This window comes from Viridibacillus sp. FSL E2-0187 (genome assembly GCF_038006425.1).
GTDB lineage: Bacteria > Bacillota > Bacilli > Bacillales_A > Planococcaceae > Viridibacillus > Viridibacillus arvi.
In genome coordinates this window covers 57672-115342 of the sequence record NZ_JBBOVG010000001.1, presented here as the reverse complement: position 1 = coordinate 115342, position 57671 = coordinate 57672, and the positions used below count along the sequence as shown (strand labels likewise).

46 protein-coding genes, 3 rRNA genes and 3 riboswitches (2 of these 52 cut by a window edge) are annotated in these 57671 nt (G+C 37.8%); of the genes, 5 read left to right on the top strand and 44 right to left on the bottom strand.

The features are described from left to right. Nucleotides 1-1473: the 5' portion of a PrkA family serine protein kinase gene (locus MHH85_RS00450; protein WP_340708105.1), read on the bottom strand. Its footprint begins 423 nt before the window's first position; only the first 1473 of its 1896 coding nucleotides appear in the window; the start codon lies at nt 1471-1473; the stop codon falls past the left edge of the window. 299 nt (nt 1474-1772) lie between these two features. On the opposite strand from MHH85_RS00450, the gene MHH85_RS00445 reads away from it, so the two are divergent. After that, complete coding sequence (locus tag MHH85_RS00445) at nt 1773-2267, top strand: L,D-transpeptidase family protein (RefSeq protein WP_193741081.1); 495 nt, start codon at nt 1773-1775, stop codon at nt 2265-2267. Nucleotides 2268-2333: 66 nt separating this feature from the next. Here MHH85_RS00445 and MHH85_RS00440 read toward each other — a convergent pair whose 3' ends face one another. The 3 genes from MHH85_RS00440 to MHH85_RS00430 all read right to left on the bottom strand — a co-directional run bounded on the left by MHH85_RS00440 (nt 2334) and on the right by MHH85_RS00430 (nt 4721). After that, nucleotides 2334-3455 (bottom strand): 5-methyltetrahydropteroyltriglutamate--homocysteine S-methyltransferase, encoded by a 1122-nt coding sequence (locus MHH85_RS00440; RefSeq protein ID WP_340705636.1) that lies wholly within the window; start codon nt 3453-3455, stop codon nt 2334-2336. Nucleotides 3456-3561: 106 nt separating this feature from the next. Further along, nucleotides 3562-3663: riboswitch (SAM riboswitch) on the bottom strand. 196 nt (nt 3664-3859) lie between these two features. Further along, the gene (locus tag MHH85_RS00435) at nt 3860-4108 is read right to left on the bottom strand and encodes a YkuS family protein (protein WP_340705635.1); all 249 of its coding nucleotides are present in this window, start codon (nt 4106-4108) and stop codon (nt 3860-3862) included. A gap of 184 nt (nt 4109-4292) precedes the next feature. Then, nucleotides 4293-4721 (bottom strand): S1 domain-containing RNA-binding protein, encoded by a 429-nt coding sequence (locus MHH85_RS00430; RefSeq protein WP_053418864.1) that lies wholly within the window; start codon nt 4719-4721, stop codon nt 4293-4295. Nucleotides 4722-4966: 245 nt separating this feature from the next. On the opposite strand from MHH85_RS00430, the gene MHH85_RS00425 reads away from it, so the two are divergent. Together MHH85_RS00425 and MHH85_RS00420 are read left to right on the top strand one after the other, a co-directional pair. Further along, nucleotides 4967-5515 (top strand): DJ-1/PfpI family protein, encoded by a 549-nt coding sequence (locus tag MHH85_RS00425; protein ID WP_340705634.1) that lies wholly within the window; start codon nt 4967-4969, stop codon nt 5513-5515. Nucleotides 5516-5937: 422 nt separating this feature from the next. Then, entirely contained in the window at nt 5938-6147 is a 210-nt protein-coding gene (locus MHH85_RS00420) for an alpha/beta-type small acid-soluble spore protein (protein ID WP_053418866.1), read from the top strand. Nucleotides 6148-6305: 158 nt separating this feature from the next. Here MHH85_RS00420 and MHH85_RS00415 read toward each other — a convergent pair whose 3' ends face one another. The 22 genes from MHH85_RS00415 to MHH85_RS00315 all read right to left on the bottom strand — a co-directional run bounded on the left by MHH85_RS00415 (nt 6306) and on the right by MHH85_RS00315 (nt 33713). After that, the gene (locus tag MHH85_RS00415; RefSeq protein ID WP_340705633.1) at nt 6306-7667 is read right to left on the bottom strand and encodes an MFS transporter; all 1362 of its coding nucleotides are present in this window, start codon (nt 7665-7667) and stop codon (nt 6306-6308) included. 158 nt (nt 7668-7825) lie between these two features. Further along, the gene (locus tag MHH85_RS00410; protein ID WP_340705632.1) at nt 7826-8929 is read right to left on the bottom strand and encodes a 5-methyltetrahydropteroyltriglutamate--homocysteine S-methyltransferase; all 1104 of its coding nucleotides are present in this window, start codon (nt 8927-8929) and stop codon (nt 7826-7828) included. 485 nt (nt 8930-9414) lie between these two features. Beyond that, a complete protein-coding gene (locus MHH85_RS00405) occupies nt 9415-9921 on the bottom strand; it encodes a YehS family protein (RefSeq protein ID WP_340705631.1) in 507 nt (168 codons plus the stop codon). Between the two features lie 515 nt (nt 9922-10436). After that, nucleotides 10437-11651: an MFS transporter gene (locus MHH85_RS00400; RefSeq protein ID WP_340705630.1), complete on the bottom strand. Its 1215-nt coding sequence runs from the start codon at nt 11649-11651 to the stop codon at nt 10437-10439. Between the two features lie 410 nt (nt 11652-12061). After that, nucleotides 12062-13339, bottom strand: a complete 1278-nt coding sequence (locus MHH85_RS00395) for an MFS transporter (protein ID WP_340705629.1) — start codon at nt 13337-13339, stop codon at nt 12062-12064. Nucleotides 13340-13587: 248 nt separating this feature from the next. After that, complete coding sequence (gene rlmD / locus MHH85_RS00390) at nt 13588-14949, bottom strand: 23S rRNA (uracil(1939)-C(5))-methyltransferase RlmD (RefSeq protein WP_340705628.1); 1362 nt, start codon at nt 14947-14949, stop codon at nt 13588-13590. A gap of 158 nt (nt 14950-15107) precedes the next feature. Continuing rightward, entirely contained in the window at nt 15108-15215 is a 108-nt protein-coding gene (gene cydS / locus MHH85_RS22220; RefSeq protein WP_390011768.1) for a cytochrome bd oxidase small subunit CydS, read from the bottom strand. Nucleotides 15216-15230: 15 nt separating this feature from the next. Beyond that, on the bottom strand, nt 15231-16256 hold the full coding sequence (locus MHH85_RS00385) for a cytochrome d ubiquinol oxidase subunit II (protein ID WP_340705627.1): 1026 nt from the start codon (nt 16254-16256) through the stop codon (nt 15231-15233). Beyond that, complete coding sequence (locus tag MHH85_RS00380; RefSeq protein WP_193737548.1) at nt 16253-17599, bottom strand: cytochrome ubiquinol oxidase subunit I; 1347 nt, start codon at nt 17597-17599, stop codon at nt 16253-16255. Before MHH85_RS00380 ends, MHH85_RS00385 begins: the two co-directional genes overlap by 4 nt. 325 nt (nt 17600-17924) lie before the next feature. Continuing rightward, nucleotides 17925-18836 carry a diacylglycerol kinase gene (locus tag MHH85_RS00375; RefSeq protein ID WP_193737549.1) on the bottom strand — a complete coding sequence of 304 codons (912 nt, stop codon included), beginning with the start codon at nt 18834-18836 and terminating at the stop codon, nt 17925-17927. A gap of 234 nt (nt 18837-19070) precedes the next feature. Then, the gene (locus MHH85_RS00370; protein WP_193737550.1) at nt 19071-19631 is read right to left on the bottom strand and encodes a thioredoxin family protein; all 561 of its coding nucleotides are present in this window, start codon (nt 19629-19631) and stop codon (nt 19071-19073) included. Nucleotides 19632-19734: 103 nt separating this feature from the next. After that, complete coding sequence (locus MHH85_RS00365) at nt 19735-20634, bottom strand: acetamidase/formamidase family protein (protein WP_340705626.1); 900 nt, start codon at nt 20632-20634, stop codon at nt 19735-19737. An 84-nt stretch (nt 20635-20718) separates the two neighbouring features. Then, nucleotides 20719-22146, bottom strand: coding sequence for an Asp-tRNA(Asn)/Glu-tRNA(Gln) amidotransferase subunit GatB (gatB, locus tag MHH85_RS00360; RefSeq protein ID WP_053418878.1), 1428 nt, complete (start codon nt 22144-22146; stop codon nt 20719-20721). A 1-nt stretch (nt 22147) separates the two neighbouring features. After that, a complete protein-coding gene (gene gatA, locus MHH85_RS00355) occupies nt 22148-23611 on the bottom strand; it encodes an Asp-tRNA(Asn)/Glu-tRNA(Gln) amidotransferase subunit GatA (RefSeq protein ID WP_193737551.1) in 1464 nt (487 codons plus the stop codon). Nucleotides 23612-23633: 22 nt separating this feature from the next. Then, complete coding sequence (gene gatC / locus MHH85_RS00350) at nt 23634-23927, bottom strand: Asp-tRNA(Asn)/Glu-tRNA(Gln) amidotransferase subunit GatC (RefSeq protein ID WP_038178678.1); 294 nt, start codon at nt 23925-23927, stop codon at nt 23634-23636. 287 nt (nt 23928-24214) lie between these two features. Further along, nucleotides 24215-25357, bottom strand: a complete 1143-nt coding sequence (locus MHH85_RS00345) for a CamS family sex pheromone protein (protein ID WP_193737552.1) — start codon at nt 25355-25357, stop codon at nt 24215-24217. Between the two features lie 14 nt (nt 25358-25371). After that, nucleotides 25372-27378 carry an NAD-dependent DNA ligase LigA gene (ligA, locus tag MHH85_RS00340; RefSeq protein WP_340705625.1) on the bottom strand — a complete coding sequence of 669 codons (2007 nt, stop codon included), beginning with the start codon at nt 27376-27378 and terminating at the stop codon, nt 25372-25374. Nucleotides 27379-27400: 22 nt separating this feature from the next. Then, nucleotides 27401-29647, bottom strand: a complete 2247-nt coding sequence (gene pcrA / locus MHH85_RS00335; RefSeq protein ID WP_193737554.1) for a DNA helicase PcrA — start codon at nt 29645-29647, stop codon at nt 27401-27403. Nucleotides 29648-29699: 52 nt separating this feature from the next. Beyond that, complete coding sequence (locus tag MHH85_RS00330) at nt 29700-30386, bottom strand: heptaprenylglyceryl phosphate synthase (RefSeq protein WP_193737555.1); 687 nt, start codon at nt 30384-30386, stop codon at nt 29700-29702. 199 nt (nt 30387-30585) lie between these two features. Beyond that, the gene (locus MHH85_RS00325) at nt 30586-30906 is read right to left on the bottom strand and encodes a YerC/YecD family TrpR-related protein (protein ID WP_038178690.1); all 321 of its coding nucleotides are present in this window, start codon (nt 30904-30906) and stop codon (nt 30586-30588) included. 21 nt (nt 30907-30927) lie between these two features. Next, the gene (locus tag MHH85_RS00320; RefSeq protein ID WP_340705624.1) at nt 30928-31971 is read right to left on the bottom strand and encodes a DUF3048 domain-containing protein; all 1044 of its coding nucleotides are present in this window, start codon (nt 31969-31971) and stop codon (nt 30928-30930) included. Between the two features lie 11 nt (nt 31972-31982). Continuing rightward, nucleotides 31983-33713, bottom strand: a complete 1731-nt coding sequence (locus MHH85_RS00315; protein WP_340705623.1) for an adenine deaminase C-terminal domain-containing protein — start codon at nt 33711-33713, stop codon at nt 31983-31985. A 183-nt stretch (nt 33714-33896) separates the two neighbouring features. Between MHH85_RS00315 and MHH85_RS00310 the strand changes: the two genes are divergently transcribed. Next, nucleotides 33897-34373 carry a YgaP family membrane protein gene (locus MHH85_RS00310; protein WP_227751935.1) on the top strand — a complete coding sequence of 159 codons (477 nt, stop codon included), beginning with the start codon at nt 33897-33899 and terminating at the stop codon, nt 34371-34373. 53 nt (nt 34374-34426) lie between these two features. On the opposite strand, the gene purD is transcribed toward MHH85_RS00310, so the two are convergent. The 18 genes from purD to MHH85_RS00220 form a co-directional block, all read right to left on the bottom strand. After that, nucleotides 34427-35683, bottom strand: coding sequence for a phosphoribosylamine--glycine ligase (gene purD, locus MHH85_RS00305; RefSeq protein ID WP_340705622.1), 1257 nt, complete (start codon nt 35681-35683; stop codon nt 34427-34429). A gap of 248 nt (nt 35684-35931) precedes the next feature. Next, on the bottom strand, nt 35932-37467 hold the full coding sequence (gene purH, locus MHH85_RS00300; protein ID WP_340705621.1) for a bifunctional phosphoribosylaminoimidazolecarboxamide formyltransferase/IMP cyclohydrolase: 1536 nt from the start codon (nt 37465-37467) through the stop codon (nt 35932-35934). 104 nt (nt 37468-37571) lie between these two features. Next, nucleotides 37572-38141 (bottom strand): phosphoribosylglycinamide formyltransferase, encoded by a 570-nt coding sequence (gene purN, locus MHH85_RS00295; RefSeq protein ID WP_340705620.1) that lies wholly within the window; start codon nt 38139-38141, stop codon nt 37572-37574. Continuing rightward, on the bottom strand, nt 38134-39195 hold the full coding sequence (gene purM, locus MHH85_RS00290) for a phosphoribosylformylglycinamidine cyclo-ligase (protein ID WP_340705619.1): 1062 nt from the start codon (nt 39193-39195) through the stop codon (nt 38134-38136). Before purM ends, purN begins: the two co-directional genes overlap by 8 nt. A 13-nt stretch (nt 39196-39208) precedes the next feature. Next, nucleotides 39209-40633: an amidophosphoribosyltransferase gene (purF, locus tag MHH85_RS00285; RefSeq protein WP_193737561.1), complete on the bottom strand. Its 1425-nt coding sequence runs from the start codon at nt 40631-40633 to the stop codon at nt 39209-39211. Next, a complete protein-coding gene (gene purL / locus MHH85_RS00280; protein ID WP_193737562.1) occupies nt 40609-42840 on the bottom strand; it encodes a phosphoribosylformylglycinamidine synthase subunit PurL in 2232 nt (743 codons plus the stop codon). The genes purF and purL overlap by 25 nt, the downstream gene beginning before the upstream one ends. Then, nucleotides 42824-43510, bottom strand: a complete 687-nt coding sequence (gene purQ / locus MHH85_RS00275; protein WP_340705618.1) for a phosphoribosylformylglycinamidine synthase subunit PurQ — start codon at nt 43508-43510, stop codon at nt 42824-42826. The genes purL and purQ overlap by 17 nt, the downstream gene beginning before the upstream one ends. Nucleotides 43511-43512: 2 nt before the next feature. Next, a complete protein-coding gene (gene purS / locus MHH85_RS00270) occupies nt 43513-43761 on the bottom strand; it encodes a phosphoribosylformylglycinamidine synthase subunit PurS (RefSeq protein ID WP_038178699.1) in 249 nt (82 codons plus the stop codon). Next, nucleotides 43758-44474 (bottom strand): phosphoribosylaminoimidazolesuccinocarboxamide synthase, encoded by a 717-nt coding sequence (purC, locus tag MHH85_RS00265; RefSeq protein ID WP_340705617.1) that lies wholly within the window; start codon nt 44472-44474, stop codon nt 43758-43760. The genes purS and purC overlap by 4 nt, the downstream gene beginning before the upstream one ends. 16 nt (nt 44475-44490) lie before the next feature. After that, nucleotides 44491-45786 (bottom strand): adenylosuccinate lyase, encoded by a 1296-nt coding sequence (gene purB, locus MHH85_RS00260; protein ID WP_193737564.1) that lies wholly within the window; start codon nt 45784-45786, stop codon nt 44491-44493. A 12-nt stretch (nt 45787-45798) separates the two neighbouring features. Then, the gene (gene purK / locus MHH85_RS00255; protein WP_340705616.1) at nt 45799-46920 is read right to left on the bottom strand and encodes a 5-(carboxyamino)imidazole ribonucleotide synthase; all 1122 of its coding nucleotides are present in this window, start codon (nt 46918-46920) and stop codon (nt 45799-45801) included. Continuing rightward, a complete protein-coding gene (purE, locus tag MHH85_RS00250; RefSeq protein ID WP_038178707.1) occupies nt 46917-47405 on the bottom strand; it encodes a 5-(carboxyamino)imidazole ribonucleotide mutase in 489 nt (162 codons plus the stop codon). Before purE ends, purK begins: the two co-directional genes overlap by 4 nt. A gap of 147 nt (nt 47406-47552) precedes the next feature. Then, nucleotides 47553-47651, bottom strand: a riboswitch (purine riboswitch). Nucleotides 47652-47747: 96 nt separating this feature from the next. Beyond that, nucleotides 47748-47936 (bottom strand): NETI motif-containing protein, encoded by a 189-nt coding sequence (locus MHH85_RS00245; RefSeq protein ID WP_193737567.1) that lies wholly within the window; start codon nt 47934-47936, stop codon nt 47748-47750. Nucleotides 47937-48102: 166 nt separating this feature from the next. Then, the gene (locus tag MHH85_RS00240) at nt 48103-49302 is read right to left on the bottom strand and encodes an NAD(P)-dependent malic enzyme (RefSeq protein WP_340705615.1); all 1200 of its coding nucleotides are present in this window, start codon (nt 49300-49302) and stop codon (nt 48103-48105) included. A 619-nt stretch (nt 49303-49921) separates the two neighbouring features. Beyond that, nucleotides 49922-50037, bottom strand: a 5S ribosomal RNA gene (rrf, locus tag MHH85_RS00235). Between the two features lie 187 nt (nt 50038-50224). Next, a 23S ribosomal RNA gene (locus MHH85_RS00230) occupies nt 50225-53154 on the bottom strand. 184 nt (nt 53155-53338) lie between these two features. Continuing rightward, nucleotides 53339-54891, bottom strand: a 16S ribosomal RNA gene (locus MHH85_RS00225). The 16S, 23S and 5S rRNA genes sit together here, the layout of an rRNA operon. Nucleotides 54892-55400: 509 nt before the next feature. Further along, nucleotides 55401-56717, bottom strand: coding sequence for an NCS2 family permease (locus tag MHH85_RS00220; protein WP_340705614.1), 1317 nt, complete (start codon nt 56715-56717; stop codon nt 55401-55403). A 128-nt stretch (nt 56718-56845) separates the two neighbouring features. Beyond that, nucleotides 56846-56947, bottom strand: a riboswitch (purine riboswitch). A 200-nt stretch (nt 56948-57147) separates the two neighbouring features. On the opposite strand from MHH85_RS00220, the gene MHH85_RS00215 reads away from it, so the two are divergent. Continuing rightward, nucleotides 57148-57671, top strand: partial view of a pentapeptide repeat-containing protein gene (locus tag MHH85_RS00215; protein WP_340705613.1) — the 5' portion only. It continues 100 nt past the right edge of the window; only the first 524 of its 624 coding nucleotides appear in the window; its start codon is at nt 57148-57150; the stop codon falls past the right edge of the window.

The window sequence follows — 57671 nt, the reverse complement described above, 5'->3', positions numbered from 1 at the left end:
TAATGTTTTTGCAGATTCTTCATACGAATAAACAAATGCTTTTTGAACTTCATTCTTGGCGATTTCATCGTATTCTCTTCTTGCAACTGCAATGTAATTTGTATATTTCTCTCGATCTTCTTGAGAAATCGAAGCATGTTGATCAAGTCCGTCTTTAAGTGAACGTAATACATCTAATGCGTTAATGGACGGTACTTCTTTTCGAATAATGGCAGAAGAAATTCGATTTATAATATAGCGTGGATCAATGCCATTCATACCTTCGTTTGGATACTCTTTTTTCAATTCCTCTACATCAACAGAATTATATCCTTCTACACTTTCTCCGTCATACATACGCATTTTTTTCACAAGATCAATACTTTGCTTTTTCGGTGTTTCAAGCCTAGTTAAGACGGAAAAGATTGCAGCGACTTTTAATGCATGAGGGGCAATATGAACATGCGCCATATCACTTTCATTAATCATTTTTTCGTAAATTCGTTCTTCCTGACTTACTTTTAAATTATAAGGAATAGGCATCACAATAATTCTTGAGTGAAGTGCCTCATTCTTTTTATTTGAAATAAAAGATCGATACTCAGTTTCGTTTGTATGAGCAACAATTAGCTCATCTGCACTAATTAATGCAAATCTACCCGCTTTAAAATTACCTTCTTGTGTTAATGATAATAAGTTCCACAAAAACTTTTCATCTAATTTAAGCATTTCTTGAAATTCCATCATGCCTCGATTTGCTTTGTTTAGTTCCCCATCAAAGCGGTAAGCACGAGGGTCTGATTCCGACCCGAATTCCGCAATCGTTGAAAAATCAATACTACCAGTTAAATCAGCAATGTCCTGTGATTTTGGATCAGAAGGTGTAAATGTCCCAATTCCCACACGTTTATCTTCTGAAAAGGTAATACGTTCAATCATCACATTTTCAATAAGGCCATCATATTCTTTTTCAAGTCTCATCGTGTTTAAAGGAGATAAATTACCCTCTATACGTATACCATACTCTTCATAAAAATCTTTACGCAAATGATGTGGAATTAGGTGGAGTGGGTCTTCATGCATCGGACATCCTTTTATTGCGTATACCGCGCCTTCATCAGTACGTGAATATTGCTCCAGTCCTCGCTTTAGCAAAGTCACAATTGTCGATTTCCCCCCACTTACAGGTCCCATTAGTAATAAAATCCGTTTGCGAACATCCAATCTTCGTGCCGCAGGGTGAAAGTATTCCTCTACCAATCGTTCAATTGCTGATTCGAGCCCAAAAATTTCTTGTCCAAAAAAGTTAAATAATTTTTGTCCGTCTCTTTCTTCTAATCCAGAGCTTTTAATCATATTATACACACGTGAATGGGCTGTTTGAGCGACTTCCGGCCTTTCTTTCACAATGTTTAAGTAATCCGCAAAAGAGCCTTCCCACTTAAGCCTGTTTTCTTCTTCACGATAAACCTTAAACTTACTTAAAATGTCTATAGCCTTCCCTCCATTCTTAGCCTGATTTATAACATAGTATGAAATTAGACAAATAATGATACCCATTAATGAGTCATTGTTAAGGATTCTTCTTTAAGGAAATCTTGAAGTAGCTCATGGAGCATGCATTCAACTGGTTAAAGTGTCATTAATCCTACTAAAGACCAATTTTATAGTTGTCAGCAGTTTTACCTATTCTGCTATTCCTTCTAAAAAAATTGTGAATGTCAATATGTCATTATGAAACTCCCTATATAACAAACATATAATGTACTGTAACAACTTCGGAGGTGATTACACTGATTCATACGGTTAAACCAGGTGAAACACTGTTTCAACTTTCTAGAGATTATCGCACGCCGCTATCCGCAATTATAAGCGCGAATCCATCTATCAATCCAAATGTACTTTATATTGGCCAACCTATTGTTATTCCAGGTTTTCCTGATCCTAATACAATTCCATATCAAATTGATGTTTCACTCAACAATCGTTGGCTTAGATTATATAAAGATGGTATTTTACAAAAGCAATATCCTATTGCGGTTGGAAAAATGTTAACCAATACACCTGTAGGAAATTTTATTATCATTAATAAAGCACCTAACCCAGGAGGCCCATTTGGAACGATGTGGATGAGCTTATCAAAAGATACGTATGGAATTCACGGTACAGATGATCCAAGTTCAATTGGTAAAGCCGTATCGCACGGCTGTATTCGCATGCATAATGAAGATGTAGAAGAGCTAGCTAGTATTATTCCGATTGGGACTGCGGTTTTTATACATCCGTAATAGTAAAAAGGACTACCCACACTAGTCATTATTAGCTGACTTTGTAGGTAGTCCTTATTTTAAAGTCTATTTATCCCAAACATCTTTAGCGATACGTACAACATGTCGTAATTTTTCCCATTGCTGTTCTTCCGTTAATAGATTACCTTCTTCAGTAGAGGCAAAACCACATTGTGGACTTAAGCAAAGCTGATCGATGTTCACATATTCCGTTGCTTCTTCGATTCTTCCTTTAATTTCAGCTTCATCTTCGAGTTCAGAAGTCTTGGAAGTAATCAATCCCAAAACGACATGTTGATCTTTTATGAATCGTAATGGTTTAAAATCTCCGGATCTTTCATTATCAAATTCTAAGAAAAAGGCATCCACATTCACACGTGAAAACAATTCTTTTGCGATCGGTTCATATGCCCCTTGATATAACCAAGAAGATTTAAAATTCCCGCGACAAATATGAATCGTAATCGACATATCTTCAGGCTTATTTGCTAGTGCTTCAACAGTAATATCAGCAAACTTTTTCACTAATTCATCTGGATCAAATCCCTTTTCTTTTATCTTATCTCGAAAAACATCACTGAACAAAGCTCCCCAGCTTGTGTCATCTAATTGTAAATAGCGGCATCCAGCTTCGTAAAAAGTTTGAATCGCATCTTGATATACTTTAACAATATCTTTAGCCACATCATCAAGTGAAGCATATGAAGGATTACTTAAATACGGTTCGCTTCCAACTACACCTGAGTAAAAAATCATATTAGGTCCTGGGATTGTAATTTTCGCAACATGCTCACCAGCAATACTCTTCAAATACTTAAAGTCTTCTAAAAATGGATGGTCTTTTGGGAAATTTAATTTCGAATCGACCGTATATGCCTCCGCTTTTTTCATAGCCCCATTAAAAGCCCCAGAAATGTCTACTTCATAAACACGAATCCCCTCAATCGCTCTGATAAAGTCTAAATGCCACCATCTTCTTCTAAATTCACCATCTGTTACAGCAGATAGACCGACTTCTTTTTGCTTTTCAACTAGCTTAGCAATTTCTATATCCTCAATTAAACGTAATTCTTCTTTAGTTATCTGACCTTGTTGATATTGTGCTCTTGCATCTTTAAGTACTTGTGGACGAAGAAAGCTCCCTACATGGTCTGCTCGAAATGGTGCTTTAGTTATTGTGTTAGTCAAAATGGACAACCCCTCTAAAGTTAAATTTATGTTTTTTACTAGATTTTCGGGGTATAAAAAAACCCCTTCTAAAAAAAGAAGAGATTGGCTTCATAGCTATTTACTCTTCTTATCTTCAAGCGTTACGCTTCTGGAATTAGCACAGTGCAAAAAAAAGTCTGTTGCTGAGATATCAAAGGGCCAGTCCCTCCATCTCTCTATATAAGAAAGTTACATATTTTTAATTACTTGTTATCAATCTACATGCATATCCATAGATTGTCAATATTTACATGTTAAATATTGTTTATTAAGTAGATTTGAAATTAGTCATATACTTTATTTAAATCTATTGATATTAATAGTTTAGGCTACCGCATAATAAAACAATGCCAGGTCTCTATACTAGACCTGGCATTGTTTTATTAATGTAGATTAAGTTTTTCTTCTACTTTCCGACAGACTTCATCTGCGGATAGGCCCGCCGCTTCAATGATTGCACCTTGAATGGACGTATCGTGAATGCCCAGTGCATTATTGTCCAACCCTGTAATGACACAACAATCTACACCCGTTGCATCTGATTCACGTTTCAGTTCAACGATTTCATATCCCTTTGCAAGCAAAGCCTCTGATACATTCGTTAATGATTGCTCTACACCGATTATCGACATAGTAGGGTTCACCTCCTAGTTGATAAGTTGTCCGTTTCTGCTTATATTTATGTATGCAATTTCAACTAAAACAAAGACAAAACCCATAATAAGATATCTAGTATAAGTAGTGTCGATGACATTGGTCCATAAAATAAAAAAAACGCACATCTTAAAAGATGTACGTTTCTTCCGCTATCTATAATTACCCTCTTCTTCCGCCTCTTCCACCGCGTTTAGACTCGGTGCTGCGTTTTAGAGTAGATAAGTTATCTTCACTTGATTTTAAGAATTTAGCCATCTTATCTTCAAAAGTTTCCTTCGGTTGGAAATTGCCTCGTTGGCGATTATCCTTCTGACGATAAGGGCGCTTCGTATAAGAAGACGTACTTTCAACAGGTTTATCAATCGCTTTTTTAATAGATAAGGCAATTTTTCCTTCTTTTTCGCTTAGGACTTTTACTTCTACTTGATCCCCTACTTTAAGATGTTCATTAATATCTTTTACGTAAGCTTCTGCAACTTCACTAATGTGCACTAGTCCCGTCACCTTATCTGGCAACTCAACAAACGCACCAAAATTTGTAATTCCTGTAACTTTACCTTGTACCTTACTACCAATTTCTACTGACAATCCATTTCCTCCTAATAAATACTATACTTTATTATATCAAATTTTATTTTTCACGCCAGTCTTCCGTTATATAATTTAATATCAACAATATATTCAATTTAATACTCATGACTTAGGTAGTATCGTTGACTGGGTGGCTTGCACCTTTAGATTTATAAAAAAACCGCGTAATAGAGGATATTGATGATATGTTCAGAATATATAAGTGAAGGCGAAAGTCCATTTTTGGGAGGAGGAAATGAGTAATGTCAAAGAGAGTATTATTGTTAGCTGGAGATGCCGTTGAAGCTTTGGAGATTTATTATCCATATTTTCGTTGTCTTGAAGAGGGCTATGATGTGCAAATAGCTGCTCCATCGAAGAAAAACTTACAAACGGTCGTTCATGATTTTATTGGTTGGGATACTTATACTGAGAGTAAAGGATACCTTATTGAATCTCATTTGGCGTTTGAGGATGTACAGCCTGAAGAGTATGATGGATTGATTATCCCTGGAGGAAGAGCTCCTGAATACATTCGATTAAATGAAAATGTTCCAAAGATCGTCGCTCATTTCTTTGAGGCAAATAAACCTGTTGCAGCAATTTGCCATGCTAGTCTCATTTTAACAACTGTTTCTCAATACTTAAAAGGTCGCGAATTAACGGCTTATATCGCTTGTAAACCAGATGTAGAAGCCACGGGAGCAACTTATATTGAAGATCCTCTTCATGTTCAAGGAAACCTCATTTCCGGACATGCTTGGCCTGATCTACCAGGATTTATGAGGGAATTCATTAAACAACTAAATTAATACGATTTGTTCATAAAAATAAACAAAAGAACGTATCCAAAATAATTTAAATTATTTTGGATACGTTTTTTGATAGCTACTAACTCACTTCCTCATAAACCTCATTCTAATCATTTGTTCATTGGATTCATTCTGAATATGATGACCTTTTTTAGTGTGTTCTACCACACTTATTCTTCCTGCATTATTATGTTTTCATTCGTTTCACAAAATATACTTTTTGTAATTGCGATATTTTTTATTTCAAAAATACTTTTTATAATCCCTTCTATCAAAAGCTTAATTTAATTTTTTTTAAAAAAAGAGGTATTTATATTGCTATAGCAGCCTAAAACACCATGTAGGATGAACTTTCCACTTCATTCCTTCATGTATTAAAAACAAATTCTTGTCCATTCTAATATCTCAAGGAGGTGAAAGTTATGGCTTCAAATAATCGAAGTTCTAATAAACTTGAAGTACCAGGTGTTCAACAAGCAGTTGATCAAATGAAATATGAAATTGCACAAGAATTTGGTGTACAACTTGGTGGAGAAGCTTCTTCTCGCGCAAACGGCTCAGTTGGTGGAGAAATCACTAAACGACTAGTTCAAATGGCTGAAAACCAAGTAAAAGGCAAATCTGGACAATAAAAATCCAAAGTATGAAGGTAGAGTTATCATGCTCTACCTTTTTACTTTGGATTTAAAATCAGCTATTTAAATTAGTGATTTTCATGATTTTCCCCTTTAAAAGACCTTCTAACTTTTTGTTTCCTTTACTATCAATAATAACGAACATATAAAAATTATTAACTATTCGTAGAAGATTTTAAAATTGTAACTTTCTTAGAAGTTACTTGCTTCTCTAATGTGTAATCTGCATGGTCTTCACGAATAAAACTCATAGCTAATGCCCCAAAAATTGCGGCAATACCAATTGCAAAAAAGTTATACTGAGGTTGAAGATTAAAAGTTAATAGAATACCCATATAAGTTGGAGCAACAATGGAACCGATACGTCCAAATGCCATTGTGCTACCTAGTGCAGCCGCGCGAACATCGACAGAATAGAATTCAGCTACATATGCATTAGACATGTTTTGTAAACCAAGTGAAGCAGCACCAATAATAATAATTAGTCCATATGCAAGATAAATATTTTTTGAAAATCCAATAAGTGTAAGTGACACAGCTCCAACTAAATAAAGCGGGATAAGGACACGTTTGAAACCAAGGAATTTAATGAGGTTACCAAATATCATTGTTCCAGCAATTGACCCGAATTGTAGTGCTACAATAAACATAAGACTCGATTTTAAGTCATAGCCTGCATTCATCATTAATGTTGGAAGCCATGTATTTAATGAATACATTAAGATAAATGTACAAAAGCATGATAACCAAAACATCATCGTACTTAAACCCAGTTTGTTTTTGAACAGATCACGTACTGGTGACTTTTGAATTTTTTCCTGTTCGACATATGCAAATTGAACATCTTTAGGAAGCAACGGCTCTATTTTTTGAAGGACAATAACAAGACCTTTTGTATCCTTTTGTTGAATTAAAGAATTAATAGATTCTGGAATGATACGTACAATAAAAGGTAATATAAGCAATGGTAAACCAGCGATCCAATAAACAGGTTGCCAACCAAATTTTTCGAGTAATACTTGTCCGCTAAATGAGGCAAGCATCGCACCTACTGAGTAACCACAAAAAATTAATGAAATAATGGCAGCACGGTGTTTTGTTGGCGCATATTCTGAAATTAAAGCAGCGATATTTGGCATAACGCCACCAAATCCTAACCCTGCAATAACTCGACAAATTACAAATAATAGAGGCGTTGGTGCGAATCCAGATAATAATGTAAAGAGGCTAAAAATAAGGGTTGTTAAAATAATAATGCGTTTTCTTCCGAAACGATCTGAATACAACCCGAATAAAACAGCACCAATTGCAGTTCCCATTGTTGTATAACTACTAATTGAACCCGCTACTATATTAGACAGCCCCCATTCTGCTTTTAACATAGGGATAGTCGCACCATAAATGACAACATCATAGCCGTCGAACATCATAATAAAAAACAAACAAATAATTAAAATATAATGAAAACCTTTTAATTTACTCTGATTAACTATCTCAATGGGGTTGACTGTATTCACTGTATACCTCCTATATCCATTTAATTCAAGGTATATGGCTATCATCTTTAGAAAGAAAATAAAAGATTTTCAGTTAAAGGTGATAGCTTTTAATCTATTTCTAATTATTTATTATTCTACATTCCCACAAACTGATTACATGCTTGCAAAAACATGGATTATCGCCAAATTTCATCTGCTATTTCTTTAACAAAGTGAAGTTTACGCCATTGTTGTTCTTCTGTTAAAATATTGCCTTCTTCTGTGGATGAAAAGCCGCATTGTGGACTTAAACAAAGTTGTTCAAGTGGTACATAAGTCGCCGCTTCTGCAATACGCTCTTTAATATATTCTTTATCTTCTAATTCACCTGACTTAGATGTTACTAAGCCTAAAACAATTTTTAAATCTTTACGGTTAACATATTTTAATGGTTCAAAACTTCCTGAACGCTCATCGTCAAATTCTAGGAATAAACCATCTACATTTAAACCTCCGAAAATTACTTCAGAAGCATAATCATAGCCGCCACTTGAGAAATAATTAGACTTATAGTTACCACGGCAAATATGCATTGTTACAACTAAATCTTCTGGTTTATGGGCAAGGGATTCATTTATCATACGTTGTAATACTTTTAATTCTTCAGCTGGTTCTAAACTACGATCACGTAGCTTGTTGTGTCCTTCTTCTGAGAAAAAATCCGCCCAAGCAGTATCATCTAATTGTAAGTAACGGCAACCAGCATCATAAAATGCTTGGATTACTTTTTGATAAGTTAAAATCGTATCTTGTTGAAACTTTTCTCGGTCTTCGTACTTTTCGAATTCTATATCAGCGCGGCATAAAAGCATGTTTGGACTTGGAATCGTTTGTTTCACACTTACTTCACCAGCATGCTCTTTTAAAAATTTGAAATGCTCTACAAATGGATGTGTTGAAAAATCGATATCTCCAACAACACGGATACCACCTTTACGAGTCTCCATTTTATGGAATTTAAGGCCAGTTTCTTTTGCGTATAATTCTATGCCATCAAGCTCGCCTAAAAAATCAAAATGCCACCAGCTTCTACGGAATTCACCGTCTGTAACCCCTAATACACCATTTTCTTTTTGCTTTTCAATAACTCTGATAATCTCTTTATTTTCTACATTTGTTAATTCTTCATATGTAATTGTCCCTGATTTATATTGTTTACGTGCCTGTATTAACTTTGTAGGGCGTAATAAGCTTCCTACATGATCATAACGAAATGGAGCAGTTGTAGTTTTTACTGTCATAGTTTGTATCTCCTTTTATTTGTGATGTAAGGAAAGTGTAGCATGATAATATTGTTAGCATATAACACTTAAAAAGTATCTCTAGTTATAGCTTTAAACTATAACTAGACTTGTTCTCCAACGCACTAAACTAGACAACTATTATACTGACAATAATCATTTAAGCTCGCTTTATCTATATAAATTCAAGAAAAGCAGAAGGTATAGATATGCAATAATGCACTTCTATACCTTCTGCTTTTTGTATTTCTAACATTGCTTAGTGATAGATTTACTTCAATTCCAACCACGCGATACTGCTTCAAAATGTATCGCATGTTGAAATATACCACATAAGAAATGGATTTATCTAAACATAATTAATCATACATTTGAAAAAAACTACCTCAATATTTGTGAGTGTATTATTACAAGTATAATCAATAAAACAAAAAAGCCATTTCCGAAGAAAGAGGCTTTTTGTGAAAATTAAATATGCTATTCCCTTACGCTCTATACCTTACAGCCAAGCCTTTTAAGAATTTACGTGCGAAATTATCGCCACACTCTTTATAATTTCTATGCCCGGGTTTTCTAAAGATAGCACCTAATTCGCCTTTTGAAACAGCTATACCGCCATCATCAAGGATATCCAACATATCTTCTGTTGTTAATTGTAGTGCTACTTTTAATTTTTTCAGAAGCATATTATTCACATGATCCTTAGTTGTTTCAGGAGCTTTTGGTTGCCCTGGTTTTGCTTCCTGTTTTCCTCTTTTGAAAGTAATGAAGCCATTTAAAAATGACTCTAACATTTTATAATCACATTTTATCTGATCGTCATTTTCTTCTACGTTAACTTCATCATCGAATTCATCTTTTGTTTTTGTCAGTATCTTTGGTACTTCTTCTCTTGTTACTTCCATACCACCAAGTTTAAATATTTCTACCATATCTCTATTTTTTATATCTAGAGCGTATCTTGTTCTAATTAAAATATCATTGTTATCCATTAATAATGCACCTCATAATTGCTTTTTTTCTTTGTCGCTTCAGCAGTTTGATTGTCCTTAAAGAATCTTAACACGTATATACACAACGTTGTTAGTAGTACCTGAAAAAAATTCTATTTCTATCAATTAGCTTTAGGAGTCGACATCTAAATTTACATCACCTATTCAGAAGAGCGATAAAGACATACTGCTCTACAAGTGAGTGTATGCACTCTTACAATCTCTATTTTCACAAGAAATAATGTTTATTTCAAGTTGTGTCGATATCTCTTTTTTACATCTTAGAAATTTCAGTAGAACTTAGTACTCGTACATTATCTTCTCACTCACAAATTTTTCTATACTACCCATTAGTTATTTTAATAAAAAAAGACCATAGATTATTTCAAATCCATGGTCTTCTATTTAGACTTCCTCAAAAGAAACTGACTAAAGTCATTAGATTAATAGGTCATCAATCAACACGGGTATGCATTTCAATTGATGACTAATTCAACGTTTTTTCTCATTTATATTTAGTATTTTTCAATTGATTGCATAGGCTCCCCTGTACTTTTTCTCAAAGTAAGCATGACAATAAAGGAAATGCAATATAGCACTGCTAAATAGACCATCGCGACTGTCATGTCATAACTCTGTAGAATATATCCTACTAGGATTGGTGAAAACCCTCCTATAGCTCTACCGAAGTTGAAAATCGTATTTGTAGCCGTACTCCGAATCTGAACGGGATAAAAGCTGCTAATTAATGCACCATATCCGGCAAACATTCCATTTGAGAAGAATCCAACGATTGCACCACCTAATAATACACCTACACTTCCAGTTGCATATGAGTATAAAAACACCGCACATGCAGAGGCAAGAAGAAAGATTCCAAAAGCACGCTTTGCACCAAATCGATCCATGAATCTTCCGAAGGTTAACATACCTATAATCATTCCTATTGCTGTACTGATTGTCCAAAGTGCAGAGCTTGAAATAGATAAACCTTGTGATTGTTGCAGCATTGATGGCAGCCAAATCATCAAGCCATTATAACCAGCAATTTGAACAGTTGCCATAATGATTAAAGAGATAGTTGTCATGGTAGTTCGAGGAGTTTCAAACAATTGAACTAACTTACTCTTTTCATTTTTATTATTCATTTTCTTATTCTTCTGAGCAGCTAGCCACTCAGGCGATTCATCTAAATTCTTACGTACAATAACAGCAAAAATAACAGGCACTACACCAACGAAAAATAATGCTCTCCACCCTAAAGTAGGAAGAATAATTGCACTAAGTAACGCCGCTAAAATAACACCGTATTGAGCACCTACACTGACATATGAAGATGCTCTCCCTTGTTTGTTCTTTGGCCAGGCTTCTGCAACAAGCGCCATACCGATCCCATATTCACCACCAGCACCTAACCCAGCAATAAATCTATATATATATACTTGTTCAATATTTGTTGCTAATCCTGTTAATGCTGTGCCCATTGCAAACAGCAAAACAGTATAGGTGAAAACTTTTACTCGTCCATACTTATCTGCTAGAACTCCAAAAATAATTCCACCTAATAACATACCTATATTTGTTATAGAAGAAATAAGTCCGCCAGTTGCCAAATCAATGTTAAATTCCGAAATAATCATTGTCATTGCAAAAGAGATAAACATAATGTCCATGCCTTCTAATGTTAAACCAGCTACCGATGCTACCACTGTTTTTTTACGATAATCCATTTTACGATCCTCCAATATTTTCTTACTGTAAATATTCTCTTTTATTTCAAGAGGAATGGATGTATCAATCTATTAAATGAAACTTTTCCATTTTCCTTTTAAGCCTCACAGGACTTCCTTTAAAAGAGGTACTAAAGTTATATCTACTCACAACATTAAAGCAAAATAAATACCCTTCCGTCAGAGATGACAAAAGGGCATGAAAAAACAAAGATATAATAACAAATAAAATATCAAGTAGCCCTTTTTAGCCTCTCTGGGCTATATTAAAGGATAATTATCTTGTTATTTATTCTATCAAACTATAATTTGTTTTACCATAGCATATTATATAAAAATAATATATGAGCTCCATTAATGGATTCTCAACTCAAACTAATGTTGATAACCAAAGTATTTATTTATGCTAGTTACGAGATACTGATATTCGTTTTATCTCCTGTTACTTGACGCTTTTCCTTATATGAAATTAATCCAATCAATCCAACTATCGAGAAGATAACTGGCGCGATGAAACCATAATAGTAGCCATCAACTTGATTACCTGAAGTAGCTTGAAAATAATCCAATATATATCCAAAAATAATTGGTAGCAAGACCGCACTAAGAAAGCCACCCGTATTCGCAACACCAGAAACAATGCCAGATTCTTTTATAGGGAAAGATTGACGTACAGCTGCAAAGGTTAATGCACTTGACCCATATCCAAAGCCAATGATAAAGAATAGTATTATTAGCAAGAAAAATGACGGATGCCCATTAGATAAAAGGAAAGAAAACCACCCCATTAAAACAATGCTATGAACGAAAATATATGGCCTTTTTATTGTTTCTAACCGGCTTGAAATCCAACTAGTTAGCGGCGCTCCAATAAGTGCCCCGATGAGACCGATCATAATTAGCTGGCTTGCATCTGAACGTGTCATTTCATACATATTCATCCCATATGGTACTGCCCAAGAACTAATAAAACCTACATAACCCCCGACTACTCCAAAATGACAAAAGAATAGAGCCCATGCTTGCCGATTTGAAAAAATTCTTCGTAATAAAACTACTGTTTTTTCGCGTTGTACTTCTACTGTTACAACTACCGATTCATCTAAAAAGTTTCGTTTAGGTTTTTTTACAAGTACAATATAAAGGAGAAATCCACATAAACATAATAATAGTCCTGCTGAGAAAAATGCTGCTCTCCAACCTAGTAAAAGTATCCATGTGGAGAAAGGCACTGTCGCCAATAAGAAGCCAAGACTTCCTGTCATGCCCGCCAGGCCAATTAATCTCACAAATTCTTTTGTATGAAACCATTGGGCCAAAATTAGCACCATATTAACCCATATAGTCGCATCCCCTATCCCAGTTAATATTCTGGAAAAGAATAGGACGAATTCATGTGTACCAAGACTATAAAAAATCGTACCTAAACCTGTAAATATTGCCCCGATAATTAGAAAAAAGTTTGGTCCAAAACGATCAGCCATAATCCCCATTGGAATTTGTAAACTCGTGTACACTAAAAATTGTATACTCGTCAATAATCCAATCGTTGATGCAGTCACATTAAAATCCCTCATCAATTGGTCTGTAATCAATCCTGGAGCGGTTCGTTGGCTTGCCATTAACAAATAAGTAAACAATACAGCAACAAATACAATCCATCTATATCTGCTATCTCGTTTTTCCAATGATCCCCATCCCTATTAACTTTTACTCTATATATATGAATTTTATGTAACAGCAAACCCTGTTTTTCAGAATAGTTTTATGATTTGAATTTTATTCATCATCCTCTTTTTCTCAATCCGTACTTCGTTTACAAACAAAAAGTGGATAAAATATGGTTAAAAGGGGATATCCCCTTTTCTCTCCATTCTTTATCCACACGGTTTGCACATCTTTATTTCATGTAGCAAAAGTCTATTTTTTTGCTTTACTATACTAATTCCAACCACGCGACCGCTTCGCAATGAGCCGTATGTGGGAACATATCCACAGGTTGTACTTCCTGTGTTTTATAGCCACCATCTTCTAAGATCCTTAAATCTCTTGCCAATGTAGCTGGGTTACAAGATACATACACAACACGTTTTGGACGTTGCTCTAAAATTGTATTTAATAATGCTTCGTCGCAACCTTTGCGTGGTGGATCGACTACTAAAACGTCTGCTGTTTTGCCTTCTTTGTACCAACGTGGAATGACTTCTTCTGCTGGACCTGCCTCGAAATACGTATTTGTAAAGCCATTCAGTTCAGCGTTACGCTTCGCATCTTCAATTGCTTGCGGTACAATTTCTACACCCATGACATACTTCGCTTTTTGTGCTAAAAATAATGAAATTGAACCAATGCCACAGTAAGCATCGATTACTGTTTCGTCCCCTTTTAGGTCTGCGTAATCTAAAGCTTGCTTATAAAGCACTTCTGTTTGCTCTGGGTTTACTTGATAGAATGAACGCGCTGAAATTTCGAAGCGTACGTCGCCAATTGTATCTTCAATGGTGTCGTTGCCCCAAAGTTTTAACGTTTCGTTACCGAAAATAACGTTTGTTTTTTCACCATTAATATTTTGCATAATTGATGTTACGTTTGGTACGAGTTGCTTGATTAATTCTACTGCTGCTTCAGCTTGGGGGAATTTGCGCTTTTTCGTTACAAGTACTACCATTACTTCGTTTGTTGCACGGCCTTTCCGTACTACTACATGTCGTAGCATACCCTGACCTGTTTGCTCATCATATGGTTTAATACCCAACTTCCAAAGGCGTGGTTTTAAGCCTTCTAAAATGGCATCTGCCTCTGCCGTTTGGATTAGGCAACGATCTGTATCGACGATATCATGTGATTTTGTTTTGTAAAAACCTGCAATCGGTGCTTCGCCGTTTAAGCCAAATGGAATCTGAGCTTTATTACGATAGTTCCATGGATTGTCCATACCTTTAACTGGTAACACTGGTGCGTCAATTTTACCGATTCGAGTCATGACATTATGGACCATTTTCTCTTTCCATTTCAATTGCCCTTCGTATGATAAGTGTTGTAGCTGACAACCGCCACATTGTGCAAATACAGGGCATGGTGCTGCGACGCGGTCAGGTGAAGGTTCTGTGATGTTGATAATTTTGGCAAAGCCGTAGTTTTTTAATGTTTTCAATACATGGACTTCAGCAGTTTCATCAGGCAGTCCACCTTGGATAAAAAGTGGGTAACCATCGACTTTTGCAACCCCTGCTCCATCATGTGTTAAGTCTTCTATATAAACCGTCAAGCGGTCATTTTTCTTTACTGGTGCTGTCATTTTCGTACTTCCTCCATTTCAGTTCTTCTATTGTACCATGACCTCTTAGAAGGAACAAAAGCGCAGAGTTTCCTCCACAGCTTGAAGGGTGTGGCATACGAAGCTAGATGCAGAAAAAATCCAAGTGCCAGAATCGACACTTGGATTTAAAAAGTTAATTATTCACCTTTCGTAACTGGCCCATCTTTTAATGCTACAAAGAAGGCTACGGCAATGGATGCTGCTAAAACAATAAATGGTGCATAGAAAATTAGAAAATTAACCATTCTGAAAATCCTCCCTTATGCATGATGGTCTTTTTTTCCACGAATATAATCTTTGTTGAATAAGAATAACTTCAAGAGCAAATATATTGATGGTATTAGCAGTAAAAGTCCTAGCACGAAAGCAACTACTAAAGCAGTTGCCATTGCTGGATTCGTAAAGCTATCATATATAGTCAAATATGGGTAAAGTAAATATGGATAATGTGAAATACCGTAGGCAAAAAATGCTAATGCAAATTGACCAACAAGTAAACCTAGTGCCCAGCTATAATGCTGTTTCTTCCAAATAAACCAAACCGTAATGACAAACATGATTGCTGATAGACCGAACATCCAAGCAATATCAATCATACGATTAAAATGTTCTACATTATGTTTACTTAACTCAAACATAATCCCAATAACAGAAATTGCTAATGGCCCCGCCCAAATGAGCGAGTATTTTCTTAGTAGCTTTGTAGCTATTCGATCTCCAGCTTTATCCGCATACCAAGTTAAAAATACCGCCGATATATATAGAACAGCCGCAATTGCCAACACGACAATACTCCAAGTTAATGGGCTTGTAAACAATGCATGATAATCTAAAACCGGATTACCACCCACCATCGATACAAAGCCACCTTCAGAAATTGTTAACACTACTGATAATGAAGCAGGGATTAACAATCCTGCTGCTCCGTACATAAACGAATAACCTTTATGTCCTCGTGACCCATACGATTCAAACGCGTAATAACTACCACGAATGGCAAGGAGAATAATCGCAATACTTGCTGGCACGAGTAATGTTGTTCCGTAATAAAAAGCTGTTTTCGGGAAGAAACCAACAACTCCCACGAAAAAGAATACTAAGAATACATTCGTTACTTCCCATACTGGTGACAAATAACGTTGAATAATATTAGTTAAAATATGTTGTCGACCCGTTAATACACCGTAAGCATTGAAAAATCCTGCACCAAAGTCAATCGAACCGATAATTAAATAGCCAAGTAAAAACAGCCATAATACGGAAATCCCCAATATTTCTAATGTCATGAGAAGTCACCGCCTTTTTCAGCTTTACGATCTTCAATTTCTTGTTCAATTGGATTGTGACGGAACATGCGTCGAAGTACAACGACACTACCAACACCTAAAATAATATATAGGCCACAGAATAATATCAGCATAATGTCCACATGATCACTTGTTGTTGCAGCCTCTGCTACCTTCATATACTTACGTAAAATCCACGGTTGGCGACCAACTTCTGCAAGCCACCATCCAGCTTCAATGGCAATAATAGATAACGGTCCTCCTGCAACAATGACCCTGCGGAACCATTTAGTACTTACAAAAGACCAACCTCGAATTTTACCTAATACATACGCTGCTGACACTAACACCATGAACATACCTATCATGACCATCGTATCGAACAAGTAGTGAATGTAAAGAGGAGGTGTTTCATCTTCTGGGAATTCATTTAACCCAATAACCTCAGCTGTAGGATTTGAATGTGCTAAAAAACTTAAAGCATACGGGACTTTAATGGCATACTTCACTTCTTCACCATCGGTTACACCAAATAGAATAAGTGGAGCATTTTTCTCAGTTTCAAAATGCCACTCAGCTGCTGCTAATTTTTCTGGTTGATATTCTACTAAGTATTTTGCAGAGAAATCTCCAATGATTGCTGATGCAATGGCAAATACTAAACCAACTTTCATTAATAAGAACAATGCTTTTTTGTGATAAACGTGATTTGAACCTTTAAGCATTTTAAATGCTGCAATAGCTGCTAGAACAAAAGCTGCTGTCATGTAGGCTGTTACGACAACATGCGCTACTTTAGTTGGCATTGCTGGGTTTAACATCGCTAAAATTGGCTGTATATTAACGAGCTGACCATCTACGACATCAAAGCCTTGTGGTGCATTCATAAATGCATTTACGATTGTAATAAAGACTGCTGACATAGATGCACCAATTGCAACAGGAATTAATAATAATAAATGTTTCTTTTGATTTTCGAAACGGTCCCAAGTGTATAAATAAATACCTAAAAAGATTGCTTCAAAGAAAAATGCAAATGTCTCCATAAAAAGTGGTAAGGCAATAACATTACCTGCTAACTGCATGAAGTTAGGCCATAGTAGCGATAACTGCAAACCGATAGCTGTACCTGTTACTACACCAACTGCAACGGTAATAACGAATCCACGCGCCCAACGCCTTGCCAGTAAAATATAGTGCTCATCATTCTTCTTAATCCCAACCCATTGTGCAATCATAATCATTAATGGGACACCTACGCCAATTGTAGCGTAAATAATATGGAAAGATAATGTAAGCTCCGTTAAGACACGGCTAAAAAATACTGCACTTTCATTTTCCATGATTGTTCCTCCTCAGCTTCCGAAAATACGTCCGACGAGTGACAGCAGCATAATACCTGCTACGATAAAGCTTAACCAGATTAGTTTCTTCTCATGTGTTTTATACATAGCGCACTCTCCCTTACTTATTATTATACCCATAGCAACTGGTATTCTAACTTCCGAACGTGTCAGATTTATCACGTATTCATGTTCAAAATATGATAAAAGAATGTTCAAAATGTGAATTGATATTTATCTTGAGCAAAGAATTTGCTTTTCACATTTTAGATAAAAGAAAAGACTAGAAAGCAACATAGCTTCTAGTCTAAAAACATTCATTATATTATGGTCTATCTTGTTCTCTAATATCATCAATTGGTACAAAGACTTCAATATGTCTTTTTAAATTTCTAAATTCAGCAGGAATATCTCCACCGTATTCGCCATCTAAATTTAACTGCACTACTTCATCCGAAGTCACTTTTACATGGCTAGCCTTTGCATGGATAACATGTGGGTCTTTAAAATGTTCTCCTCGAACTGCAAGCGAAACAAGTTTGATAAAATCGGCGATATTACACTTTTTCAATATAAACATGGAGAAGTAACCATCATTAATACTTGAGTTTGGTGATAATTTTTCGAATCCGCCTACCGAGTTTGTTAAACCGATTAAGAACATCATTGCTTCATCTTCAAAGACTTCCCCATCGTATTCAATACGCATTTTAGAAGCTTTTATAGACGGTAGCATTTCAATTCCCTTTAAATAATAAGCCAGTTGTCCAATCATTGTTTTAAGCTTACTAGGTACTTCGTAAGTCAGTTCAGTAATACGACCACCACCTGCAATATTGATAAAATGACGATCATTCACTAATCCTACATCCACTGGGATAGTATCACCTTTGATAATAATATCTACAGCTTGACTTATATCTCGTGGAATATGTACCGCACGTGCAAAGTCATTTGTTGTCCCCATCGGTATTAGTCCAATTTTAGGTCTCTCTTCAAATTCACTAACCCCAGCAACAACTTCGTTTAATGTACCATCTCCACCTACAGCTATGATCACATCAAATTTACGCTCAACCGCTGCCTTTGCAGCAGTAGTTGCATCGCCTGCACAGGTAGTAGCATGACAAGAGGCTTCATAGCCGGCGACTTCTAATTTTTCTAATACTTCAGGTAGATGCTTTTTGAAAATTTCTCTACCCGATGTGGGGTTATAAATGATTCGTGCTCGTTTCATATCATTACCTTCTTTGCTCTACAATTTTCTAAATATGTTAACGGAAAAATTCTGAGGAATGTTCCCAAAAGTACTTAAGGCTCAAAATAGGCTGTCTCAACGATTAAATTAAATACGTTTAGGCAGCCCTTTATTTTTTATAATGTATATCAAAATTTCAGTTTGTAGTCGTCCAAACATGAAAAGCTTTCAATCCCATTATACAGAATCATCCTTATTGTGCAAATGACGGTTTTATTTTAAAGTGTTTGTTACAACTTTACGGAAATCATCATATACCCAGCTCCAAAATTCTTCTTTTGAAGCATTCTCTTCAGTAATACTTGCGAATAATTCCTTTTGTTTCTCTTCAAATGTAGGATCATCCTGTGTAGGTAGTGTGGCTTTTTTTGCTAGCACATATTCTTGTAGCTGTGGTGCACGTGGTCCCCATTTCCCAATTACTTCTCCTGTTTCACTTAAAATAATATAAACAGGAATAGAGCGACCACCGTTTGTTAAATACTGATCCATTAACTCTAAATTTTGGTCACGGTAAACACAACGCATTTCTAAATTAGCTGCCTCTGCAATCTTACGGATGATTGGATTGTTCATCATCGCATCACCACACCAGTCTTCTGTTATTGTTAAAATATGTGGTTTTTTAGATGCAAGTAATGAAATAAACTCTTCATCTTCAGGCAGTTGGTAATTATTATAAACTTTAAAGCTGTTATCCTTATGCGTTGTCATACTATCCATATAATCTTGAATTGAAATTGCTTCGTCAAAATATTGTTTTTCAGTTTTCATATGTAAAACCCCCTTGAAAATAGTGTAAATGTTTTATGAATTTTTGGCAAAGTTATAAACACCCTAATCTCCAATATGATATTGTTACTCCACTACACTCGTTTTAAATTAACTTCGTATTAAATTGAGTTAATATTGATTTTGATAAAACAAAGCGCACTGTCATAAGTGGATCGACTATCTGACAAATCTCAATTTGACCAGCTGCACTTAATAACATAGTCACTTCAGCTAGCGATCGTCCTGTTTTTTGTACAATTCTATTAGCCATTAACTCTGTTGCAAGCTTGCTTGCTTCATCTAATGTTTTGGCAGAAGCAATTTGAGTAAACACTTCTTCATTTTCTAATAAAGGCTGTTCTATTGACTCTCCTTTTAACACCTCAAGTGTAACTGTCGCCGCTCCTTCTACCTCAACACCAGTAACACCAATTTCTCCATCACCCATTGCAGCATGGAAATCACCAAGACCAAATAATGCACCTTCAACGAAAACAGGAAGATATAAAATTGCACCCTCTGTAATCATTTTATTATCCATATTCCCCCCATGTGGGCCAGGCGTACCACAATTAATTGCTTCTTCTTTTGGTGCAACACCGATAACGCCAATCATCTTATTAATAGGTAATTTAATATCGCTTAAGAGTACATGGTCTTCTTCTATTGGTAAAATTTTAATTGTCGATTCAGTAAAACGATGTCCTAATGTACCTTCATTCGGCAGAGTCATCATCACACCATGTGACCCAACTTCGATTTTATTAATTTTGATCTTTAAAATATCCCCAGGCATCGCTTCTTTAATATAAATGGGTCCTGTTGCAGGATTTGTTTGATCCCAAGCTAATTGCTCTATCTTATCTTTCTCAGATGTTATTTGATTTTGAAAACAGTCGAATGTTTCAATACGAATTGTTGTACCTGATGAAATGGTTTTAATAGGCTTGTGATTTTTATCAAAAGCGTAAACTATGCCTTCAGAACGACTTAATATTTCCATATGAATACCCCATACTTTTTCTCTACTATAGCAAAAAAGACTGCTTGAGGCACGGATGCCCAAGCAGTCTTTGAAAGTTTTAAATTAGCGTTTGTTGATTTCTTCAAGAAGGATTTTGTTAACCATTGGTGGGTTAGCTTGTCCTTTAGTAGCTTTCATGATTTGGCCAACTAAGAAGCCAATTGCACGATCTTTACCGTTTTTGAAGTCTTCAATTGATTGTTGGTTATTGTCCAAAGTTTCTGTAACGATTTTAAGTAAAGCTGTTGGATCAGAAAGTTGAACAAGACCTTTATCTTTAACGATTTTTTCTGCATCGCCACCGTTTTCAACTAGTTCTTTGAAAACTTTTTTAGCAATTTTAGAAGAAATTGTTCCAGCAGAGATTAACTTAACCATACCTGCAAGACCTTCTGGTGTTAAAGCAGTATCTTTTAATTCTTTTTGTTCGGCATTTAAGTATGCAGAAACTTCACCCATTAACCAGTTAGAAGCAAGTTTTGCGTCTGCTCCAGCTGCTACTGTTGCTTCAAAGAAATCTGCGATGTCTTTTTGCAATGTTAACACGCCTGCATCGTATGCTGTTAAGCCTAGTTCTTCAACATAGCGAACTTTACGTGCTGCTGGTAGTTCAGGGATTTCATCTTTTACGCGTTGTAACCATGCATCGTCGATTACGATATCAACTAAGTCTGGTTCTGGGAAGTAACGGTAATCGTCCGCACCTTCTTTTACACGCATAAGGATTGTTTTACCTGTTTTCTCATCGAAACGACGAGTTTCTTGCTCAATGACACCGCCTGCATTTAATACAGCTGCTTGGCGTTTTTCTTCAAATTCAAGGCCACGACGAACGAAGTTGAATGAGTTTAAGTTTTTCAATTCAGTTTTTGTACCGAATTCATCTCGGCCGTATGGACGGATTGAGATGTTGGCATCACAACGTAGTGAGCCTTCTTCCATTTTACAGTCAGATACACCTGTATATTGGATGATTGATTTGATTTGCTCAAGGTAAGCGTAAGCTTCTTCTGGAGTACGGATATCTGGTTCAGATACGATTTCCACAAGTGGAGTACCTTGACGGTTAAAGTCAACTAGAGAGCTGTTTTTACCATGAGTAAGTTTACCAGCATCTTCTTCCATATGAAGACGAGTAATACCTATACGTTTTTTCTCACCGTTTACTTCAATATCAACCCAGCCGTTTTTACCGATTGGTTTATCAAATTGTGAAATTTGGTAAGCTTTCGGATTATCAGGGTAGAAATAGTTTTTACGGTCAAATTTAGTATGTTGTTCGATTTCCATATTAAGTGCTAGAGATGCACGAATTGCGTAATCTACAACGTTTTTGTTTACAACTGGTAAAACACCTGGATAACCTAGGTCAATTACTGTTGTGTTTGTATTTGGTTCAGCACCAAAGTGGTTTGGTGAACCAGAGAAGATTTTAGAGTTTGTTTTTAACTCTACGTGTACTTCTAAACCAATGACTGTTTCAAAGTTCATATTATTTTACCTCCCAAATTTGAGGAGTTTCTTTGTGGAATTCAGTTGCTTTTTCGAAAGCATCTGCCACACGGTAAATTGTAGCTTCATCGAAGTATTTACCAATAATTTGTAAACCTAGTGGTAGACCATCTTCAAATCCACACGGAATTGAAATAGCTGGTACACCTGCTAAGTTAATAGGAATTGTTAGAATATCGTTAGCGTACATTGTCATTGGATCTTCAACATTTTCTCCAATTTTGAATGCTGGAGTTGGAGTTGTAGGTCCAAGAATTACATCAAATTCTTCGAAAACTTTATCGAAATCTTCTTTGATTAATGTACGAGCTTGTTGAGCTTTTTTGTAGTAAGCATCATAAGTACCTGCACTTAATGAATAAGTTCCAAGCATGATACGACGTTTTACTTCATCTCCGAAACCTTGAGCACGAGTTTCTTTGTATAGTTCTTCTAAGTTTGTAACGTTTTCAGCACGGAAACCGAAACGGATACCGTCGAAACGTGATAAGTTTGAAGATGCTTCAGAAGAAGAAAGGATGTAATATGCTGCTAATGCATATTTAGAGTGAGGAAGTGATACTTCTTCCCAAGTTGCGCCTTGAGCTTCCAATACTTTAAGTGCATCAAGAACTGATTGACGTGCCGCTTCTCCAACACCTTCACCTAAATATTCTTTAGGTACAGCGATACGAAGACCTTTCACATCACCAGTAAGAGCTTCTACAAAGCTTGGTACTTCAACGTTTGCTGAAGTTGAATCGTTAGCATCTACACCTGAGATTGCTTCAAGTAATAATGCATTGTCTCGTACATTACGAGTAATTGGTCCGATTTGATCAAGTGAAGAAGCGAATGCTACTAAACCGTAACGAGATACACGACCATAAGTTGGTTTCATCCCAACAACACCACAGAATGATGCTGGTTGACGAATTGAACCACCTGTATCAGAACCTAATGAGAATGGTACTTCTCCTGCTGCTACAGCTGCTGCTGAACCACCTGAAGATCCACCTGGTACGCGGTCAAGACCCCATGGGTTACGAACTGGTTTGATGCCTGAGTTTTCATTTGAAGAACCCATTGCAAATTCATCCATGTTCAATTTCCCGATTGTTACCATTCCAGCTTCACGTAATTTATTAACAACTGTTGCGTCATAAATCGGGTTGAAGCCTTCTAGAATTTTACTTGCACAAGTTGTTTCTAAGCCTTCAGTGACGATATTATCTTTAACACCGATAGGTAGACCGAATAGTGGTCCTCTTTCTTCAAAAGGAACTGCATCCATTTCTTTTGCTTGTGCTGTTGCTTTTTCTTTATTTAATGCTAAAAACGCGCCTACTTCACCATCTAATGCAGCTACACGTTTGTAAGCTTCTTCTGTTAAGTCAGCGATTGAGATTTCTTTTGTTTTTAAAAGTTCTTGTAACTCTTGTGCTGATTTTGTAAACAATGTCATATGTGGCCCTCCTTACTGACTATTATTCTGTAATGATTGGTGGTACTTTAACTAAACCGTCTACATGTTCTTTTACGTTTAACATCATTACTTCACGATCTAAACCTTTCACTGCAACGTCTTCACGTAAAACGTTTACAAGTGGTAAGACATGTGTTGTTGGTTCAACATTAGTAGTATCTAATTCATTAAGTTGCTCTGCAAATTTAGTAATTGCACCTAATTGTTGTGCAAACTTTTCAGCTTCAGCTTCTGTAATAGCTAGACGAGCTAAGTTAGCAACGTGCTTAACTTCTTCTTTTGTAATATTCGCCATTCTTCACACCTCCGAATTCAATAACCATACCGATAATAATATCATTTTTAGTAATATTTATGCAAGGCGATACTTTCCGCTAAAGTGACGCCAAACGCTTGAAAATAAAGGCTTTTCTTTCCTTTATTAACAACCTTACTATACTCATAATCCATTATAGCAAAATGAATAGAGATAATTGACTACCTTCAGATTATACAATTTATCGACACAAATAAGTATGATTTTCATACTTTCTATTAAAGTAAAAGAGTACGACAAATATGTCGCACTCTTTCTATTAAAACCTAATCATTATATATATGAACATATGGCTCACTTGAATTAGCCTCTTTTACTACTAATGCCTCTGGTCCATTGACAGAAGTTACATTAACTTCCACCTTTAAACCTTTAGGAAATTGATCAATTACTGCACCAGCCATGAATTGTGTGAAACCAACAATTTCAGAAGTACCGTAAAATTTAATCGGAATATCTATGTTTAACTTTTTAATTTTGTTATCTTGATAGAAGCCTGTTCCAATAACATTTGTATAGTTAGAGAAGTACTTTTCAATATCTTGTTTGAAGAATTTAAAATACTGATTCATCTCACGGTAATTTTCTTCACTATCATTTGTTGGGAACAAGACATATTCCTCTTGAACCGGTTTCCACTCTGAGATTTTATTAGATCCCTCATCTACAATACCATAAGAGATATATGTGCCTGGAACAATGTCGCTACGACTTTGTTGTTTAAATAGTCCAACAACCATTGGCACATTTTCTAGTCCCTCTTTTTGACGTAATCGTTGAATGATTTGAGCAGCAATTTTTTCTCCCTGTTTTGTTAAAACCGGTTCTGGTATTGGTTCTTCATATGTTGCACCATAATCTTCTTTTTGATAGTAGTAAATAGAGTTAAGAGCCAAGCCGATTGAAACACCAGCCAGCTTCACTTTATTTTTCCCTGCTTTTTCAAGGTAGTTTTGTTCTACGATATGCGCCAAATAGATAGGAGCCTTTTTAGCACGTTCTGTTGGCGACATACTTTTGGTAGTAGCAGGGTTTAATCCATCATCTGTTTGAGAACTACGCGCAAGCCATGAAGAGGCAGTTTCCTTATCTATATACTGCCCCTCCTGGAAAAAGTACTTTCCTGGATCAAATGCCTTTTGAGATAAGCGTAATAGTCCACTTTCTGCTTCTGTAATATCATATTTTGAATAAATGTTTGAAACAATCAAACCTCTACTTGCACTTTCTTTATAAGGTAAAAGAGTACGATAGTATTGGTCATCAATTTGCATATTAGGAATGATCGTTGCTTCTTCCTTGTCTTTAGCATCGCTTTGTACTACTTCCGTGTCATTCTTTAATGATGGAACGCAACCTGCAAGCATGGTGACAACAATCATCGCCGGTATCCAGCGAAGTCGTTTCATGATCTTGATCTCCTTTACACAGTTAATTCTTGAAGAAGGCGGTTTTCATCCCAAACTTCAATGCCCAGTTGTTCAGCTTTTGCTAGTTTAGAGCCTGCTTCTTCTCCGGCGATTACTAGATCTGTTTTTTTACTTACACTTCCAGTAACTGTACCGCCTAACTGTTCTATTTTCTCTTTTGCATCTTGTCGTGTCAATTGTTCTAATTTACCGGTTAAAACAACTGTCTTTCCTGAAAATATACTCTCTATGTCAGCCACATTTACTTTTTTACCTTTAAAGTCCATGTTCACACCTGCATCAGAAAGCCTTTGTAGTAATGCTTGTACTTCTTCATTTTCAAAATATGAAAGCAATGATTCGGCCATTTTTTCACCAATATCATTTACATTCACAAGTTCGTTTGTAGTAGCCTTCATTAAATTCTGCATAGAACCAAATTCTTCAGATAATACGCGTGCTGCTTTTGCACCAACATGGCGAATACCTAAACCAAATAATAAGCGCTCCATTGAATTTTCTTTTGAATTTTCAATTGCTGTCACTAAATTATTTGCTGATTTTTCGCCCATACGATCTAATTGAATTAGTTCTTCTACATTTAATTTATATAGGTCTGATACATCTTTTACAAGATCAGATTTTAATAATTGCTCTACAACTTTCTCTCCACAACCATCGATATTCATGGCATTTCGTGATACAAAATGAGCCATACCTTCCGAAATTTGAGCGAAACATTGTGGATTTACACAGCGAAGTGCTACTTCACCTTCTAAACGAATGAGCTCACTATCACAAGCTGGACAATGTGTTGGCATTTCATAAGGAACAGAATCTTCACTCCGTTGATCAAACAATACGGAAACAACTTCAGGGATGATATCACCGGCTTTACGGATAATAACTTGGTCTCCGATTCGAATATCCTTTTCACGAATAATGTCTTCATTATGCAGTGTTGCACGTCCAACAGTTGTCCCCGCTACAAGAACTGGTTCTAATATTGCTGTAGGGGTAACAACACCTGTACGACCAACAGTTAAATCAACATCTAAAACCTTAGTGACCACCTCTTCAGCGGGAAATTTATATGCGATAGACCAACGTGGACTTTTCGCTGTATAACCTAACTCTTCTTGCTGGTCATAACGGTTTACTTTAATGACGATTCCATCAATTTCATATGGTAATTCTGGGCGTTTTTCTGTCCACTCTTCGATATAAGCCATTACTTCTTTAATATCCTTGCATGCTCTGCGTTCATGATTTGTATGAAACCCTAATTTATCCATATAATCTAATGCTTCACTGTGGCTGTCTAAATTGTAAGCCTCACCACTACCTCCGATAGCATAAATGAAAGTCGATAAATTACGACTCGCAGCAATTTTAGGGTCTAGTTGACGAAGCGATCCAGCCGCTGCATTACGAGGGTTAGCAAATAACTCCTCGCCTTTTTCTGCACGTGCTTTATTAAGATTTGTGAAAGAGCGTTTTGGCATATAACATTCTCCACGTGCTTCAATGGATACCGGCTCTTTTAAACGTAACGGTATAGAACGAACCGTTTTTAAGTTTTCTGTAATATCCTCACCAATTTGACCATCACCACGTGTTGAACCTACAACAAAAACACCATTTTCGTAGCGAAGAGAAATCGCTAAACCATCGATTTTCAATTCACAAATATAATTAAAATTGTCACCAATAATAGCACGTGCTCTTCGATCAAAGTCATTCAAATCTGCTTCGTTAAAAGCATTTGAAAGGCTAAGCATTGGATAGTCATGTGTAACCTTTTTGAATCCTTGTAGTGTGTCCCCACCTACTCGTTGTGTAGGTGAATCTGGATATATTAAATCCGGATTTTCTTGTTCAATTGTAATGAGTTCATTTAATAATTGATCGTAAACTGCATCTGAAACAACCGGTTTATCCAGTACATAATAGGCATGTCCATATTCATGAAGAAGCTCATTTAGTTCAGCTACACGCTTTTCCAGTTGTATTTTGTCCATTCATTTCCCTCCGCAACTGCGCCTATACTTTTTCGATAGGCGCAAATTTTGCTAATAATCGTTTAATACCTGTTGGGCTTGGGAATGCAATATCTAACTCAACATTCTCTCCTTCACCACGGACACTAACAACTGTACCAACACCCCATTTTTTATGAGATGCTTTGTCGCCAGAAGCCCAGCCAAGTTTTTCTCCACCAGATTGTGAATATGCTGATTTTGTCACTACTGTACGAGTTGGCTGTGTTGTTGATGTAACAAATCCAGACTGGCGAGGTGAACGTCCAACACTTGTACTACTATTTCTATTGTTAGCCGAAACATCTTCAATAATTCCATTATCAATTTCCTGTAAGAATCGAGATGGATTGTTATAACTGCTACGTCCAAAAATAGTACGCGTTTGTGCACAAGTTAAGAATAGTTTCTGCTCAGCACGTGTAATACCTACATAAGCAAGACGACGCTCCTCTTCCATTTCATCTTCATCCTGCAATGAACGTGAGTGTGGGAAGATATTTTCTTCCATACCGATTATGAACACGACTGGGAATTCTAAACCTTTTGCCGAGTGCATAGTCATTAAAACAATGCTACCTTTAGACTCATCCTCTTTATCAAGAGAATCAATATCTGCTATAAGTGCTAAATCAGTTAAAAAGGCAACAAGCGTTTTATCATCACTTTGAGCTTCAAATGCTTTTGTAACTGTTAAGAATTCATCGATATTCTCTAAGCGGCTTTCTGCTTCAATCGTTTTTTCGGTTTTGAGCATCTCACGATAGCCTGACTTTTCTAGTACTTGCTCAACTAGTTCTGTCACAGACAAAAATTCCTGCATTCGTGTAAAGTCAGAGATCATCGCATGAAATTTTGCTGCCGCGTTTGCTGCTCTTGCAGGCAGCCCCATAAAGTCAACTTCTCTTAATGCATCAAAGATAGAACGATCTTGTTCGAATGCGAATTGTGCCATACGATCAAAAGAAGTTGCACCAATACTACGTTTTGGTTCATTAATAATTCGCGCTAGCGATAAATCATCGTCATTATTAGCAATTAAACGTAAGTATGCTAGTAAATCTTTTATCTCTTTACGATCATAGAACTTCGTGCCCCCGACGATTGTATAAGCCATGTTTGACTTCACAAGCACCTCTTCCATTGCACGTGATTGTGCATTTGTGCGATAAAGAATTGCGAAATCATCAAGTGAGCGATTATCTTTTATCATTAATTCTTGAATTGTTTGTACGACAAATTGTGCTTCTTGTTTCTCATCATAAGACCGTGAAATAGCAATTTTCTCACCTTCAGCATTTTCCGTACGTAATTCTTTTGGATAGCGACTTGAGTTATTTTTTATGACGTCATTCGCCGCTTGAAGGATGCGTGCAGACGAGCGGTAATTCTGTTCTAACATGATCGCTTTTGCCTTAGGGTAGTCTTTTTCAAAAGATAAAATATTTTGTATATCTGCTCCGCGCCAACGATAAATGGATTGGTCAGAGTCACCAACAACACAAATGTTTTGGAATTTCTTTGCAAGCATTTGAACTAATTGATATTGCGAATGGTTTGTATCTTGATATTCATCCACGTGAATATATTGGAATCGATTTTGGTAATATTCAAGTACTTCAGGTACCTGTTTGAATAAACGTATAGTAATCATGATTAAATCATCAAAATCTAATGATTGGTTTTTTCGCAAACGTCTTTGGTAACCTTCATATACATCCGCCACAGTTTTTTCATATGGATTTGTTGAACTTACTTGTGCTTTATATGTTTCAACATCGATACATTCGTTTTTCGCAGAACTAATCGCATTTAACATAGAGCGTGGATCATGACGTTTAGGATCTATATTTAACTCTTTCAAAACGTTTTTAATTACTGTTAATTGATCAGTTGTATCTAGAATGGAGAAGTTTTTGTTGTAACCAATACGATCGATATCACGACGTAAAATACGCACACACATAGAGTGGAATGTAGATACCCACATTTGTGCACCCGTTCCGTTTCCTAGTAAACCATCGATACGTTCTCTCATTTCACGAGCCGCTTTATTCGTGAATGTTATGGCTAATATTTTCGAAGGATAAACCTTTTTTTCAATTACTAAATACGCGATACGATGAGTTAGTACACGCGTTTTCCCTGATCCTGCTCCTGCCATTATTAACAATGGACCTTCTGTTGTTTTCACGGCTTCAGCCTGTTCAGGGTTCATTCCTTTTAATAAATTATTCGTTAGCTGTTCCATAACGCACCACCTTTTTACAATACAAACATTTGTTCTTGATTATACTATAGTTTTATATTTCTTTCACTGCTTTTACTGTACTAAGCGCTGCTTTTAAATCGTCATATATAATATTGCCAATTACGACGGTATTAGCTGATTGAGCCATTTCCTTTGCCTGTTCAGCGTTAGAAATCCCTCCACCATAAAATAATCGTGTATTTTCTAAAACAGCTTGAACCTCTTTTACTATATTAGGATTCCCGTAAACGCCACTATATTCTAGATAAAAAATAGGTAAATTGAACAGATTTTCAGCCATTCTTGCGTAAGCAACTACATCTTCTGCATCTAACTCAGTATTTGCCTCCGTCACTTTTGCAGCTTTGCAATCTGCATTTAATATGCAATAGCCTTCTGCAAATAGCTCGTCCCACATCATGATATCGCCGTATTCTTTAATCGCTTGATGATGTAAATCTTTTACCCATGTGGTGTTACTGCTATTTAATACTGTTGGTATAAAATAATAATCAAAACCTGGTGTAACAGATTCTAAATTAGAAATTTCTAAAACAACTGGCACTGTAAAACGACGTATTCTTACCAATAAATCTAATACATTATCGATTGTCACATTATCTGTACCACCAACAATTATTGCATCTGTGCCAGATTCGCACAATTGCTCTAGCATCTCATCTGTCATTGGTTTTGCCGGATCAACTTTAAATACATGACGCCAATTTTGAAACTCCATTTTAACCCACCTATCTGGAATATTAATATCTATTTGACTTAGTCAAATAGCAACCAAGTTTTTCTCTAATTACCAGTATACATTAGTCAAACGTGCCCTCCATTGAATATTCGAAAAGGCTCGAAAGAATTTATTTCACAAGAAAAAAACTGAACAGACATCTGCTCAGTCGGTTTCATTATATTTGCTAAACTACTTCTCAGTCTTTAGGAGCTAGAAAAGGTTTTTCATCTGGATAAAGGCGACCAAGCATTTCATCGTATGTATCATTTCCGTAATCGAAACAACGACGTACACGAGAAATTGTTGCTGTAGAAGCACCTGTTTCCTTTTTGATTGTTTCATACGTTTTTTTCAAGCGTAATAAATGCGCTACTTCAAAACGTTGTGCTAAAGATTGGATTTCGCTTATTGTACATAAATCATCAAAAAATTTATAGCATTCTTCTATGTCATTTAACTCCAAAACCGCTTTAAATAGTTGTTCTGTTTGATGACCTTTAATTTTTTCAATTTGCATGCTTCATTCCCCCTTTCCTCATTAAGGTTCATATGTGACCGCTTTTGCTAATCCAGGATTGGAAGGTACGAGGTGAATCCACGACTTACCAGGCACTAATTTGACAGGCTGATCATTTGCATATGGCACTAATACACCATCTACATTTCGCCATTTGACATCTAACTTTTGCCCAGCTTGAAATACATAACCATTTCCACCTGAAGTCAAATCAAGCGATTGACGTCCCTTTTGATCAACAGTACTTTGATTCACTTCAAAGAATAATACATTGGCAACTTGTACAGATTCATCGTTTAATAAATCCTTAGTAACTACACCGCCAGATTGACGTTCATATAATTTATTGTCTTCATTAAAAGTATATGTGTTATGGAATTGTTCATCAACACCATAACGAATATCTACTTTCGAAATATACTTTTCTATTTTAACATCTTCAGCAGACTCAAAAAAAGAGAAAGGTACTTTTTTCTGCATTTTTAATGAAGCTCCTACTTTTTTAAATCCTAACTTTACATTCTCTTCTGAAATATAGGAGTTGTGTGGCGCTACTCGATCCGTTGAACGTTGAAATAATGAACCATCATATTGCATCCCATTAATATTATCCACTACACTAGCACTTAACATCCTTTGTGCCTCTGGGCTATATCCATGTGCAATATAAAATGCATCTAAGCCTTTTGCTAGATCAACAAAATAATCCCTTGCACTTCTAACAGGCCCAATATTTTCAGGCAACTCGCTTTGGAATACTGCTAGTAAACGTGTAATATTCCCTTCAGCTACCATCTCATAAACTAGATCAGCCGAAGTTAGACCAGATTGAGGACGTGCTTGCGGATGATTATTAATCGTCACCATCACTGGACGCATTTTTGGTTTTTGCTCTACCTCTAAACCAGTAAACGGTGTGAAATATGTCTTTTTCTCAACTTCTGCTTCAGCCTGTACTTCCGTTTTTTCTGGATCCTTCTTTACTTCTTTTTCTTCTTTCTCTTTAGAGCATCCGACGATTAAAACGCCTAATACTAATAGCCCCACCATCAACTTCTTTTTCAAAAGATTTCCTCCTATCTCATAACGGACGGGAATAGAACGGTTTTCTTCATCACATCGAAAATACCGCGTTGAGTAATCCGAATATAAGGTAAATGTGTAGATTGTAAGAATAGCAAAGTATAAATAGCATCACCTAGATGATAGCCTCGCTCTTGTAACGTTTTCTTTAGAGCTAATTCTTGCTCTATTAATACTTCAACAGGCTCGGCGGATAATCCTCCTCCAATTGAAAGTGGTAGGCTTTCTAAAACTCGCCCATTCTCAACAATTACGATACCACCCTTCATTTTTTTCATTTCATTGAAGGCTATTAGCATATCTTTTGTATTTTTTCCTATTAAAATTATATCACCAGTACTTGAGTATGAGGATGCAAATCCTTGAAGATGTGTCGCAAACCCTTTTAGCAAAGTATTTACACGCCACTTTCCATTTTTATCAACTAGCATTAAATAGCATTCATCGTGGTCCGTGTGAAGTTTACCTTCATTCGTATGAACTGATACGCTATATGGTTTCGTTATAACATCATTCACCAATTGGATTCCAAATGGCATCGAAAATTGGAAGTCATCCTCAGACAAATCAAATTTCAAATCGAGTGTGCCCATTGCTGACCAATCGATTGATGGTAGAGTGAACTCCTTTTTATTGTCGCGTTTTAACCAAACACCTTTTGATAATACGCTTACAGGAACTGGATTAAATTCATTTTCTAAAAAGTTCAGAGTAGCATACCGTCCTGTTGCTATAAGTCCATGTAAATTACTCATATTATAATAGCGCGCGACATTATAAGATGCCATTTGATAGGCATCAATCGGCGCAACCCCCGCATCAAGGGCTACTTGAATACATTTGTCCATCACACCATCTCTATGGAATGAAGGTGTTGCACCATCTGTTGTCATCATTAAATGATCAAAAACATTCAATTTCTTCTCAACAATATCTTTCAAAAGTATTGGTAAATCTGGACGAATGGAAGAATGGCGTAAAGTTACTGCATATCCATGTAAAATACGATTTTCCACTTCTTCTAGAGTCATTGATTCATGGTCTCCATCAGCACCAAATAGTTTCATACGAGCTAATGTTCTTTCAGATGCGCCCGGTAAATGCGCTTCAATTTTTTTACCATGTGATTTTGCGAGTTTTAGCCAATATAGCATTTGGTCATCGCCTGCTAGTAATCTTGGCCAACCTGTTAACTCCCCACCTAACATGACATCTGTACGTTCAAGCCAATCATTAATCGCTTTTGTCGTAAAGAGATCATGTTCATTTTCAAGCTCCGTTTGCGAATCAAATCGAGCCCACCAGTAGAATGAGAATGGCAGTTGCTTTAATTGATCTAGAATTGTAAACGCTTTCTTGTTTTTAATTGCTAAAAATAGCATTAAGTTGTCAGATAGAAACGTCGTCGTTCCACGTTGCGCTGCATAATCCGCAAAGGATTGGGGATTATAAAGCTGAAATGGATGAACATGTGGTTCAATGTAACCTGGAACAATCGTCTGTCCCTCAGCATCAACAATCTCTGTTGTCGCTGTATTTGGTGGCATTTTAGATCCTGCGTATATAATACGATCTTTATTAATCCAAATATTCCCCTGGATCCATTGTTTATATATGCCATGTAAATAACGCGCGTTTTTAATTACTAAATTTGGTGCTTCTTTACCATCAATGATGGCTATTTGTTGACGGATTTGACTGATTTTCCATAAGGGTTCTGGCATTACATCCATCTCCTTTCGCTTTTCTTTTTTATTTATATGCTCGTTAAATCGATTATTTAATTTATGTCAAAAATAGGATTTAATACTGTTTTAGCATTATTGAATTATCGTATCACAGCACTTTAGGAAAGCAAAGTTTTTAGTAGTATTTTGTGGGAAAATTTGTATAGGAGGGTGACTTAATTGACACAATCAGAAAACTTAAGTACGAAGAATGCTTTTATGCGGTTAACATGTGGTATAACTATGACAGCATTTGGTATCGGTAGAATTTCGCGCGATTCTAATTGTACTGGTGGTCGATTGATGATTATTATCGGTGCTATGAAAACAGCGGAAGGTATTTTAAAGTATTGTCCAACAAAAGCAATGATGAACTCCACTATGAAATCCGTAATGGATAGTTCTATGACCAGTGCTTTTGGTGGCCAAGCTGCAAGTATTATTCCGAATATTGATCAATTGATGAAAGATTTTGCTGGTGGAAATTCGAATGCTAATTCGAATAATAACTCGAATAGTAATTCCAATAGCAATTCGAATAGTAACTCCAATAATAATGGTGAAAAGAATAATTCACAAAACAGCAACACTAAAAATCAGTCTAATGATCAAAATAAGAACACTAATAACAGTCAATCTAACTCAACTAATTCATAATTCCCATACTATACGAAAAGCTGTCCGACCTAACAATCGGGCAGCTTTTCGTTTTACTTCATTGTACGCCAACCAATATCAGAACGGTGGAAAAAGCCTGCCCATGATTCTTTAGATAAACCTTCGTATACTTTTTGTTGTGCGTCTTTTAATGATGTAGCCTTTGTGGTAACTAGTAGTACACGTCCACCATTTCCTACAAAGTCTTCTCCTACTAGCTTTGTTCCAGCATGAAATACATCGAAGTTTGCTGATAATTTTTCAAGTGACGGTAATTTAGCACCTTTTTTTACCTCGCCTGGATATCCTTCAGAAGCAATTACTACACCTAGCATTGCATCGTTCGACCATTCCAATGTATAAGGTTCTTCATTCATCAACGCCATCATGAATTCTCCAAAATCAGAAGCCATACGTGGTAATACAACTTGTGTTTCAGGATCACCGAAGCGTGCATTAAATTCAATTACTTTTGGACCTTCAGCAGTTAAAATAAGTCCTGCATATAAAATCCCAGTGAATGGTGCACCTTCAGTTGTCATCGCCTGTACAGTTGGCACGACTACTTCATCATATGCACGCTTAACAACCTCATCAGAAATTTGAGGTACTGGAGAGTAAGCACCCATTCCACCTGTATTTGGACCTTTATCACCATCATATGCACGTTTATGATCTTGTGCAATAACCATAGGATAAATTCGACCATTATGTACAAATGACATGTAAGAGAACTCTTCCCCATCAAGGAATTCTTCAATTACTACTCGAGAAGAAGAATCACCAAAACGTTGATTACCAATCATGTCTTTGATGCCTTCAATCGCTTCCTCTTCAGTTAATGCAACGATTACACCTTTTCCTGCAGCTAGACCATCTGCTTTTACAACAATTGGTGCCCCCATTTTTTGCACATATGTAATTGCAGCATCTGCTTCAGTAAATGTTGCGGAAGCTGCTGTTGGGATATTATATTTTTGCATTAGTTCTTTTGCAAATGATTTACTACCTTCTATTTTAGCTGCCGCCTTTGTTGGTCCAAAAATGCGCAAACCTGCTTCTTCAAAAGCATCTACGATACCAGCTACTAAAGGCTGTTCAGGTCCGACGAATGTTAAGTCGATTGACTGCTCTTTAGCAAAAGCTATAAGTTCCGCAAAGTTGAAAACGTCAATTGCCACACACTCTGCATCATTTTTCATACCATCGTTACCTGGAGCTACAAATACTTTCTCAACGGATGCTGCATTTGCAAATTGTTTAGCAATTGCATGCTCGCGACCGCCACTACCAATAACTAGTACTTTCATTGATGTTTCCTCCTACTTATAAATTAATGGAACACGCCGATGTTTAATCATTGTGTTCCTTAACTAGCATATCCAGTTCCAGGCGCTATCGGCTCGAGGTCACTTCAGTCTCTCGCTCAAAGGCAAAAAGCACCTTTGATTCGAGACTTCCAGTGCTTGTCGCCGATGAACGAGCGCCTTGGGCAAGCAGGATGCTGGTCATGCAACCGTTGCGACACGACGTCGCGCTTTTAGGTTGCCTTCATTAATTAGTGTTTAAAGTGTCTTACTCCTGTGAATACCATTGCGATGCCGTATTCGTTTGCTTTGTCGATTGAGTCTTGGTCTTTGATTGAGCCGCCTGTTTGGATGATTGCTGTGATGCCTGCTTTAGCAGCAGTTTCTACAGTGTCATTCATTGGGAAGAATGCATCTGATGCAAGTGCTGCACCTTTTGCTTTTTCTCCAGCTTGCTCTAATGCGATTTTCGCTGAGCCTACACGGTTCATTTGACCAGCACCAACGCCTAATGTCATTTTGTCATCAGTTACAACGATGGCATTTGATTTAACGTGTTTTACTACTGACCAACCAAGTTTCATTGCTGCCCATTCTTCTTCAGTTGGTTCGCGGTCTGTAACTACTTTTACTTCTCCATCTTTTAAGCCAAAACGGTCTGGCTCTTGAACAAGTAAGCCACCCTCAACAGATACTGTGTTGAATGCATCACGTTTTTCTTGTGCAAATGAAATTGTTAGTAAGCGAATATTTTTCTTCGCAGATAATTTTTCAAGTGCTTCAGCAGTGAATGCAGGAGCGATGATAATTTCTAGGAAGATTCCAGCAAGTTGTTCTGCTGTTGCTAAATCTACTTCACGGTTCAACGCAATAATACCACCGAAGATTGAAGTTGAATCTGCTTCATATGCTTTAGCGAATGCTTCAGAGATTGTTTCAGCTGTACCAACGCCACAAGGATTCATATGTTTTACTGCTACGGCTGCTGGTGCGTCAAATTCTTTGATAATTTGAAGTGCAGCATTTGCGTCTTGAATATTATTGTAAGAAAGTTCTTTACCATGTAATTGCTCAGCTGATGCTATTGAGAAATCTGAGCCTAAGTGCTTTTGGTAGAAAGCTGCTTTTTGATGTGGATTTTCACCGTAACGAAGTGGTTGTTTTAATTCATATGTTAAAGTCATTTGCTCTGGGAATTCTTCACCAGTGTATTCTGTTAAGTAGTTAGAAATATAAGAATCGTAAGCGGCTGTATGACGGAATACTTTTGCACCAAGACGACGGCGTGTTTCAAGTGTTGTTTGGCTTTCTGCTTTTAGCTCTGCTAATACAGTTGCATAATCATTTGAATCGACGATTACTGTTACATATTTTTGATTTTTAGCAGCCGAACGAAGCATTGTTGGACCACCAATATCAATATTTTCAATAGCATCGACGATTGTTACATTAGGCTTTGAAATTGTTTCAACGAATGGATATAGATTTACACAAACGATTTCGATTGGTTGAATACCATGTTCAGCCATTTGCGCTTGGTGTTCAGGATCATCATGTTTTGCAAGTAATCCACCATGAATAAGCGGGTTCAATGTTTTAACACGTCCACCTAAAATTTCTGGGAAGTTTGTTACTTGGTCAACAGCAGTTACTGCTACACCGTTTTCTTGTAAATGTTTTTTTGTACCGCCTGTTGATAAAATTTCATAGCCTAATGCCTCTAATTCCTTAGCAAATTCTAAAACACCTGATTTATCAGAGACACTGATTAACGCACGTTTCGTCACGATTATTTCCTCCTTAGATTTGAAAGCAAGTTGTAATTCATAATTCTTATGTAGTACATAATCGGAACCAAAGCACGAAGCTCTGGTTCCACTTAATTAATTATTTATTTTAAAGTTGCCTGTAATGCTTCTTTATAAAGGTCATGCTCAATAGCATGAATTGCTTGTTCAGTTGCCACGCGGTCACCGTCAGTGACTGCTACAGCACGTTGCGCAATAATTGGACCTGTATCCATCCCCGCATCTACAAAGTGAACTGTTACACCCGTTACTTTCACACGATGTTCCATTGCTTGTCCAATGGCATCTTTTCCTGGAAACGAAGGTAATAGAGAAGGGTGAATATTAACAATTTTCGAAGTATAGGAATTTAATAATGTTTCACCGATTAAACGCATATATCCCGCAAGAACGATCCATTTCACTTCACACTCTTGTAGCTTAGCTAAAATAGCTTGTTCATAAGCTTCCTTAGAACCAAAATCCTTAGGGCTTAGTGCTAATACAGGGATACCTTTTGCTTTAGCACGTTCTACAACATAAGCACCTGGCTTATCTGTGACAACGAGCTCAATTTTCGCATGTAGTTCACCGCATTCTATTGCTTCTTGAATAGCTTGAAAATTAGAACCGCTGCCTGATGCGAAAACTGCGATGGAAACGATATTACACATGAGTTAAGCTCCCATCATGATTACCGTTAAAAAGAACACCTTCACCTTTCACAACGCGACCAATTTCATACGCTTTTTCACCATGTTGTTCAGCAATCTCGATAATACGAGCCGCTTCAGAAGCTGGTACTGAAATTACGTATCCGATTCCCATATTGAAAACATTATATAAATCACGCTCTTGTAGATTACCTTTCTCTTTTAAGAATTCAAAGACAGGTAATACTGGCCAAGTGCCTAAATCAATTTCTGTTGCTAGTCCTTCTGGCATCATACGAGGTAGGTTTTCATAGAAACCTCCACCTGTAACGTGTGCCATACCATGCACTTCACACTCTTTTAGCATTGCTAAAACAGGTTTTGCATAAATTTTTGTTGGTACTAATAAAGCTTCACCAATGGGACCTAGGTTCTCGTAGCCTTCAACAATTGTTTCAGGTTTAAAGCCATTATCAGCAAAAACAACTTTACGGACAAGTGAATAACCATTTGAGTGAATACCGCTAGAAGCTAGCCCTACAAGTACATCACCTTCTGAAATTTTCTCTCCTGTTACGATATTTGCTTTTTCAGCAGCACCTACCGCAAAGCCCGCTAAATCATATTCGTCCTCTTCATACAGACCAGGCATTTCAGCTGTTTCTCCACCGATTAACGCAGCACCAGCTTGGACACAACCATCAGCAACACCTTTAACAATTTGCTCGATTTTAGCAGGCTCAGCTTTACCAACTGCTACGTAATCTAAAAAGTATAATGGCTCTGCACCTTGTGCAACGATATCGTTTACACACATTGCTACGCAGTCTACTCCGATTGTATCGTGTTTATCAGCCATAAACGCTAGTTTTAATTTTGTCCCAACACCATCAGTACCAGAAATAAGAACTGGTTCCTTCAAGTTTAATTCAGATAAATCGAACATGCCGCCAAAGCCACCAAATGAACCCATGATGCCCTTTCTTGCTGTACGTTCAACATGTGATTTCATTCTTTGGACTGCTTCATAGCCTGCTTCAATATTAACGCCTGCTTCTTCATATGCTTTTGACATGTAGATCGTCTCCTTAACGTATAAGTTCTTTTTCGTGTGGCAAGATAGTATCCGGGAAAATCTCAGTTGGATATTTTCCAGTAAAACATGCTAAGCATAGACCACGCTCTGGACCTTCGTGTTGGCGAGCAATAGATTCTACCATGCCTTCAACAGATAAAAATGTTACCGTATCAGCACCAATTGCATCACGGATCTCTTCAACACTATGACTAGAAGCGATAAGTTCTTCTGATGAAGATGTATCAATACCGTAGTAGCATGGGTCTGTCATTGGTGGAGAACTGATAACAACATGTACTTCTGCTGCTCCAGCTTCCTTCAACATTTTCACTATACGTCTTGAAGTTGTACCACGAACAATTGAATCATCTACCATTACAACACGTTTCCCTTGAACAACTTGACGTACTGGAGATAATTTCATTTTCACACCACGTTCACGTAACTCTTGTGTCGGTTGAATGAAGGTACGACCAACATAACGGTTTTTAATCAGGCCTAATTCGTAAGGAATCCCACTTTCTTCTGCAAAACCAATTGCTGCGGAAATACTTGAATCTGGAACACCCGTTACAACGTCTGCCTCAATATGAGCACATTCTTTTGCAAGTGTTTTACCCATACGTTTACGTGCCATATGCACGTTAATGCCGCCAATTTCCGAATCTGGTCTTGCTAAATATACATATTCCATTGCACACATTGCACGTTTAGCTGGTTCTACAAATCGATCGCTTTTCACACCATTATCATTAATAACGATTAATTCTCCTGGTTCTACTGAACGAACGAATTCTGCACCAATTAAATCGAACGCACAAGTTTCAGAAGCAACAACCCAACTGTCGCCTAATTTACCAAGTGCTAAAGGACGTAAACCGTGCTGATCTCGAGCCACAATTAAACCTTCTTCAGATAACATTAAGATCGAAAATGCACCTTTTAACAAAGTAAGCGCATTTTTCACTTTTGAAAGAAATGTCGGATGCGTACTTTTTTTAATTAAGTGAGCAAGTACTTCTGTATCAGAAGTTGAGTTAAAAATGCTACCTTGACGTTCTAAATGTTGCTTTAAGTGATTTGCATTAACTAAATTACCATTATGCGCGATTGATAAACTGCCTGTTGATGAGCGGAACAGCAGCGGCTGAACATTTTCAATTCCGCCGCCTCCTGCTGTCGTATAACGTGCATGAGCTATTGCTGCTTGTCCTTTTAAGCCTTCTAATTTACCTTCACTAAATACATCATTTACAAGACCTTCCCCTTTAACAGCGCGAAATTGCTTGCCATCTTTGACAACAATCCCCGCACCTTCTTGACCACGATGTTGTAATGCATGTAAACCGTAATAACTAAGCTGCGCTGGGTTTTCATTACCCCAAATCCCAAACACGCCACATTCTTCATTTAAGCCTCTGAGTTCACCAAACATGGTATTGCCCCTTTCCAAGCATCTTGGAATTCTGCTACTGGACCTTCGATTAATGTAGAACCGTCTTCACCGCGAACACTCAATTTGGCATCTGCTGAAACAACACCAATTTTACGAGCATCTTTAACAGCTACTTCAAATGCTTGAGCATTTTCAGCTTTAACTGTTACTAAGAAACGTGATTGCGATTCACTAAATAAAGCACTTACTGCCGAACCTTCTAAGATGATTTCTGCTCCGAATTTTGTACCGAATGTTTTTTCTGCTAATGCAACAGCTACTCCGCCTTCAGCAACATCATGTGCAGATGCCACTAAACCTTGTTGGATAGCTTTTAATAACGCGTCTTGACGTGCTGCTTCAACAGTTAAATCAATCTCTGGTGCTAGACCGAAAATACGGCCATCATTTTGCATTTTTTGAAGTTCAGATCCACCGAATTCAGTTTTTGTATCGCCGATTAAGTAGATATAGTCTCCAGCTTCTTTAACTTGCTGTGTTGTAACGTGAGCTAAGTCTTCTACTAAACCAACCATACCGATTGTTGGTGTTGGATAAACAGCTACACCACTACGCTCATTGTAAAGAGAAACATTACCGCCGATTACTGGTGATTCTAGTGCTAAACAAGCCTCTGAAATACCATCAGCTGATTTTTCGATTTGCCAGAAGATTTCTGGTTTTTCTGGATTACCAAAGTTCAAACAGTCTGTAATTGCAAGTGGCTTACCACCAGAACAAACGATATTACGTGCTGCTTCTGCTACCGCAATTTTCCCGCCAACTTCTGGATCTAAGTAAATGTATCGAGAGTTACAGTCAGTTGTCATTGCAAGACCTTTGTTCGTACCACGTACACGTACTACTGCTGCATCAGATCCTGGTGCTACAACTGTTGATGTACGTACTTGATAGTCATACTGGTCATAAACCCACTCTTTAGAAGCAATTGTAGATTGTTTTAATAGTGAGATTAAAGTTTCTTTATAGTCAGCAACGGTAGGCTCTACGTTTTCCATTGCTTGGAATTCATTGTAGTAAGCTGGTACTGCAGATGGTTTGTTATAAACAGGTGCTTCCTCTGCAAGAGCATCTGCAGGAACATTTGCTACAACTTCTCCTTTATGTATAAGGCGTAGCATTTTATCGTCAGTTACATGACCGATTGTTACAGCATCTAAACCATACTTCTCGAATAGAGTAACGATTTCAGCTTCATGTCCTTTTTTCACAACGATTAACATACGCTCTTGAGATTCTGAAAGCATCATTTCATAAGCTGTCATACCTGTTTCACGTTGAGGTACTAGATCTAAATTCATCTCAATACCGTAACCTGCTTTAGAAGCCATTTCGGCAGATGATGAAGTTAAGCCTGCAGCACCCATATCTTGTATTCCAACTAGTGAATCAAATTTCACTAATTCTAGGCAAGCTTCAAGAAGTAATTTCTCCATGAATGGATCGCCAACTTGTACAGCTGGGCGTTTTTCCTCTGATGACTCACTTAATTCCTCAGAAGCGAATGTAGCACCGTGAATACCATCACGACCTGTTTTAGCACCAACGTACATTACTGGGTTACCCACACCTGAAGCAATACCTTTTTGAATGTCTTTATGATCGATTAAACCAACACACATAGCATTTACTAGTGGATTACCTTCGTAACAATCATCAAATTGAATTTCACCACCAACTGTTGGAATACCGATACAGTTACCGTAGCCTGCAATTCCAGCTACTACTTCTTCAAACAAATATTTTACGCGTGGAGTTTTCAACTCACCAAAACGTAGAGAGTTTAACATGGCAATTGGGCGTGCACCCATTGAGAATACATCGCGGATAATACCTCCGACACCTGTTGCTGCACCTTGATAAGGTTCAATTGCAGACGGGTGATTGTGTGATTCCATTTTGAACACAACTGCTTGGTCATCGCCGATATCGACGATTCCTGCACCTTCACCAGGGCCTTGTAATACTCGAGGTCCTGTAGTTGGGAATTTACGTAGCACCGGTTTTGAGTTTTTATATGAGCAGTGCTCTGACCACATTACTGAAAAGAGACCTGTTTCAGTCCAATTCGGTAGACGTCCTAGAATACTTTCAACTAGCGCAAATTCTTCATCGGACAAGCCCATTTGTGCATAGAGTTTTTGCTCTTTAATTTGCTCTTGTGTTGGTTCAAGCTTGATTGACATGTGATTCCCTCCACTGTTTGACGATTGATTTAAATACTGCAAGTCCATCCGCGCCACCGATTAATTCGTTCACTGCGCGCTCTGGGTGAGGCATCATACCAAGTACATTACCGCGTTCATTGACGATTCCTGCAATATCTTCTAAACTACCATTCGGATTTTCGCTAGAATAAGTGAAAACAATTTGGTTATTGTCCTTTAATGATTGCAAAGTATCTTCATCACAGTAATAATTTCCTTCACCATGTGCGATAGGTACTTTAATAATTTCATCTTTTGCATAATGATTTGTAAATTGTGTATTATTATTAACTACTTTTAAGTCAACAGTACGACACATGAATTTCAAATTTTTATTACGTAGAAGGGCACCAGGAAGTAGTCCTGCCTCAGTTAAAATTTGAAATCCATTACAAACACCAAGGATTGGCTTACCTGCTTCAGCAGCTTTTACTACTTCAGTCATAACGTTTGAAGAGCGAGCAATTGCACCACAACGTAGGTAATCTCCGTAAGAGAATCCACCTGGTAATAAGATACCGTCATAGCTACTTAAATCTTTTGTATCGTGCCATACATATTCTGCTTCTTCACCAAGTTCGTCTTTAATTGCGTGATACATATCTAAATCACAGTTCGATCCTGGGAAAACGAGTACTGCGAACTTCATAGTTAGTTAGCCTCCTCGACTTCAAAACGGTAGTCTTCTATAACAGTATTTGTAAGTAGTTTTTCGCACATTTCTTTTACTACTACATTTAAATCACGATCAGATGGTTCGATTTGTAATTCTAAGTATTTACCAATACGAACGTCTGCAACTTCTTTGTAGCCCATTGTGTGTAATGAGCCTTTCACTGCAGAACCTTGTGGATCTAATACACTTTCACGTAATGTTACATAAACTTTTACCTTTTTCATTTTGATAGTCCTCCTAGGCGAGCTAATATGATTTTATAAACATCTGTTAAATTACCAAGATCTCGACGAAAAACGTCTTTATCAAGCTTTTGATTTGTTTCTATGTCCCAAAGACGGCAAGTATCTGGTGAAACTTCATCTGCTAATAGCACTTGCCCACTAGCATCACGACCAAACTCTAGTTTGAAGTCTACTAGAGTTACGCCGATTTCTTGGAATAATGGACGGAGAACTTCATTCACCTTTAAGCCATTGTTGTAAAGAGCTTGTACTTCTTCTGGTGTAGCAATATTCAATATTTCAATATGCTCTGTTGTGATGAGTGGATCTCCAAGATCATCGTTTTTGTAATAAAATTCAACGATTGGACGACGAAGAGGCGTACCCTCTTCGTATCCAAGTCGTTTTGCAAGGCTACCTGCTGCAATATTGCGGACAACCAATTCAATTGGAATAATGTCTACTTTTTTTACAAGCTGTTCGTTTTCTGAAATTTGTTCAACAAAGTGAGATTCGATTCCCGCTGACTTTAATTTATCGAAAATTAAAGTTGTAATTTTATTATTTAAAATACCTTTACCTGCGATTTCCTCTTTTTTCTCACCATTGAATGCTGTAGCACTATCTTTGTACTCAACAAACAGAATATTTTCTTCTGCTGTCGAGTACAATCTTTTAGCTTTTCCTTCATACAAAAGTTGACCTTTTTCCACTGTTAATTCCCCCGGTTTAGTTTAATCCTAGACGTTCAAAAATTGTATCTACATGTTGTAGGTGATAATTGTAATCAAAACAATCATCTAACTCTTCTTTTGATAAATGAGCAGTGATTTTCTCACTAGCATCAACTAGTCCACGGAACTGCACTTGTTCATCCCAAGCTTTAGCAGTTAGGGGCTGTACTGTATCGTACGCTTCTTCACGTGAAAGGCCTTTGTCGATCAAAGCAAGTAATACACGTTGTGAATAGATAAGGCCAAATGTGCGACCCATATTGCGTTTCATATTGTCAGGGAATACCGTTAAGTTTTTCACAATGTTTGCAAAACGATTTAACATATAGTTTAGAGTAATTGTACCGTCTGGTAAGATTACACGCTCTGCTGATGAATGTGAGATATCACGTTCATGCCATAGTGACACGTTTTCATAAGCTGTCATCATATAACCGCGAAGTAAACGAGCCATACCAACCATATTCTCAGAACCGATTGGATTACGTTTGTGAGGCATTGCAGAAGAGCCTTTTTGACCTTTTGCGAAGAATTCCTCAACTTCACGTGTTTCTGATTTTTGTAAACCACGAATTTCAGTTGCGAATTTCTCAATTGAAGATCCGATTAAAGCTAAAGTTGCCATGTATTGTGCGTGACGGTCACGTTGTAAAGTTTGTGTAGAAATAGGAGCTGCTTGAAGACCTAATTTTTCGCAAACGTATTTTTCAACAAATGGATCAATATTAGCATAAGTACCAACCGCTCCAGAAATTTTACCTGTTTCGATTACTTGAGCTGATGCTTCAAAGCGTTCTAAATTGCGTTTCATTTCTTCTAACCATAATGCGAGTTTTAAACCAAATGTGGTTGGTTCAGCATGAACACCATGTGTACGGCCCATCATAACTGTGTATTTATGTTCTTTCGCCTTATTCTCTAAAATTTCGATAAAGTTTTTAATATCTTTACGTAAGATTTCATTAGCTTGTTTGATTAAATAAGAAAGTGCAGTATCTACAACATCCGTAGAAGTTAAACCGTAATGTACCCATTTACGTTCTTCCCCTAGAGTTTCAGAAACAGCACGTGTAAATGCAACTACATCATGTCGAGTTTCTTTTTCAATTTCTAAAATACGGTCGATATCAAAACTTGCACCCTCACGGATTTTCATAACATCCTCTTTCGGGATATCACCAAGTTCTGCCCAAGCCTCACAAGATAAGATTTCAACTTCCAACCAAGCTTGGTATTTGTTTTCTTCTGTCCAAATTGCGCCCATTTCGGGACGAGTATAGCGTTCTATCATATTGTTCTCCTTCTATTCCGACCAAATGTGGGAATCATTAATTTCTGTTAACGTTTTTTCAATGTCGTTTGTCATTATTGTAACGTGGCCCATTTTGCGATTATGTTTTGCTTCTTGCTTACCGTATAAATGAATAGACCAGTCAGAGTATTTTGAAATAGAATTACTCAGTGGTACGACATGTTGTCCAAGGACATTGACCATAATCGAAGGCGACCATAATTGTGGTTCACGTAATGGCCAACCACATACAGCACGAATATGCTGATGGAATTGCGAAATGTTGCAGGCCTCAATCGAATAGTGTCCTGAGTTGTGTGGACGTGGTGCTAACTCATTAATAATAACTTGTCCATTCTCTAAAACAAATAGTTCTACAGCTAGTGTACCCACTAATTTGAGATGATTCGCAATTTTTTCTGCTTCTTCAGTAGCTTGTTTAGCAGTTTCTTCTGTAATACGTGCCGGTACAATCGTTTCGTGTAAAATGTGATTCACATGAATATTTTCTCCAATAGGAAGGCAATACGTTTCTCCTTGAACATTTCGTTGTACGATGACAGAAATTTCTTTCTCGAATGGTACGAATGCTTCAGCTACACAAGCAGAATATTCAAATAAAGATTTCGCTAAAGGCAGATCATTTTCTGATTGTAGTGTCTGCTGGCCTTTCCCATCATAACCACCTCTTGCAGTTTTTACGACGCAAGGATAACCAACAATTTCGATTTTACTCTGAAGCTCCTCAAAGCTTTCAGCATTTATGTATCTTGCGACTGGACACCCAGCCTCATTTATTGCAGCTTTTTCAAGAATACGGTTCTGGGTAATACGTACAAGTTCAGCACCTTGAGGTACATAAGCAATTTCAGATAATCTTTTCAAACCTGCATAATCAATGTTTTCAAATTCGAACGTAATAACGTCACTTACTTCTGCAAGCTCTTCTAATGCCGCTTCGTCGTTATATGGGGCAACGATACGAATATCTGCAACTTGACCGCATGGTGAATCCATTGTTGGCTCAAGAACAGCGATTTTAAAACCAGCTTCCTTTGCTGCCATTGCCATCATACGACCAAGTTGACCGCCACCGATTATACCAATAGTTTGACCAGGATAAATTTTCGTCACTCTAACTCACCTGAACTTTCTAGAGCTTTCATTTTCATTGCTTGGCGTCGTGCTTCTATTTTTTCTGTAATTTCAGAATCTGTTGTAGAAAGAATTTGTGCTGCTAGTAATCCTGCATTTGTCGCACCAGCTTTACCAATAGCTACAGTCGCTACAGGAACACCACCAGGCATTTGCACGATAGATAATAAAGAATCAAGCCCATTTAATGCTTTTGATTGTACAGGTACACCAATTACCGGTAGAGTTGTTTTAGCAGCTACCATACCCGGTAAATGCGCTGCACCACCTGCTCCAGCAATAATGACATGAAGGCCTCTTGTACGAGCTTCCTGTGCATATTCAAACATCAAATCTGGTGTTCTATGTGCAGAAACCACTTTTTTTTCATATGGAATCTGTAATTCATCTAATACATCACACGCATGTTTCATTGTTTCCCAATCACTTGAACTTCCCATGATCACGCCAATTTTTGAACTCATACATTCCGCTCCTTTAAACAAATAAAAGTCCCCAAATAAATACTTCACACAACCATGCGTGAAAGCAATTTACTTGAGGACATAACAAAAGAGTTTGGCTTAGAAACATTAGCTGTACGCAATTGTGTCACACCTTTCACTCTCATTCCAAAAGTTGCTTTCCCGCATAGTCCGACATTTACGGTGTCGGGTAGAGACACTAAGGCCAATTCCTTAGCATATATGGGGATTCGATGTTTTCCTTCTCACATTTTAACAATTGAACGAGTACAAGTCAACGTAAAAATACGAACGATAATTTTTAGTTATTATATATTGTTCGTATTTAGATTCATTTTCTAGTTATTCTTCACATAACATACCTTTAAATCGTATTATTTGACGAACTGGAACAGGATTTCCTTCTTTCATTTCAAAAAGAGGTTCCTCTTTTCGTGAAATCGGCATATAACCAGCCTCTTTCATGCGTTGCAAACACGCATCAATCGTTTCGTTTTCCTCCACTTCGAACCATACTTGCTTTTTACCCATACTTTCACTTCCTTAAATAACATTATCCTTATTATAGCTTGCTTTCTTCATTTCTTACTCGTAAATCTTTAAGAATTTATGATATCTTTTCTATTTAAATCAATGAAAAAGGGATGTCCTTCAAAAGTCGTTTTACCGACTCTTTGGACAACCCTTTTACTTTATTTTATTTATTTTTGATAGCTACAGGCTTTTTAGCAACGCCAGCCTTAATTGCAGCTTCACTAACTGCCTTCGCAACTATAGGAGCAACACGTTCATCTAAAGCATCCGGAATAATCGTACCTTGAGCTAAATCATTTTCATCAATTAAAGAAGCAATCGCAAAAACAGCCGCCAGTTTCATTTCCTCATTAATCTCTGAAGCATGAACATCCAATGCACCACGGAAAATCCCAGGGAATGCTAACATATTATTTACCTGATTAGGATAATCCGAACGTCCTGTTGCGAAAATACGCACACCCCATCGCATAGCATTTTCATAAGATACTTCTGGATTTGGATTAGCCAGTGCAAAAATAATAGGATCATGATTCATACTCTGTATCATTTCTTCATCCAAAATATTTGCAACAGATACTCCGATAAAAATATCTGCACCAATAAGTGCTTCGCTTAATGATCCTTTTCGTCCTTCACTATTCGTCACTTTAGCAAGTTCATGTTTTACGGAATTCATCCCATTTTCGCGACCTTCATAGATAATACCTGTTGAATCACAGATTATTATATGTTCATAGCCAATTTGTTTCAATATTTTCAAGATAGCTACACCCGCAGCTCCAGCACCATTTATAACAATACGTACAGTGCTCTTATCCTTATTAATAACCTTCAATGCATTACTTAGACCCGCACCAACTACAATCGCTGTACCATGCTGATCATCATGAAATACAGGTATAGAACATTCTTTACGTAATTTCTCTTCTATTTCAAAACATCTAGGAGCTGCTATATCTTCTAAATTAATTCCTCCAAATGTTGGGCTTATCCCTTTTACAATTCGTACTATTTCATCTACATCTGTAGTATCTAAGCAAATAGGTACAGCATCGATGTTAGCCATTTTTTTAAAAAGAATTGCCTTACCTTCCATAACAGGTAATGCAGCTTCAGGACCGATATTACCTAACCCTAAAACAGCAGTACCATCTGTCACAACAGCCACTAAATTCCCTTTTGCCGTATAATCGTAAACTGCAGTTGGATCATTCGCTATCTCCATGCAAGGTGCAGCAACTCCTGGAGAATAAGCTAAGCTTAAATCATCTATAGTATTAATTTCCACTTTGGAAATCACTTCTATCTTACCTCTATTTTTTTTATGCATTGCTAACGCATTATTTTTTAATTCACTCATGCTTTTCCCCCGATTCATTTTTTAACACAAAATAGAAAATATCATACATAACTAAGGATATTTTTCATTTTCTATATTAACACAAAATAAAAAATATCATGCATAACTTAGATTATTTATAAATTTCTATTTAAACGTTATAAGAATATATAATAATTCATTCTGAAAATTCTGTCAATTTATTATATATTTTTCCTAATGACTATTTATTAATGTACTAATGTGGAAATTATTTAAGTAAAATATCACGAATAATTGTCGCTACTTGATTATTAAATTCTGAACATTATCAACTAACTACTTAAAGAATACATATTTAACACCAATATATTAGATTATAAATATAACTATTATTTATAAAATTGAAATAAATAATAATCAACCTGTTGAACAAGTGATTTTGGTTTCTCTATCTTTGCTTACAATCATCTAAAGGATCCTCTCAATTAACCGTAAACTATTTTTCATAATCTGTTTTATTGATAGCTGCATTAATCCAACAGCACCGGCATATATCCTTTAGAATTTTATATATTCTATTTTTAAACAGTTATAGCCTTTGGTTTTAAAAGAATAAATAAAAAAGACACAACCGATAAAATCAGTTGTGCCTTAGTATGCCTAGCAACGTCCTACTCTCACAGGGGGAAACCCCCAACTACCATCGGCGCTAAAGAGCTTAACTTCCGTGTTCGGCATGGGAACGGGTGTGACCTCTTTGCCATCATCACTAGACTATATTCGACTTCCAATACACATCGTATTACTTCGTCAATTTCACTCAATCAAATCCTCATGTACAAAAGTACATTCCGGTTCTCATTCGTTCATTTCCTTGTACTACTTGTGTCTTGAAACTCTTTTATAGAGAACTTGTTCTCTCAAAACTGGATAAATTACATTGAAGTTAGTTAAGTAAAATTTGGTTAAGTCCTCGATCTATTAGTATTCGTCAGCTCCGTATGTCGCCACACTTCCACCTCGAACCTATCTACCTCATCGTCTTTGAGGGATCTTACTTACTTGCGTAATGGGAAATCTCATCTTGAGGGGGGCTTCATGCTTAGATGCTTTCAGCACTTATCCCGTCCACACATAGCTACCCAGCGATGCCCTTGGCAGAACAACTGGTACACCAGCGGTGTGTCCATCCCGGTCCTCTCGTACTAAGGACAGCTCCTCTCAAATTTCCTACGCCCACGACGGATAGGGACCGAACTGTCTCACGACGTTCTGAACCCAGCTCGCGTACCGCTTTAATGGGCGAACAGCCCAACCCTTGGGACCGACTACAGCCCCAGGATGCGATGAGCCGACATCGAGGTGCCAAACCTCCCCGTCGATGTGGACTCTTGGGGGAGATAAGCCTGTTATCCCCGGGGTAGCTTTTATCCGTTGAGCGATGGCCCTTCCATGCGGAACCACCGGATCACTAAGCCCGTCTTTCGACCCTGCTCGACTTGTAGGTCTCGCAGTCAAGCTCCCTTATGCCTTTACACTCTACGAATGATTTCCAACCATTCTGAGGGAACCTTTGGGCGCCTCCGTTACTCTTTAGGAGGCGACCGCCCCAGTCAAACTGCCCGCCTGACACTGTCTCCTACCCCGCTAAGGGGCATGGGTTAGAAGTTCAATACATCTAGGGTAGTATCCCACCAACGCCTCCTCCGAAGCTGGCGCTCCGGAATCTCTGGCTCCTACCTATCCTGTACAAGATGTATCAAAATTCAATATCAGGCTACAGTAAAGCTCCACGGGGTCTTTCCGTCCTGTCGCGGGTAACCTGCATCTTCACAGGTACTATAATTTCACCGAGTCTCTCGTTGAGACAGTGCCCAGATCGTTACGCCTTTCGTGCGGGTCGGAACTTACCCGACAAGGAATTTCGCTACCTTAGGACCGTTATAGTTACGGCCGCCGTTTACTGGGGCTTCAATTCGCACCTTCGCTTGCGCTAAGCACTCCTCTTAACCTTCCAGCACCGGGCAGGCGTCAGCCCCTATACGTCACCTTACGGTTTTGCAGAGACCTGTGTTTTTGCTAAACAGTCGCCTGGGCCTATTCACTGCGGCTCTCTCGGGCTTTCACCCTACTAGAGCACCCCTTCTCCCGAAGTTACGGGGTCATTTTGCCGAGTTCCTTAACGAGAGTTCTCTCGCACACCTTAGGATTCTCTCCTCGACTACCTGTGTCGGTTTGCGGTACGGGCACCTTTTACCTCGCTAGAGGCTTTTCTTGGCAGTGTGAAATCAGGAACTCCGGACATACGTCCTCGTCATCACAGCTCAACGTTATAGAAATGGGATTTGCCTCATTTCACGCCTCACTGCTTGAACATGCATAACCAACAGCATGCTTACCCTATCCTACTGCGTCCCCCCATTGCTCAAATGGTAAATAGGTGGTACAGGAATATCAACCTGTTGTCCATCGCCTACGCCTATCGGCCTCGGCTTAGGTCCCGACTAACCCTGAGCGGACGAGCCTTCCTCAGGAAACCTTAGTCATTCGGTGGACGGGATTCTCACCCGTCTTTCGCTACTCATACCGGCATTCTCACTTCTAAGCGCTCCACCAGTCCTTCCGGTCTGACTTCACAGCACTTAGAACGCTCTCCTACCACGGACATCTAAGATGTCCATCCACAGCTTCGGTGAATTGTTTAGCCCCGATACATTTTCGGCGCAGCGTCACTCGACCAGTGAGCTATTACGCACTCTTTAAATGATGGCTGCTTCTGAGCCAACATCCTGGTTGTCTAAGCAACGTCACATCCTTTTCCACTTAACAATTACTTTGGGACCTTAGCTGGTGGTCTGGGCTGTTTCCCTTTTGACTACGGATCTTATCACTCGCAGTCTGACTCCCGTGCATAAATCACTGGCATTCGGAGTTTGTCTGAATTCGGTAATCCGGGATGGACCCCTAGTTCAAACAGTGCTCTACCTCCAGGATTCTCTATCACGAGGCTAGCCCTAAAGCTATTTCGGAGAGAACCAGCTATCTCCAGGTTCGATTGGAATTTCTCCGCTACCCACACCTCATCCCCGCACTTTTCAACGTACGTGGGTTCGGGCCTCCAGTAAGTGTTACCTTACCTTCACCCTGGACATGGGTAGATCACCTGGTTTCGGGTCTACAACCACATACTCATTCGCCCTATTCAGACTCGCTTTCGCTACGGCTCCGTCTTCTAAAACTTAACCTCGCATGTAATCGTAACTCGCCGGTTCATTCTACAAAAGGCACGCTATCACCCATTAACGGGCTCTAACTACTTGTAGGCACATGGTTTCAGGATCTATTTCACTCCCCTTCCGGGGTGCTTTTCACCTTTCCCTCACGGTACTGGTTCACTATCGGTCACTAGGTAGTATTTAGCCTTGGGAGATGGTCCTCCCAGATTCCGACGGAATTTCACGTGTTCCGCCGTACTCAGGATACACTCAAGAGAGAATGAACTTTCAACTACAGGGCTGTTACCTGCTCTGGCGGGCCTTTCCAGACCGCTTCGTTTAACTCATTCCTTTGTAACTCCATATAGAGTGTCCTACAACCCCAAGAGGCAAGCCTCTTGGTTTGGGCTATTCCCGTTTCGCTCGCCGCTACTCAGGGAATCGATTTTTCTTTCTCTTCCTCCAGGTACTTAGATGTTTCAGTTCCCTGGGTCTGCCATCAAGACGCTATGTATTCACGTCAAGATACTGCTCCATTACGAACAGTGGGTTCCCCCATTCGGAAATCTCCGGATCAAAGCTCACTTACAGCTCCCCGAAGCATATCGGTGTTAGTGCCGTCCTTCTTCGGCTCCTAGTGCCAAGGCATCCGCCATGCGCCCTTAATAACTTAACCTAAAAGTTAGTTATTAAGCCTAAAAAACTTAATAATAAAAAATGTGTTACTTAATTTGCTTCAATGTCGTTTTATCCAGTTTTCAAAGAACAAGGTTTTGAAGATCATTTTACAATGAGCCTTCAAAACTGAACGCAAGACGTTAATCGACAGATCCAAGATCTGTTTCCGTAATTATCCTTAGAAAGGAGGTGATCCAGCCGCACCTTCCGATACGGCTACCTTGTTACGACTTCACCCCAATCATCTATCCCACCTTCGGCGGCTGGCCCCATAAAGGTTACCTCACCGACTTCGGGTGTTACAAACTCTCGTGGTGTGACGGGCGGTGTGTACAAGGCCCGGGAACGTATTCACCGTGGCATGCTGATCCACGATTACTAGCGATTCCGGCTTCATGTAGGCGAGTTGCAGCCTACAATCCGAACTGAGAACGATTTTATGAGATTAGCATACCCTCGCGAGTTAGCGACTCTTTGTATCGTCCATTGTAGCACGTGTGTAGCCCAGGTCATAAGGGGCATGATGATTTGACGTCATCCCCACCTTCCTCCGGTTTGTCACCGGCAGTCACCTTAGAGTGCCCAACTAAATGATGGCAACTAAGATCAAGGGTTGCGCTCGTTGCGGGACTTAACCCAACATCTCACGACACGAGCTGACGACAACCATGCACCACCTGTCACCAATGTCCCCGAAGGGAAAACTCTATCTCTAGAGCGGTCATTGGGATGTCAAGACCTGGTAAGGTTCTTCGCGTTGCTTCGAATTAAACCACATGCTCCACCGCTTGTGCGGGCCCCCGTCAATTCCTTTGAGTTTCAACCTTGCGGCCGTACTCCCCAGGCGGAGTGCTTAATGCGTTAGCTGCAGCACTAAGGGGCGGAAACCCCCTAACACTTAGCACTCATCGTTTACGGCGTGGACTACCAGGGTATCTAATCCTGTTTGCTCCCCACGCTTTCGCGCCTCAGTGTCAGTTACAGACCAGAAAGTCGCCTTCGCCACTGGTGTTCCTCCAAATCTCTACGCATTTCACCGCTACACTTGGAATTCCACTTTCCTCTTCTGCACTCAAGTCTCCCAGTTTCCAATGACCCTCCACGGTTGAGCCGTGGGCTTTCACATCAGACTTAAGAAACCACCTGCGCGCGCTTTACGCCCAATAAATCCGGACAACGCTTGCCACCTACGTATTACCGCGGCTGCTGGCACGTAGTTAGCCGTGGCTTTCTAATAAGGTACCGTCAAGGTACGTTCAGTTACTAACGTACTTGTTCTTCCCTTACAACAGAGTTTTACGATCCGAAAACCTTCATCACTCACGCGGCGTTGCTCCATCAGACTTTCGTCCATTGTGGAAGATTCCCTACTGCTGCCTCCCGTAGGAGTTTGGGCCGTGTCTCAGTCCCAATGTGGCCGATCACCCTCTCAGGTCGGCTATGCATCGTTGCCTTGGTAGGCCATTACCCCACCAACTAGCTAATGCACCGCGGGCCCATCTAGTAGTGACAGCCGAAACCGCCTTTCAGCATTTTGCCATGTGACAAAATGGATTATTCGGTATTAGCCCCGGTTTCCCGGAGTTATCCCAATCTACTAGGTAGGTTGCCCACGTGTTACTCACCCGTCCGCCGCTAAATCAGAAGAAGCAAGCTTCTTCATCATTCGCTCGACTTGCATGTATTAGGCACGCCGCCAGCGTTCGTCCTGAGCCAGGATCAAACTCTCCATAAAAGTAGTTTGAAAGCTCATTAGCTTTGCTAGCGTATCATCCGAAGATGATATCTATTTTTGTTTTGACCCACCAACAACTTGATGTCCAAAACGTTTATTGATTAACGTCTTGCATGTTCAGTTTTCAAGGTTCATTATGTTCGCCACTTCGTCAGCGACTCACTTATTATATCAGGATAACTTTTCGTTGTCAACAACTATTTTAAAATTTCTTTTTAAGTTGTTTTCCTGAATGTATTAGCGCTGCTCAATCAGCAACTTTTATATCATAACAACTTACCACCTTGTTGTCAACAACTTTGTATAAAGAGTTTTAACTAAGTTTTTAAGTTGTGATTTCATTGTCTCAGTGACAACGTTACTTACTATATCACCCCAAGTGATATGTTGCAATAGTTTTCTATTAAAAAGTTTTATTAATTAATATAAGACTCTTTAACTACCTTTATATATAGAAGAAGCTCCCTACCATTTGGAGGGAGCTTCTTCTATATATAATAGCGTTTTAATTATCGTACCCAGATGAAGTACGCAAGGAAGACAAAGAACAATACATACATTAAAGGATGAATTTCTTTCTTTCTACCTGCTAATAACATTGTGATTGGGTAGAAGATGAACCCTACTGCAATACCAGTTGCGATACTGTAACCTAATGGCATCATAATCATTGTTAAGAATGCTGGTACTGCAATTTCGAATTTATTCCACTCGATTAAACGTAATGAGGAAACCATCAATACTCCAACAATCACCAACGCCGGCGCAGTTACTGCCGAAGTAATTACATCTAGTAACGGGAAGAAAAACATTGCTAGTAAGAATAATACTGCTGTTACAACTGCTGAGAAGCCTGATCGCGCTCCAGCGGCAACACCTGATGATGACTCAACATAAGCAGTTGTTGTTGATGTACCAAATAAAGAACCGATTGTTGTTGCAATTGCATCTGCCATTAAAGCACGACCTGCACGTGGCAACTTATCATCTTTAACTAATCCTGCTTGGTTTGCTACTGCCATTAATGTTCCTGCTGTATCAAAGAAATCTACGAATAAAAATGTTAGTACAACGATTAAAAATTGAACATTGAGTAATTCTTTAAATCCATTTGAAAATCCGTCAAAAATAGGATTTAATGCTACTCCAAACGTTGAAGATACATCAGGAATACTTGCTACAACAGCAGTTGGTACAGCGATTAAGTTGAAGAACATACCAACAATTGCAGTAATAATAATTCCTAAGAAAATCGAACCTTTAATATTTTTGGCCATTAAAATGACTGTTATAACGATTCCAAATACCGCTAATAGTGTTGCACCCTTAAACTCTCCTAAAGTAACAAGAGTAGCTTCATTAGCAACTATGATTCCTGCACCTTTTAAACCAACAAATGTTACAAATAAACCGATACCTGCTGATACTGCATATTTTAATTGTGTCGGAATAGCATTAATAACTGTTTCACGAACACCTGTTAAAGATAAGATAATGAAAATAATACCTGAGAAGAATACACCAGTTAATCCTGTTTGCCACGGAATACCGTATGTTAATACTACTGTGTAAGCGAAGAATGCGTTAAGCCCCATACCCGGTGCTAATGCAATCGGAAACTTAGCAAAGATCCCCATCACTAACGAACCAGCAGCTGCTGCTAATGCTGTAGCTACGAACACAGCACCTTTATCCATACCAGCGTCTCCTAAAATCCCAGGGTTCACCGCTAAAATATAGGCCATCGCTAAAAATGTAGTAATACCACCTATGATTTCACGACGATAATTTGTTCCAAGTTCTTCAAACTGGAAATACTTTTTCATGATAATCCTCCGTATGTCGTCTTATACATCTTAGAGAATAAAAAAGACATGCAACTAATTAGAAATAGTCGAATGTCTACGATTCCTTGCTAAGTATTCATACTCACAAGTATATAAAAGAATTAGCAAAGCCAATTTCTTTTAATCGTAGTCAAGTTATTTAAGGTAACTTGGTAGATACTCTCGGGCCATATTCCCGACATTATACGACGACGTTATTTGTTTATAGTAGATAATATATCATTCTTATTTTTCATTTTCAATAGTTTTTACGAACATTTTTTCACTTTTCTTTATTATAGTTCGTGAATAAGGCATTCCACCCCTAGTATTTAGATAATCACAATACATGTTTCAGCTATTTATTAAGTGTTTATCTAGTGTATTACTGATAAAATGATACAAAGTGGATTGGAGAGGATTTTATAATATGCCTAAAATCATAGAACCTTCGCAACATTATTTAACAACATTCGAAAATGAAGAAATAATGCTAGAGGAAATTGAAGCAAACTCTTTACTTAAAGGATGTCAAATCGATTGTCACTTTGGTACGCGCCAATTAAACGAAGTTAAATTCGAGAATTGTGTATTCCTAACAGATGATTATACTAAAATGGAGTTTTTAGATGTCATTTTTGCAAAATGCGATTTATCAAATTGTAATTTTGCCGAATCTGTTTTTTATCGCGTCAAATTTGATACATGTAAACTAATCGGTTCTAGCTTTTTCCGTACACATCTCAAAAATGTTGAATTACTTGATTGTCTTTTAAACTATGGCACATTTTCAGAATCAAAAATGAATGCAGTTGCTTTTAAAGATGGCCAATTAAACGAAAGCACTTTACAAGATGTAAAATTAACTCAAGTCACGTTTCAAGGAATGGAGCTAAACGCAGCTGACTTTTCTGATACTAATTTAAAAGGAATTGATTTATCTTCTTGCTATTT

Excerpts from the sequence above, each read along its gene's own strand:
- MHH85_RS00435 (WP_340705635.1), bottom strand. The coding sequence starts at position 4,108 with ATGTCGATAATCGGTGTAGAGCAATCATTAACGAATGTATCAGAGGCT.
- MHH85_RS00425 (WP_340705634.1), top strand. The coding sequence starts at position 4,967 with ATGTCAAAGAGAGTATTATTGTTAGCTGGAGATGCCGTTGAAGCTTTG.
- MHH85_RS00420 (WP_053418866.1), top strand. The coding sequence starts at position 5,938 with ATGGCTTCAAATAATCGAAGTTCTAATAAACTTGAAGTACCAGGTGTT.
- MHH85_RS00410 (WP_340705632.1), bottom strand. The coding sequence starts at position 8,929 with ATGACAGTAAAAACTACAACTGCTCCATTTCGTTATGATCATGTAGGA.
- MHH85_RS00405 (WP_340705631.1), bottom strand. The coding sequence starts at position 9,921 with ATGGATAACAATGATATTTTAATTAGAACAAGATACGCTCTAGATATA.
- MHH85_RS00400 (WP_340705630.1), bottom strand. The coding sequence starts at position 11,651 with ATGGATTATCGTAAAAAAACAGTGGTAGCATCGGTAGCTGGTTTAACA.
- rlmD (WP_340705628.1), bottom strand. The coding sequence starts at position 14,949 with ATGACAGCACCAGTAAAGAAAAATGACCGCTTGACGGTTTATATAGAA.
- cydS (WP_390011768.1), bottom strand. The coding sequence starts at position 15,215 with ATGGTTAATTTTCTAATTTTCTATGCACCATTTATTGTTTTAGCAGCA.
- MHH85_RS00385 (WP_340705627.1), bottom strand. The coding sequence starts at position 16,256 with ATGACATTAGAAATATTGGGGATTTCCGTATTATGGCTGTTTTTACTT.
- MHH85_RS00380 (WP_193737548.1), bottom strand. The coding sequence starts at position 17,599 with ATGGAAAATGAAAGTGCAGTATTTTTTAGCCGTGTCTTAACGGAGCTT.
- MHH85_RS00375 (WP_193737549.1), bottom strand. The coding sequence starts at position 18,836 with ATGAAACGAGCACGAATCATTTATAACCCCACATCGGGTAGAGAAATT.
- MHH85_RS00370 (WP_193737550.1), bottom strand. The coding sequence starts at position 19,631 with ATGAAAACTGAAAAACAATATTTTGACGAAGCAATTTCAATTCAAGAT.
- MHH85_RS00365 (WP_340705626.1), bottom strand. The coding sequence starts at position 20,634 with ATGGAAATATTAAGTCGTTCTGAAGGCATAGTTTACGCTTTTGATAAA.
- gatB (WP_053418878.1), bottom strand. The coding sequence starts at position 22,146 with ATGAACTTTGAAACAGTCATTGGTTTAGAAGTACACGTAGAGTTAAAA.
- gatA (WP_193737551.1), bottom strand. The coding sequence starts at position 23,611 with ATGACATTGTTTACAAAATCAGCACAAGAGTTACAAGAACTTTTAAAA.
- gatC (WP_038178678.1), bottom strand. The coding sequence starts at position 23,927 with ATGGCGAATATTACAAAAGAAGAAGTTAAGCACGTTGCTAACTTAGCT.
- MHH85_RS00345 (WP_193737552.1), bottom strand. The coding sequence starts at position 25,357 with ATGAAACGACTTCGCTGGATACCGGCGATGATTGTTGTCACCATGCTT.
- ligA (WP_340705625.1), bottom strand. The coding sequence starts at position 27,378 with ATGGACAAAATACAACTGGAAAAGCGTGTAGCTGAACTAAATGAGCTT.
- pcrA (WP_193737554.1), bottom strand. The coding sequence starts at position 29,647 with ATGGAACAGCTAACGAATAATTTATTAAAAGGAATGAACCCTGAACAG.
- MHH85_RS00330 (WP_193737555.1), bottom strand. The coding sequence starts at position 30,386 with ATGGAGTTTCAAAATTGGCGTCATGTATTTAAAGTTGATCCGGCAAAA.
- MHH85_RS00325 (WP_038178690.1), bottom strand. The coding sequence starts at position 30,906 with ATGCAAATTGAAAAAATTAAAGGTCATCAAACAGAACAACTATTTAAA.
- MHH85_RS00315 (WP_340705623.1), bottom strand. The coding sequence starts at position 33,713 with ATGCCAGAACCCTTATGGAAAATCAGTCAAATCCGTCAACAAATAGCC.
- purD (WP_340705622.1), bottom strand. The coding sequence starts at position 35,683 with ATGAAAGTACTAGTTATTGGTAGTGGCGGTCGCGAGCATGCAATTGCT.
- purN (WP_340705620.1), bottom strand. The coding sequence starts at position 38,141 with ATGTGTAATATCGTTTCCATCGCAGTTTTCGCATCAGGCAGCGGTTCT.
- purM (WP_340705619.1), bottom strand. The coding sequence starts at position 39,195 with ATGTCAAAAGCATATGAAGAAGCAGGCGTTAATATTGAAGCAGGCTAT.
- purF (WP_193737561.1), bottom strand. The coding sequence starts at position 40,633 with ATGTTTGGTGAACTCAGAGGCTTAAATGAAGAATGTGGCGTGTTTGGG.
- purL (WP_193737562.1), bottom strand. The coding sequence starts at position 42,840 with ATGTCAATCAAGCTTGAACCAACACAAGAGCAAATTAAAGAGCAAAAA.
- purQ (WP_340705618.1), bottom strand. The coding sequence starts at position 43,510 with ATGAAGTTCGCAGTACTCGTTTTCCCAGGATCGAACTGTGATTTAGAT.
- purS (WP_038178699.1), bottom strand. The coding sequence starts at position 43,761 with ATGAAAAAGGTAAAAGTTTATGTAACATTACGTGAAAGTGTATTAGAT.
- purB (WP_193737564.1), bottom strand. The coding sequence starts at position 45,786 with ATGATAGAACGCTATACTCGTCCCGAAATGGGCGCAATTTGGACAGAA.
- purE (WP_038178707.1), bottom strand. The coding sequence starts at position 47,405 with ATGAGTTCAAAAATTGGCGTGATCATGGGAAGTTCAAGTGATTGGGAA.
- MHH85_RS00245 (WP_193737567.1), bottom strand. The coding sequence starts at position 47,936 with ATGGGTAAAAAGCAAGTATGGTTCGAAGTGGAGGAAAACGAAACGATT.
- MHH85_RS00240 (WP_340705615.1), bottom strand. The coding sequence starts at position 49,302 with ATGAGTGAATTAAAAAATAATGCGTTAGCAATGCATAAAAAAAATAGA.
- MHH85_RS00220 (WP_340705614.1), bottom strand. The coding sequence starts at position 56,717 with ATGAAAAAGTATTTCCAGTTTGAAGAACTTGGAACAAATTATCGTCGT.